This window comes from Tardiphaga sp., from assembly GCF_044336785.1.
In the GTDB taxonomy this organism is placed as follows: Bacteria; Pseudomonadota; Alphaproteobacteria; order Rhizobiales; family Xanthobacteraceae; genus Tardiphaga.
The window spans coordinates 1-47,488 of the sequence record NZ_JBIIOT010000037.1 but is presented as its reverse complement, the minus strand read 5'-3'; the positions used below and the strand labels follow the sequence as shown (position 1 = coordinate 47,488).

Genomic DNA, 47,488 nt, shown 5'->3' with positions numbered 1-47,488 from the left:
GCCAACCAGATTGGCAAACCGCTTCCCTGCTAGCGAAAACATCCGCGACCCGTTTACGACCATTCCGCTCTGTGAAATTCGCGTCCGCAGTGTGAAATGTTGTCGCTTGCCAAGCCTGCATCGAACCGGCAGAAAAACCTGAACTGGGACGAAACACCAAGCGGAGAGACGATTGAGTATCAAGGGCAAGGCCTATATCGCGGGCATCTATGAGCATCCGACGCGGCACGCGCCGGACAAGTCGGTCTGGCAGCTGCATGCCGAAGTCGCCAAGGGCGCGCTCGAGGATGCGGGCCTGACGAACAAGGACGTCGACGGTCTCTTCATCGCCGGCGATGCGAATGGCGGCCTGTGGCCGATGACCGACTATCTCGGTCTCAAGCCGCGCCATGTGGATTCCACCGAAACCGGCGGCTGCTCCTACATCATCGCGCTCGGCCATGCCGCGCAGGCGATCGCGCTCGGCAAATGCTCGGTCGCGCTGATCACGCTGGCCGGCAAGCCGCGTACATCGCCGCCGGCGCCGCGCGCGCAGGGCGCCGAAGCCGACTTCGAAACCGCCTATGGCGCCACCACGCACAATGCCTATGGCATGGCCGCAATGCGCCACATGCACGATTACGGCACCACCTCCGAACAGCTTGCCTGGATCAAGGTCGCAGCCTCCCATCATGCGCAATACAATCCGCATGCGATGCTCAAGGACGTGGTCACCGTCGAGGACGTGCTGAACTCGCCGATGATCTCGGACCCGCTGCGCCGCATGGATTGCTGCGTCGTCACCGACGGCGGCGGCGCGCTGATCGTTACCACCGAGGATATCGCCAAGAGCCTGAAGAAGCCTTTGGTGCGCCTGATCGGCCATGGCGAGGCCATGAAGGGTCCGCGCGGCGGCAAGGATCTCGACCTCACTTACTCCGCCGGTGTGTGGTCCGGTCCGCGCGCGTTCGCGGAAGCGGGCGTCACGCCGCAGGACATGAAGTATGCGTCGATCTATGACAGCTTCACCATCACGGTGCTGATGCAGCTCGAGGATCTCGGCTTCTGCAAGAAGGGCGAGGGCGGCAAGTTCGTCTCCGACGGCAACCTGATTTCGGGCGTCGGCAAGCTGCCGTTCAACACCGATGGCGGCGGTCTGTGCAGCAACCATCCGATCAATCGCGGCGGCATGACCAAGATCCTCGAAGCCGTGCGCCAGTTGCGCGGTGAAGCCCATCCGAAGGTGCAGGTCCCCAATTGCGACCTCGCCATTGCTCACGGCACCGGCGGCCTGCTCGGCGTGCGCCACGCTGCCTCGACCGCCATTCTGGAGCGCGTGTGATGACTGAAGCCAAGAAGTATCCGACCCCGCAGGGCAATCCGGAAACGCAGCCGTTCTGGGATGCGGCCAAGGACGGCAAGTTCCTGATCAAGCGCTGCACCACCTGCGGCGACGCGCATTTCTTTCCGCGCTCGATCTGCCCGTTCTGCTTCTCCGACAAGACCGAGTGGGAAGAGAGCTCGGGCGAGGCCGAGATCTACACCTACAGCCACATGCGCAAATCGGCGACCGGCCCTTATGTCATTGCCTATGTGACGCTGAAGGAAGGCCCGTCTGTGCAGACGAATATCGTCGATTGCGACCCGGCGACGCTGAAGATCGGCCAGAAGGTGAAGGTGGTGTGGAAGCCGACCGATGGCGCGCCGCTGCCGTTCTTCACGCCGGCGTAAGCTGCACACAACTGTCGTCACCCGGCTCGACCGGGTGACCCAGTAAACGCCGCGCTTTGAAAGAGTACTGGATCGCCCGGTCAAGCCGGGCGATGACAGTGAGAGACCAGACAATCAACAAACAAAAATCCGGGAGCCTCGAATGCCACTCGTCTACGAAGAGCTGATGGCGATGAAGAATATCGGCCAGCAATATTCCTGGACCGATCGGGAAGTCATGCTCTACGCCTATGGCATCGGCCTCGGCGCCGATCCGATGAACGAGACCGAACTCGCTTTCGTCAATGAGGGCACCTACACGCCGCGTCCGCTGAAGGTCGTTCCGACCTTCGCCTCCGTCGCAGCATGGGGCTCGGGTCCCGGCGACATGAAGCTTAACCGCGTGATGGTGGTGGACGGTGAACGCGACATCACCTTCCACAAGCCGCTGCCGGTCGAAGCGAAGATCACGGCTGACTCCAGCGTGCTCGGTGTATTCGACAAGGGCGCCGACAAGGGCGTCGTCATCCTGCACCAGACTATTCTGCGTGACGAGAAGGGCGAGGCGCTCGCGACGCTTGTGGCTTCGCGCTTCGCCCGCGGCGATGGCGGCTTTGGCGGCCCGTCGGAAGGCCAGCCCGAAGCCCACAAGGTGCCGAGCCGCGCGCCCGACAAGACCATCGACATCACCACGCGCCCGGATCAGGCGCTGGTCTATCGCCTCTGCGGCGACCGCAACCCGCTGCACTCCGATCCGGAATTCGCCAAGAAGGCCGGCTTCCCGCGTCCGATCCTGCACGGCATGTGCACCTATGGCATCACCTGCCGCGGCGTGCTGCAGACCTTCGCCGATTACGATCCTGCCGCGTTCAAGCAGCACGGCGCGCGCTTCTCGTCGCCGGTGTTTCCGGGCGAGACGGTGACCATGGATCTGTGGAAGGACGGCAATGTCGTGAGCTTCGAGGCCAAGGTGAAGGACCGCGGCGTCACCGTGATCAAGAGCGGGCGGACGGTGCTGGCATAGTCTGTCGTCCCCGCGAAAGCGGGGACCCATAACCTCCGACGATATGGTTGAACGGCAAAGCCGCAACCATATCGTTTCAACTAAGTCTCCAGCGTGTATGGGTCCCCGCCTTCGCGGGGGACGACGCTGAGAGGGCAACCAACAAAACACATCAGGGAGAAACGCCATGGGTCTTCTCGACGGCAAGGTTGCCATCATCACCGGCGCAGGCGGTGGCCTCGGTGAGGCCTACGCAAAACTGTTCGCGCGCGAAGGCGCATCCATCGTCGTCAACGATCTCGGCGGCCCGCGTGATGGCTCCGGGGCCGATCTCTCGATGGCGCAGCAGGTGGTTGATGGCATCACCAAAGCCGGCGGCAAGGCGGTCGCCAATGGCGCTGATATCTCCACCATCGCGGGCGGCCAGTCGGTGTTTGATGACGCCATCAAGGCGTTCGGCAAGGTGGATATCCTGGTCAACAATGCCGGCATTTTGCGCGACCAGAGCTTTGCCAAATCCACCGAAGAGGCCTGGGACAAGGTCATCAAGGTGCATCTCAAGGGCACCTATTGCGTCACCAAACCCGTGTTCAATTTCATGCGCGACCATGGCGGCGGTGTCATCGTCAACACATCCTCGACATCCGGCCTGATCGGCAATTTCGGGCAGAGCAATTATGGCGCGGCCAAGGGTGGCATCTGGGGCCTGTCCAATGTGTTGGCCATCGAGGGCCGCAAATACGGCATCCGCATCTGGACGCTGTCGCCGGGCGCGCTGACGCGGATGACATCGGACCTGCCGCGCTATATCGAAAATCCGGGTGCTGCCCTCGATGCCGACGGCATCGCGCCGGCGGTGCTCTATATGGTCAGCGATCTCTCCGGCGACCAGACCGGCAAGGTGCTCGGCGTCTCCGGTCCGCGCGGTGTGCGCGAGATGAAGATGATGGAAATGGAAGGCTGGACGCCGCCGCTGGACAAGCCGTGGGACGCCCAGGATATCGTGACGCACGCGGCCGAGATCTTCTTTTCGGACGCGGACAGCAAGCACGGCGCGCGCAGGTTCTAGATGCGGCGAGGGGCGGACAAAGCCGTCATTTCGCGCTACAGTGACCGCGCGTTCACACAGAGGCCTATGATGAAACTCACGTCCAAAGCAGCCGGTACCTTCGCCATCGCCCCGACCCCGTTTCTCGATGACGGCCGCATCGACGACAAATCCATCGACAGCCTGATCGATTTCTACGCCTCGATCGGTTGCGACGGCGTCACCGTGCTCGGCATTCTGGGCGAGGCTCCGAAGCTGGAGGCAGCGGAATCGGAAAGCGTGGCGGCCCGTTTCATCAAGCGCGCCGGCAGCAAGCTGCAGATCATCGTCGGCGTCTCCGCGCCGGGCTTTGCCAGCATGCGCTCGCTGGCGCTGAAGTCGATGGATGCGGGTGCTGCCGCGGTCATGATCGCGCCGCCGCCGCATCTGCGCACTGATGACCAGATCACCACCTATTTCAAGCAGGCGTCCGACGCGATCGGCGAGGACGTGCCGTGGGTGCTGCAGGATTACCCGCTGACGCTGAACGTCATCATGACGCCGGCGGTGATCCGCAAGATCATCATGGACTCCAAGTCCTGCGTGATGCTCAAGCACGAGGACTGGCCGGGCCTCGAGAAGATCACCGCGCTCCGCGGCTTCCAGAAGGATGGCTCGCTGCGCGAACTCTCGATCCTCACCGGCAATGGCGGCACCTTCCTCGATTTCGAGATGGAGCGCGGCGCCGATGGTGCCATGACCGGCTATGCCTTTCCGGAAATGCTGATCGATGTCGTCAACCTCTCCAAGAAGGGCGAACGCGACAAGGCGCATGACCTGTTCGACGCGCATCTGCCGCTGGTGCGCTATGAGCAGCAGCCGGGTGTTGGCCTGTCCGTGCGAAAATACGTGCTGCAGAAGCGCGGCGTCATCGCGTCGAGCGCACAGCGCAAGCCCGGTCCGGTGTTGTCGGCGCCGGCCAAGGCGGAAGTCGATTACCTGCTGTCGCGCGTGGCGCGATACGACAAACGCGCGAACCTCACGCCGCAATCCAGCGCGGCTGGCTAGCTCCAACCCTCATGGTGAGGAGGCGCGCAGGCGCCGTCTCGAACCATGAGATGCCAACACTCCTCATCCTTCGAGACGCGGCTTCGCCGCTCCTCAGGATGAGGGGACATCGCGAAATGGCAGAGCAACGGAGATTGCTCGCTACTGGGAGTATCAACTTTATGCCGCACGAGCCCGGCGCCGTCCGTCCAGCCTCCACCATCCTGCTGCTCCGCAAGGGCGAAACCGATCCCATCGATGTCTTCATGATGGTGCGGCACTATCAGATCGAATTCGCATCGGGCGCGCTGGTGTTTCCCGGTGGCAGCGTCGACATCGGCGATCACGAGATCGCCAAGCGGCCGGAATTGCATGATGGCGGTGACCATCTCGATGCCGAGGCGCTGGCGTTCCGTATCGCCGCGATCCGCGAGACATTTGAGGAAAGCCGCATCCTGCTCGCGCGCCCGCGTGGCTCGAAGGAGCTGATCGCCGCGACTAGGGCAAGCGCAATCGCCGATCAGCACCGCGATGCGCTGAACGAGGGCAAGGTCAAGTTCGCGGACATCCTCGCCGAGAACGATCTTGAACTGGCTGTCGATCTGCTCGTGCCCTATGCGCACTGGATCACGCCGGAGGGCATGAAGAAGCGGTTCGACACCTGGTTCTTCCTGGCCGAGGCGCCGCCTGAGCAGGTCGGGATGCATGACGGCAAGGAGTCCACGGATTCGATCTGGCTGTCGCCACGCGAAGCGCTGGCAGGTGGGGAGTCCGGTCGCTTCACGCTGCCGTTTCCGACCACGCGCAATCTGATCAAGCTGGGCAAGCAGGGTGGTGTGGCTGAGGCGCTGGACGATGCGCGCGCGAGCAAGATCGTCAGCGTGATGCCGATCGTCACGCGCGATGGCGACAAGCGGCAGCTGCGGATTCCGCTCGAGGCGGGTTATGATGGGGAAGTGTTCGAACTGACTGGCGCGCCCTAGAAATATCCACAAACTGTTCCCTCATGGTGAGGAGCGCGCCACTTGGCGCGCGTCTCGAACCATGAATGGCTTGGCTGGAGTTCGCGGCCATCCTTCGAGACGCCGCTACGCGGCTCCTCAGGATGAGGGGAGAGTTTGCGGCGGCGATGTTACCCAGCCTTTGCCTGCACGCCATTTTCCCAATACGGCCGCCGCAGCTCGCGCTTCAGCACCTTGCCTGCACCCGACAGCGGGAACGGTTCGCTCCGCACATCCACCGTGCGCGGGCATTTGTAGCCCGCAATCCGATCGCGACAGAACGCAATGATCTCCGCCGCATTCACCTGCGCATCCGGTTTCGGAATGACGAATGCATGCACCGTCTCGCCCCAATGCGGATCGGGGATGCCGATCACGGCGCATTGCGCCACCGCGGGATGCTGGGTGATCGTATTCTCCACCTCGATGGAATAGACGTTCTCGCCGCCGGAAATGATCATGTCCTTCATGCGATCGACGAGATAGATATAGCCTTCCTCGTCCATGTAACCGCCGTCGCCCGTATGCATCCAGCCGTCGATCACGGCCTTGGCGGTTTCTTCCGGGCGTTCCCAATAGCCCATCATCACATTCTGGCCGCGCACCGCGACTTCGCCGACGGTGCCATGCGGAACGGGCTTGCGATCATCGCCGACAATCCGTGCCTCGCAGCCAATGGCCGCGCGGCCGCAGGCGCGAAGACGGTTCTTTGCGGCAGCGTCCGCGCTGTAATGTTGCTCCCACGGCAGATGCGTTGCGAGCGGCGATAGTTCGGTCATGCCGTAGAGCTGATGGAATTCCGCATTGGGCAGGCCCTTCATCGCACGCTTGAGCAAGGCTTCGTTGATGGGCGAGGCGCCATACATCAGCTGCTTGAGAGATGAGAGGTCGTAGTTTGCGAAGGAGGGGTGATCGACCAGCATCTGGATCATGGTCGGGACGATCAGCGTGGCGGAAACCTTCTCGTCGGCAATGACCTGCATGACCAGTTCGGGATTGAAGGTCCGCACGATCACATTGGTGCCGCCATTGGCCAGCGAGGTAAACATGGCGCCGCCATTGGCGACATGGAACATCGGCGCGGCGTTCATATAGATCGAGCCGACCGGAATCAGGCCTTCGCTCATCATATGCAACGAATTGCTCATGATATTGCCGTGGCTCAGCATCACGCCCTTGGAGCGTCCCGTCGTGCCGCCGGTGTAGAAGATGCCCGCAAGCTCCTCGCGGCCGCGCATGGCATCGGGCACCGGCGAACTGGTTTCGACGAGCTTGTCGTAATGGTGCGCCTCTGCCGGGCCGGCATCATCATCGGCATAGATCAGCGTCAGCTTCGCATCCCGCGCCAGCTCAAGGCCCATCGCGGCGAAGGCGCTATCGACGACAACGGCCGAGGCCCGGCAGTCGAGCAGCGAGTCAAGGATCTCCGCCTGGCTCCAGCGCGTATTGGTCGGCACGATCACGGCGCCGGCCCAGGCGATACCAAGATAGAGTTCGAAATAGCGATCGGAATTCAGCATCAGCACGGCGATGCGATCATTGTGCTGGATGCCGAGCCTGTTCAGCCCACCGGCAAGCCGTGCCACGCGGTCGCCGACCTCGCGCCAGCTGCGGCGGCGTTCGCCATCGATGGTCGCAATGACGCTGGGATCGGTCTGCAATACGCGGCGCAGGCCCTGGGTGATATTCATTTGGTTCCCTCTCGCAATCCGGATGCTGAACGCATCTCTGTGATGTCGCCGACAATCATAAACACGGCGAAAGCATGAGCAAGCAATGTGATGCTGCGCAGCATCGGCGGTGCAATGCAAAACTGCATTTACGCAGATTAGATGCGTTCTCATCGGTTGACGATACACGTTCAAGGCGTAACATCCGCGCAGGTCCGTGAGAGACCATTGGGAGTGAAACGCATGAGAGAACCTGCTCGCCGGGATGCCTTTACGCGTCCAAACAAGAGCGACACGCTCATTTCAATAACAAAAATCTCAACCACGCGACCTGTCTGGCGCAGCGCTTCGCTCGCCATCGCGCTCGGCCTGACGCTGGGCGGCAGCGCCGCCATTGCGCAGACCAAGGGATCGGCCGATCACATCAAGGCGGTGACGGGCGCCGTGGACAGCGCATCGATCAAGGCCAATACGGCAACCTCGAAGGACTGGCCGACCTACGGCCTCGATTATGCCGAGACGCGTTTCAGCAAGCTCGACCAGATCAATGCGTCCAACGTCAAGGACATCGGCTTGATGTGGACCTATAGCCTGGAATCCATCCGTGGCGTCGAGGCGACGCCGCTGGTGGTGGATGGCATCATGTATGTCACGGCGCCATGGAGCGTCGTGCATGCCGTGGATACGCGAACGGGCAAGCGCATCTGGAGCTTTGATCCTGGCGTCGATCGCGAGAAAGGCTATCGCGGCTGTTGCGATGTCGTGAATCGCGGTGTCGCGCTCTACAAGGGCAAGGTGTTCGTCGGCGCCTATGATGGCCGGCTGATCGCCATCGATGCCGCGTCGGGGCAGAAGGTGTGGGAGAAGGACACGATTACCGATCGCAAGATGTCCTACACCATCACCGGTGCGCCGCGCGTGTTCAATGGCAAGGTGGTGATCGGCAATGGCGGCGCCGAATATGGCGTGCGCGGTTACGTCACCGCTTATGATGCAGAGACTGGCGACCAGAAGTGGCGCTGGTTCACCGTGCCGGGCGATCCGTCAAAACCGTTCGAAGACGAGTCGATGGCCGCTGCGGCGAAGACGTGGGATCCCGCCGGAAAATACTGGATCAATGGCGGCGGCGGCACGGCCTGGGACACGATCACCTTCGATCCCGACCTCAACATGGTCTATATCGGCACCGGCAATGGCTCGCCGTGGAATCGGCATATCCGCAGTCCGGCGGGCGGCGACAATCTCTATCTCGGCTCCATCGTCGCGCTGAACGCCGATACCGGAAAATATCTCTGGCACTATCAGGAGACGCCCGGCGACAATTGGGACTACACATCGGTGCAGCCGATGATCCTGGCCGATATCACGATCGACAATCAGCCACGCAAGGTGGTGCTGCATGCGCCGAAGAACGGCTTCTTCTTCGTCATCGATCGCACCAATGGCAAATTCATCTCGGCGAAAAACTTTGTCGATGTGAACTGGGCGACCGGCTATGACGCCAGTGGCCGCCCGGTCGAAGTGCCGGAGGCGCGTTCGCCGGACAAATCCTTCGACAGCATTCCCGGTCCATTCGGTGCCCATAACTGGCATCCGATGTCGTTCAATCCGCAGACCGGTCTCGTCTATCTGCCGGCGCAGGGCGTGCCGCTGAATCTCACCGGCGAGAAGAAGTTCGTGCAGAACGATCCCGGCCCGATGAAATATGCGGCGACCACCGGCTGGAATATCGGTTTCACACTCAATACCGAGCAGCCGAAGAACCTGCCGTTCGGGCGTCTCATCGCCTGGGATCCGGTGCAACAGAAGGAAGCCTGGCGCGCCGAATATGTGGCGCCATGGAATGGCGGCACGCTGACCACGGCAGGCAATCTCGTCTTCCAGGGCACGGCCGATGGCCGCTTCGTGGCCTACAACGCAAAGACTGGCGAGAAGCTGTGGGAGACGCCGGTCGGTACCGGCGCTGTTGCTGCGCCCTCCACCTATGAGGTGGATGGCAAGCAATATGTCTCCATCGCGGTCGGCTGGGGCGGCGTGTTCGGCATCACCCAGCGTGCGACGGATCGGGAAGGGCCGGGCACGGTCTATACGTTCGCGGTGGGCGGCAAGGCGCCACTGCCGGAATTCACAAAATACCAGATCGGCAATCTTCTGAAGGGCGTGAAATACGATCCGAAGGATGTGCCGGATGGCACCGCGATTTATGTCAGTGCCTGCGCAGCCTGTCACGGCGTGCCCGGCGTGGACAAGGGCGGCAATGTGCCGAATCTCGGCTATTCCGCGACCGAGACCATCGGCAATCTGAAGGACATCGTCTTCAACGGTCCGTTCAAGGACAAGGGCATGCCGGATTTTACCGGCAAGCTGACCGAGGCCGATGTCACCAAGATCCAGGCCTTCATCCAGGGCACTGCGGACGCGGTGCGGCCGAAGTGACATGACGCCGCGATAGAAACCATGTCGGGCGGTTCGAGACATTCGAGCCGCCCGACAAGTTCCCCCATCGATCAAGTCGGGATATATTGGCGTGGTCTGCAGTCCGGTCCCGCATCATGCCTTCCGCCATCACGGCATTTCTTGAAAAGGCCAGGTCGTCGTCGCTCTCGATCGGCCAGCTGACATTCAGCGGGTTTCTCTGCGTATTGGCCGTGATCCTGGTGATGGGCGTCGCCAATGTGGTGGCGGTCCGCCACATCGACACGACCTTTGCCGAATTACAGCGGCTGCAGATCGTCGGCGATCTCGCCGAGGATATCGATCGCCGGCTCAACAGCCTGCGGCTGGCCGCACGCGATTATGTCACCGATCCGAATGCCCAGCCGGAAAAGGTATCGGAAGCAGCGACCGCGCTCGGCGATCTCCTGAAGAAGACCCGCCTCGAACTGGCGCCCGAGCAGCGCGTCATGATCGACGGCGTTGATGCGCGATTGACCACCTATCGCCAGGGCATCGCACAGGTCACGGCTTTGATCGCCCGGCGCAACGAATTGCTGGCGACATTGCCGCCGCTGCGCCAGAATTTCGAAAGCGCCGTGCCCGACGTGACCAGCACCGAGGGCGCCAAACGCATGTTTCAGGCGCAGAATGAAATCGCCGCGGCGCTGCTGGCACGCGACCCCATACAGGCGGAACGCGCAGCGCGCGCCATGCGGGCGATGCCGATCTCGACACCGGCGCTGCGCGCTGCGGCCGACGCCTATGCCGATGCCATCATCGCGGTCTCGACCACTGAGCAGAAGATCGCCGATCTCGATCGCGAAGTGCTGGGCGCCGAGGGCCAGCAGATTGGCCGCGTCACCGACTTCCTGCGCGAGTTGAGCACGCTGCGCGGCCGTCAACTGTCGAACGAATTCGCCAAGACGCTCACTGCGGCACGCATGCAGAGCATCGCGCTCGGCACCGCCGGGGTGGTGATCGGCCTGATGGCGGCGCTGTTCGTGGTGCGGCGGATCGTGCGACCGCTGAAGGCGATCGCCCGCGCCATTCGCGCACTGGCCGGCGGCCGCCAGCAGACGGCGATTCCGGCCACCACGCTCAATAACGAGATCGGCGACATCGCCCGCGCTGCCGAGGTGTTTCGCAAAACGCTGGTGGAAGCCGATGCAGCGCGTGAGGCCGCCGTGCATGCGCTCGCCGAACAGCGGCTCGCCGAGGAGAGCTATCGCAAATTGTTCGAAGGCTCCATCGACGGCATTTATGTCACGACGCCGTCGGGGGCGCTGCTCAATGCCAATCCGGCGCTGGCGCGGATGATGGGTTTTGACACGCCGGAAGAGCTGATCCGGGCGACGCTCGATATTTCAAAGAACATCTATGTCGATCCCGATGCCCGCCTCGAATATCAGCGGCGCATGCAGCGCGACGGCATGGTGCGCGTATTCGAGTATCAGGTCTATCAGCGCGAGCAGACGATCCTGTGGCTGTCGGACAGCGCCACGGCGGTACGCGACGAGGATGGCGTCGTCGTGCGCTATGAGGGCTCGGTCCGCGATATCACCAATCAGAAGCGTGCCGAAGCGGCGGTGTTCGAGGGGCGGCGCCTGCTGCAGCAGGTGATCGACACCGTGCCTGCGGTGATCAACGTCAAGACCACCGATCTCCGTTACGTTCTGATGAACCGCTACATGGCCGGCATTTTCGGCATCGAGCCCGGCGAGGCGCTCGGCCAGACCACCGGCGAATTGATGGCCCGTTACGGAGCTTCGAAAACCGACGCCTATGACAAGCGCGTGCTGGCCACCAATGATGGCCTTGGCTTTTATGAAGAGGAGTATCGCGACGCCTCGGGCGTGATGCGGCAGTGGCTCGTCAACAAATTGCCGCTGCTGCGCGAAAATGGCGAGATCGAGAATATCGTGACGGTGGCGCTCGACATCGGCGAGCGCAAACGCAGCGAACATGAAATGCGCAAGGCGCGCGATGCTGCCGAAGGTGCGCTGCGCAATCTGCGCGAGACGCAGAATTCGCTGATCGAGGCGGAGAAACTGGCCGCACTCGGACGCCTCGTTGCCGGCGTGGCGCATGAGGTCAACAATCCCGTCGGCATCGGCCTGACGGTGGCGTCATCGCTGGAGCGGCGCGTGGCCCGCTTCGCCGAGGAAGTCGCGCGCGGCGATTTGCGGCGCTCGTCATTGACCGAGTTCGTCGAGGCCAATCGCGACGCGGCTGCGCAACTCGTCGCCAATCTCAATCGCGCGGCCGAGCTGATCCAGTCGTTCAAGCAGGTCGCAGCGGATCGCAATTATTCCGACCAGCGCGTGTTCGATCTGGCCGATCTCACCGAGCAGGTGGTCATGAGCCTGAAGCCGGGGCTGCGCAAACAGAAGCTTTCGTTATCCGTGGACTGCAAACCCGGCCTGTCCATGAACAGTTATCCCGGCCCCTATGGCCAGGTGCTGACGAATTTACTGTTGAACACGGTCGCTCATGCTTTCCCCGATGGCACGGGCGGAGCTGTCGAGATCAAGGTGCAGGAGTCCGGCACCGATCATGTGGAGATTCTTTTCACGGACAACGGCATCGGCATGACACCGGAGGTTCGCCGTCGTGCGTTCGATCCGTTCTTCACCACGCGGCGCGATCAGGGCGGCACCGGGCTTGGCCTGCACATCGTCTACAGCATCGTGACCAGTCGGCTTGGCGGGCGGCTGCATCTGCATTCGGAGCCGGGGCAGGGCACGCGCATCCAGATGATCCTGCCGCGCAACGCACCGCTGGAAATGGCTGCGGAGTGATCAGGCCGTAGGATGGGTTGAGCGAAGCGAAAACCCATCAGCCGTACGAAGCGGCAAGCTCGGCCGATGGGTTTTCGCTGCGGCGCTGACGCGCCTCCGCTCAACCCATCCTACGCTTGCAACTACTTCTCCGACTCCGCCAGCAGCCGCAGCGTCGCGCGGAAAATCTGGCTGTTCTTGCCGACCAGCGCGGTGCCGTTCATCGTTGCGGACGTCTCATTGAACGTCCCCGTCAGTCCGATGCCGACCGGCTGGCTCTGGTTGCCGAATAGCGGGCTCATATCGGGGCTCGGCGTATGCTGCATCACAGAGACCTCGCCCTTGAAGGTGCCGGCCTCGTGATTGACGATGTAGCTGCCCACATAGAACAGGTAGGCATCGCCGCCGAGCAGCTCGCCGTCACGAAAGGTCGCGACCCCGCTGCCTTTGCCGGAACGCCCGTCCAGCAACACCACATGAAGAGAGTAAAGCCCGTTTTTCATTGCGTTCCAGTGCCAACCCGTCCCTTGGTTGCGCGATCGGACTATGGCAACCCCGGGCGCCGTCGTCAACGCAATGGAACTCAAGAGGGGCTTAACAATCGGCGGAAGCGGTCTATATTGTCGGGATCGTCAACAATGAAAGGAGGTGGTCCAGTGTCTCATTCCAAGCGCTGTCACCTCGCTGAGGCCGCCCGCTAAGTTCACTCTGTGAAGTCTTTCACCAGTGAACCGGGTCGGGCGCCTCGGCGCTCGGATTCAGCGAGTCGATGGAAAGGGCGCCACGTGATCGTGGCGCCCTTTCTTTTTTGCGCTTGATCGGCGCCGGTTCCGTGCCAATCTGATGGTCATCGTTGCTTGTGTGTGGAGTAGCAACCGTGCCGAAGACGCCGCGCGATCTGGCGGAGGGAATGGCCGAGCGCCGGCAACGGCGGATGCGGGACGATGGCTATGTCCGCGAAACCTTCACCCAGACACGCGAAGACGCCCGCAAGACCGCGCGGGCGTTTCTCGATCGGTTTCCCAAACAAGCCTATATGAGCGAAGTCGAGCGCTGGCGGGAAATGCCCGACGGGGCCATCGAATTCACGATGCGGCGGCTGCGGACGGCGGATTGACGCGGCAGGCGGCAATCATCTGCGCAATGTCGTGCTCGCTCATGCCGTGGTCCGAGGCGCGTTCGACCGGATCAGGCGCGCATTCCTTGATGGCATAGTTCATGTCGAGAACGCGGCGCGGCGGATCTTCCTCGCCGAGACCCACGTCGGTGACCAGACCGCTCTCTTCGGCATGGCGCCAGACATCCGATTTGCTGGCAAACGCTTTGCTGACCTTGGTCGAATTTGCGAAGAGCGCGTAAGGCATCTGGCCGTCTCCATGTTGCGCAACCAACGCCTGATGGCCCGTCCGGTTGCGCCGCGTCGTATCGATATGTCGGAATGATCCGCGCAGCGGTCAATGACCCGTGAGCTGCAATTCGAGCAGCGCCATCGTCTGCAACATCGTGGGATCACGCTCGCCATCACGCGTGGTGCGCAAAATGGACTCGGCGATGGAGCGCACGTGGACCGAGCTGACAGGGTGCGGCAGCGTTGCGACGGCGCCGTCGAGGGCCTTCTGCATCACCGAGATCATCTCGGGCGGGAAGGCGGCATTGGAAAAGTCTTTCATGGTGAGCTCCCGAAAATTCTGGCGGTCAAACGCACCTGATACGCAGGAGGGAAAGCTTTCAGCCGACCTGATGTTCCCGGCCGAATAGTCACATGCCCTTCACGCATGGCGGCATTTTTGCGCGCAATGGTGATCAGTGCCGCCGGAACATTTTGCGGGGATCAGACTTCGGTGTCGGCCTTGCGGTCCTGCTTCTTTTTAGGACCCTGGCGCAGGAACGTGGCGCCGATCTCTTCGCCATTGACCCAGGCAAGCTCGCAGCGCCGGAAGGCAAGGCCGGTGGAGGACAGCAGCAGAAAGAATTCCTTGAGGTTGATGCCCTCGATGGAGCTTTCGACGACGAGGCGCGCGCCGGTTTCCGAGACGTCCATCATGCGGCAATTGCGCCGCCACGTCCCGTCGATGGCCATCAGCCATACCGGAAACCCGCGTTCAAACGTCACGCGGCCAGTATTTCGCCTCTCAGGGATCATTCCACCATCCTCGCCCGGTGGAACCATAGAGCGAGGATGCAAATAGCCGGTAAATATATGCGCAGACGAGGCGGTGGACGAAAGGCCAGCAGCCGGTCCGTGCGTCAGGAAGCCTGTGATTCTCGACAGGGAGCATGGTGCACTCGGAGCGATTCGAACGCCCGACCCTCGGAATCGAAATCCGATGCTCTATCCAGCTGAGCTACGAGTGCGTGGCGCGCACCATAGTCACGGCGTCGGTAAAAGCTAGCCCTTTTGTCCCACATTGGGTCGGCCGGCGCACCTTCAGCGCATCGGGGGATCGTTATAGTCTAGCCGCATGAATCAGGGCCGACTCACCTCGCGTCTTCTCGCCGTCCTGTTGGCAGGATGGATGCCGGCCGTGCTGCTCCTGGTCGTGACGGCTGCGATCGGGCCGGCGCTGGGTTCGCTGTCGCGGCCGCTATTCGTGGTCGGGTGTGCCGCGGCGGGATGGTATGCGTGGCGCCAGAGCGCGGCGGCGCATGTGCAGGGCGCCATCGTGCTGTTCGCCTTCACGCCGTTCGTGCGCCGCTTCGTCGATGTCACCGTGGGTTTCGACCAGTCCAGCATCATGCTGATCGGCCCGTTGATGTTCATCCTGATGCCGCTGCCGAGCATCTGGACGTGGCTGTCGCTTACCGGGCGCGCGCGCAATCCATGGATGATCGCGCCGGTCATCATCCTGTTCTGCGTCACCTATGCATTCGCTGCGTCGGTCGTTCAGAACGACTGGTTCAACGCCGCCAATGGTGCGCTGAAATGGAGCGCGCCGGTGCTCTATGCCATCGCCTTGCAGCTGCGCGCCAAGCCGGATGGCGAGCTGGTCAATGCCATGGCCGGCGCCTTCTTCGTGGTGCTGCCGATCACCGGGCTTTACGGCATCTGGCAATATGTCGATCCGCCCGCCTGGGACCGGTTCTGGATGAACTATGCCAGCATCACCTCGGCCGGTTATCCGCTGCCTTACATGGTGCGCGTGTTCAGCACGATGAACGGGCCGGCGACCTATGGGACCTTCACCGCAACAGGCCTGCTATTGCTCGGCTTCACGCGGCCGGGCTGGCAGACCTTGCTGGCCATGGGGCCGGCGGCGCTTGGCCTGCTGTTGTCGCTCTACCGCGCCGGCTGGCTCGGCCTCGCGCTCGGCGTGCTGTTCTGCATGGTGTTCGCGGCGACGCGGGTGCGCGCCGTGACGACCGGTATCGGCATCGCCATCGCTGCCACCTGCGCCGTGCTGTTCACGCCATTCGGCGAGGCGATCTTCACGCGCCTGCAATCGCTCGGCAGCGGTTCGGAAGATGGCAGCGGTGCCGAGCGCCTCGAGGAATTCGTCACGCTGTGGAATGCGCCCGACAGTTATCTGTGGGGTACGGGCTTCACCTTCACCGATGTCGGCGTGGCCGGCGCCATGCCCATCGACGGCCAGATCATCGCCAGCTGGGTGACCTTCGGCATTCCGATCGGAATGATCTGCCTCGCCGCCTATCTCTGGGTAATGCTGTGGAGCATTGCGGCGGCGTGGCGGATGCCGACGCGGGAAGGCGTCGTGCTCGGCGCGATCGCGCTCGGGGGCATGCTGATCCACATGCCGCTGACGAGCATCTCTTCGGGCGAGATCGGAGTGTTGTTCTGGATGATCTTCGCCATGGCCTGCCCGTGGGACGAGACCGCGCCAGCCGCAGTGCCGGCTGCATCGCTGCAGCAGGCCTGACGGACTATTTAGCGCCGCTTGCAGCCAAGGATGGCTCTGCCTGAGGGGCGCGGGTCTGGGGCGGAGCAAGACCAAGGGCGGTGAGCAGGCCGAGCCGCCGCAGCACCACATGCGCCAGCATGGGCAGCAACACGCCCGCAGCTGTGCCGATCAGCAGATACAGCCAGGGCGATGGCGGTACATGCAGCTTCAGCATCACGATGCGCGTGCCGGAGCCGGCGAGAATATGCAGGATATAGATCGTCATCGACGTCGTGCCGACGGCGGCGAGCCAGCGATGCCAGCGCGGATCGAGCAGCTTTGACAACAGGATCACTGCGGCAATGCCGAAGATCGAGGCGGGCAGCGCGGTGACACCATTGGCGTGCAGTCCGAACTGGCTGCCGTCGATGGCAATGGCGAGTGCGAAAGCAACGAGAAGCCCGAGCCATGCCAGCCAGCCCGACAGACGCGGGACGGCTGCGGAGATCACCGCGCGCGGTGCGTAGCGGCCGACCACGTAGAACGCAAAATGATGCAGCGTCAGCGCAAGGTCTGGTGGATCGTGCAGCCAGGAGAAGATCACGAAGCCGGCAATCGCCAGGCCGACCATGATGGCCTCACGGTTCACGATGCAGGCCACGATGTGGCAGAGCATCAAGGCATAGAGAAACCAGAACTGCCCGATCGGACGATACCAGATCGCGGCGAGGTCTGCTGCCGTGATCGGGATGTTGGCATCGCGCGCCATCACCATCACGATGCTGCCCTGGATCAGCGACCACAGCACATAGGGATAGGCGATGGTCGTGATCTTGCCGGTCAGAAACGCGCCGGCGCCGCGGCGAAGACTGTGCTGTGCGTTCAATCCGGCGAGGAAGAAGAACATCGGCATATGGAAGGTGTAGAGCGTGTAGACGATCCAGCGCAGCAGTGTCTCGTGTGGAAACAGGCCGGAATTGTAGAGCCCGCCGAGCACGTGGCCGAGCACCACCAGGATGATGCCGATGCCGCGCGCGTGATCGACCCAGACATGGCGTGCCGGGTCTTGCAGGTTCTGTGTCGCCGTCCGCTCGGTCATGCTGGCCGCTCTTGGCATGATCATTCGCCGGCCAGCATAAGCGGGCGGGCTCTACCTCACGGTTAACAAAGTGTTGTAAGTGTTTACCGATTGGGCCGTGATAGGTGTCCATCTACAGAACGGGCTTGATTTTCCTCGCATTTCGGTGCCCATCTCGCCCCTCAATTTCGCCGCGCGGGTTGCGCGGTGCCATGTTTCAGGACTTCGCCGTGACCGACTACGTTCGCAAGATACTCGACAGCCGCGTCTATGACGTCGCGGTGCAGACGCCGCTGGACCAGATGGTGCGCCTCAGCGCCCGTATTGGCAGCCCGGTGCTGCTCAAGCGCGAGGATCTGCAGCCGGTGTTCTCGTTCAAGATCCGCGGCGCCTATAACCGCATCGCGCAGCTCTCGGCCGAGCAGCGCGCGGCCGGCGTGATCTGTGCGTCGGCCGGCAATCATGCCCAGGGCGTCGCGCTATCGGCGCAGAAGCTCGGCATCAAGGCCACCATCGTGATGCCGGTGACGACGCCGCCGATCAAGATCGATGCCGTGCGCTATTGGGGCGGCAATGCCGTGCTGTTCGGCGACACGTTCGACGAGGCGGCGGCGCATGCGCGCAAGCTTGAGGCCGAGCAGAAGCTGACCTTCGTGCATCCCTATGACGACCCCGACGTCATCGCCGGGCAGGGCACGATCGGCATGGAGATCCTGCAGCAGCACCCCGATCCCATCGAGGCGGTGTTCGTGCCGATCGGTGGCGGCGGCCTAGCTGCGGGCATCGCGTCCTTCATCAAATTCCTGCGGCCCGAGACGAAAGTGATCGGCGTCGAGCCCGAGGATGCAGCGTCGATGAAAGCTGCGATTGCAGCGGGCGACCGCGTCGTGCTCGATCGCGTCGGCCTCTTTGCCGATGGCGTCGCCGTGCGCCAGGCCGGCGTCGAGACGTTTCGTCTCTGTCGTGAACTGCTCGACGATGTGATCACGGCGAACACCGACGAGATGTGCGCAGCGATCAAGGATGTGTTCGAGGACACGCGCGTGATCACCGAACCCGCGGGCGCGCTGGCGCTTGCCGGGCTCAAGGCCTATGCCGCGGTGAACCCGACGCGATCAGGCGCGTTGGTCGCCATCAGCAGCGGCGCGAACATGAACTTCGATCGCCTGCGCCATGTGGCGGAGCGCGCCGAAGTCGGTGAGGCCCGCGAGATCCTGCTCGGCGTGACCATCCCGGAAAAGCCCGGCAGCTATCGCCGCTTCATCCAGACCATCGGCAATCAGGTCATCACCGAATTCAACTATCGCTACGCCGAGGCGAAGGAAGCCAATGTCTTCGTCGGCATCAAGCTCAGCGATGCCAGGCAGGAGAAGGCGAAGCTAATCGAGCAGTTGCGCAGCCTCGATTACAAGGTGCTGGACATCAGCGCGGATGAGACTGCCAAGCTGCATATCCGCTATATGGTTGGCGGGCGCGCGCCGCCGGAATTGAAGGGGGAGGTGATCCTCCGCTTCGAATTCCCGGAACGGCCAGGAGCCTTGCTGAAATTCCTCGATCAGATGGAGCCGGACTGGAACATCACGCTGTTCCATTACCGCAATCACGGCGCCGATTACGGCCGCATCCTGGTCGGCCTGCAGGTGCCGGAGGCCGATCGCGGCCGCATGGGCGAGCGGCTGGATGCGCTGGGCTATCCCTATGAGGACGAGACCGATAACCCGGTTTATCGGATGTTCCTGAACGGCTGAGCGCGACCGTAGGGCGGATGAGGCGTAGCCGTAATCCGCTGGCCGATTGCATGGCTGAAACGCCGCGGCGGATTATGCTTCGCTAATCCGCCCTACGGGTCAGCCCAGTTCCTGCCTTTTTTTCGCTCAAAGCCGATGCTTAACGGATTGATAGCACTGTCCGGCCAGAATCGGACGGCTAGGCCAATGCCCAATGGGTGGTGGCTTTGGGGGATTTTATTCTTACCGGTTCCATGGCCCGATGCGCCTTTCGTTGCTGCCTCTGCTGACGTCGCTGGTGGTGCTTTTCGTTGCGCCCGCTCATGCCGATTTGCGCATCACCCGCGATCACGGCGGCTATGTCGAGGAATACAAGGCGAAGTATGAGCGCATCCGTGATCGGCGCGAGCGGGTGATCATCGACGGCATCTGCAATTCGGCCTGCACGCTCGTGCTCGGCATCGTGCCGCTCAACAAGGTCTGCGTCACCCCGCGGGCCAGCCTCGGCTTCCATCAGGCCTATTACGACAAGTCCTTTACTTTCGGCATGAAGGTCATCAGCCAGGAGGGGACGTCGGACCTGATGTCCTATTATCCGGCCACGGTGAAGAGCTGGCTCGCCCGCAATGGCGGCCTGACGCCGGAGATGAAGAAGGTCAAGAACGGCATGGAGCTGTGGAAGATCATCGATCCGTGCCCGGAAGAGTTCTTTTAGCTCGCAGCCGTAGGATGGGTTGAGCGGAGGCGCGTAGCGCCGGAGCGATAACCCATCAGCGGAGCCGGCCGCGAGGTTTGAATGATGGGTTTTCGCTTCGCTCAACCCATCCTACGAACCATACCCCGCTTCACCAGCGCCAGTGCCACCAGCACAGTCGGCACCAGGATCCCCAGCGCCAGCACCACGATCTGCCACTGCGACAGCGGATTGATGCCGCCGCCGGGCGTCGCCAGCGTGATGCCGCCGAGGATCAGCAGCACGCGCAGCGGCCATTCCATCGTGCCCGCCCGGCGGAGATCACCGACCCAGGCCTGGTAGCCCTGAATGCCGCCGCAGATGAAGACGATGCCGACGCATGCCAGTGCGGTGAGGCCGAGCGCTTCCGCATAGGGCATGTCGCCCTGCAGCAGCAGCGCCGGATTCAGCACGAAGAAGAACGGGATGAAATAGATGATGCTGCCGACCCACATGCTCTGCCATCCCGTCTTCATCGCGGGCGCGCCGGCAATGCCGGCCGCGGCAAACGAGGCGATGGCGACCGGTGGCGTGATCGAGGACAGCATGCCCCAATAGAAGATGAACATGTGCACGGCCATCTTGTTGAGGCCGAGTTTTTCCAGCGCCGGCGCCACCAGGATGGCCAGGAAGATATAGCAGGAGGTCGTGGTCAGGCCGAGGCCGAGCACCAGGCTGGTGAAAGCGCACATCATCAGCAGGAGAAACACGTTGCCACCGGCAATCGCCAGCAGGTCATTGGCCAGGCTGGAGATCACGCCGGTGAGCGAGAACGCGCCGATCAGCAATCCGCAGCCGGCGAGGATGGCGATCAACTCGACAAAGGTTTTGCCGTTGAGTTCAAGGAAATGCAGCCAGCGCGCGCCGCCCCAGTTCTTGCCGGGGAAGAACTCGTTGAGGGCGGCGAGGATGCACATGCCCCACAGGATGGAGTTGGCCGTATCAAGCCACAGCATGGCTCCGGTGAGGGCGATCGACAGCAGCAGCACCAGCGTGTTGCCGGTTTTCCACGGTGCAGGCCCGGACCATTGATGCAGGATGACGAGCAGGGCGGTGGCGTAGAACGGCGCGTGGCTCTCGCGTTTGAAGTAGAGCAGCATCACGACCAGGATCGCGATCACGAACAGATAGTACCAGCCTTCTTTCAACGCATCGGAGAAGCGCGGTAGCTCTTCGCGTGGAATGCCTTCGAGCTTGTGACGCGCGGCATAGGAGTCCACCTGCGCGAACAGGCCGAAATAATACAGCACGGATGGAATGGTCGCGGCGAGTGCCACGTCGGCATAGCTGACGTTCATGAACTGGGCCATCACGAAAGCCGTCGCGCCAAGCACAGGAGGCGCGAGCACGGCGCCGGTAGAGGCGCAGGCTTCGATCGCGCCGGCATAGGAAGGCGTAAAGCCCGTCTTCTTCATGGCGGGGATCGTCATCGTGCCGGCGGTGAGCACATTGGAGACGATGCTGCCACCCACGGTGCCGAGCAGGCCCGATGCAAAGATACAGACTTTTGCAGCGCCTCCGCGAAAAGTGCCGCATAGTGCGAAGGCGATATTGATGAAGAATTTTCCGGCACCGGTCATCATCAGCGCAGTGCCGAAGACGAGGAAGCCGATCACCGTATCGGCAAAAGCCTGGATCGGAATGCCGAGCAGGCTCTCGCCGGACAGCACGTGATAGGCGGTGGTCTGCTCCAGCGTCGATTGCGTGCCGCGAAACGGGCCGAGCCAGCTCGAATCCGCCACCATCGGATAGATCGTGAACGGCGCCACGCTGAGCAACAGGCTCCAGCCGCCGGTGCGCCGCAGCGCTTCCATCAAGACGAACCACATCACCAGGCCGGCAGCGATCACGCCATTCGGCGCTCCGTCGAATTCCCAGCCGAATTGCGCGGCCCGGCGAATATTCATCATCAGATAGATCGCCGCAGCAAACGTGCCGACGAACAACACGATGTCATACCACGGCACGCGATCGAGATTGGCCTTCGGCGTTCCCGGAAACATGAGGAACGTGAAAGGCAACATCAACGCGATGAGGAGATAGAAATATTCGGTGTTGAGCTGCGTGTAGTCCATCAGGAAACGCAGCGCGAATTGCTGATTGATGCAGAGCAGGATGGTGGCCAGCGTCGCGGCCATGAGCGCCCAGCGCCAGACGCCGTGCAAGGCGCGAACGCGCGTGACTTCGGACTCCTGGAGATCGGCGACCCCATGGGGATCGTCGAGCTCCATTTTCGGGGGCACGTCGGACGTCAGCCGCGCGGAGTCAGAAGATGAAGTCATGAGCAGGCATCCAGCGGCTGATAACAGGCGAGGTCTCGTTTAACGCCGTCCTCATGGTGAGGAGCGCGCCCTTTGGCGCGCGTCTCGAACCATGGCGTGTGTTGCTCATCCTTCGAGACGCCGCGCAAGCGCGCGGCTCCTCAGGATGAGGGAGAGTGTGTGGAGAGAATGCGTCATTTCAAAATGAAACCGCGCTATTCCTCAAAACCGTTCGGCATATTGGCCTTGGCGAGCGCATCGGCGCGCACCTTCATCCAGCCACTGAGAAACTCGCTTTCGCTCTTTGACGCATTGGCCTTGGCATAGCCGTCCCATGCGGCTTTCAGCACGCCCTGCCGCTTGATCAGCCCGTCATTGTGGGTCTGGTCTTCAGGGGTCCAGTGATCGGCTTCCTTCAGCGCTTTCACAGCGCCCGGATGAAATGGCACCACCCATTTCATCGACTGCGCCTTCACGGCAAGGCCAAGGGCGCCCGGCGCGTTGTCTTTGTAAGCGTCGAAATTCACGATCATCGCCTTGGTCATGGCATAGACCGAATCCTCGCTCTGCGTGCCGTAGACGGTGGCGACAGGGTAGGGATAGGTGCTGAGATTGATGGGCGTCTGCGGCGTGATGCCCGCGCCGCAGGTCGCGACATGCGGATTAAAGAACGGCGCGATGCGCTTCACGCGCTCCCATGCGACCTTGTCTTCAGCAGGCATCGGCGGCCAGATCAGCCCGCGGGGCGATGTCTCGGCTTCCTTGGCCGGGCCGGTGATGGTCGTGCCGAAGGCAGCATCGACGTCGTTGTTCACCATGCCCTTCCACATGGCGCCGTAGCTGGCGAATTCGATCGGCTTCACATCGGCCTTGGTGAGGCCGCCATACGCCATGATGGCAAGCGAATTCTGGTTCAGCGCCGGCGAGCCGACGACGAAGCCGACACGCTTGCCGCGAAGATCCTTGATCTCCTTGACGTTGATATCCTTGGCCACGCCGAGCGAGGCGCCGTTGCAGTCGATGGTGGAGAGCGTCACCTGTGCGGGCTGCGGGCCCCATTCCTTGACGCCGAATTCGAACACGCCTTCCTGCGCGAAATAGATGCCCGATCCCATCCACGAGATCGCCGCGCGTCCTGCACGTAACGGAGCAAGGCGTGCAACGTCATTGCCGGCGGGCAGCACGCGCACATCGGTGCCGTATTTGTCCTTCATCATCTTGCCGACGGCGACGGCGATGTTGAAGCCGGCGGTGCCGGTGTCATAGGCGGTGACCGCCATGGATGGTGGAAGCTTGATGTCAGGTGATTGGGCATGAACGGCGCCAGCGGTGCTGAGCACAGCCATCGACGCCAGCCCGAAGAGCTGGTGACGCATAGATCCCTCCCGCATGCATTCGCTTTGCGAATTGCTTTTGTTATTTCGCCATCATGTCATCGAGGTCTGGCGATGACAACATGATTGGTGCGCACGTTCTCACTCACTGAGGGGCGCATTGCATTGATTTTAGTCGTCGCGCCCGCAGTTGGTGAGGAGCGAATGCGCGCTAAAGGTGTGTGGATGCTGCGACGATACGCGCCCAAAGCATAAGGGGTTGCGCGCATCATGGTGTTGTCGGGAGAAATTCCGTGAGGTAGCGTAGCCGGCAAGTGGAATTTAATTCCGCACAATGGAACGGGATGGCGGCGCGCGGTGAGGGTCAATGACGACCGTCCTGACAAGTGCCGCCCGAGAGGAAGCGCATTATGGGACGACGGTCGGAACGCCTCACCAAGCAGGGTATGCTCGCCAGTGATCAAACGGGCGAGGGCGACGTGATCCAGGTGGTGTCGCGCGCATTCGATATTCTGCGCTGCTTCGAGGGGCACGACGCCCGTCTCGGCAATCTCGAAATCTCCAAGCGCTGCGGCCTGCCGCGCTCGACCGTGTCGCGGCTCACGCACACACTGACCCGCATGGGCCAGCTGGCCTATCTCCCCGGCGACCAGAAATACCGCATCGGCTCCAGCGCCGTGGCGATGAGCACGTCGATGACGCGCGGCCTCCAGGTCCGCAACCTCATCCGCATGCGTCTGCAGGAAGTGGCCGAGCAGATCCCCGGCACCATCGGCTTCACGATCCCCGACCGTCACCACATGGTCTATCTCGAATATGCGCGCGCCGATCATGCGCTCGGCCTGCATTCGACGACCGGCAGCCGCATCGCCATGGGGCGCACGGCCGCTGGCCACACCTATCTCGCCGCGCTGGACGAGGATGTCGGCGACGCGCTGATCCGGGACATGGCGCGCGAGATGCCGGAAGAGGCCAACATCCTGCGCAGCAGGATCGAGGCCAACCGCCAGTCGCTGCGCGAGAACGGCTATGTCATCGCCGGCGGCATGTTCAGCCCGCACATCACCGGCATCGCCGTGCCGATCTGGTCGCCGCATTACCAGACCTATGTGGTCGTGGTGATCGGCGTGTTGTCGGCCATGTATGACGACGCGCGGATGGCGAGCGAGGTCGGCCCGATCATCCGCCAGCTGAGCGAGACCATCAGCGTGATGATCCAGAATGCCGATAGTGGCCTCACGACGGCTGCTGTATCGGCCGCGCCCTCGGCCCCAACAATTCATAAAAAAATACTCCCGGAGGGACTGAATGAACTGGAAGCCGGAACTCGACGACCTGGCCCGGCGCGAAGCCTTCGCGCGGGAGATGGGCGGCGCTGACAAGGTCAAGCGCCAGCATGACCAGGGCCGGCTCACGGTTCGTGAGCGCATCGACAAGCTGACCGACGCCAACACCTTTCATGAGATCGGTGCCGTGTCCGGCATCGGCGAATATGACGAGAAGGGCGAGCTGACGAAACTGACCCCGGCGAACTGTGTGTTCGGCCGGGCGCGGATCGATGGCCGCACTGTCGTCGTGGTCGGCGATGATTTTACGGTGCGCGGCGGCTCCGCCGATGCGTCGATCTCCGCAAAGCCTTTGATGGCCGAGGAGATGGCGCATGAACTGCGCCTGCCGATCATTCGCGTGATCGAAGGCTCCGGTGGTGGCGGTTCGGTCAAGACCATCGAGACCAAGGGCGCTGCCAATCTGCCGGGCGGCGTCGGCGGCACGCGCTGGTACTGGTACACGACGGCGAACCTCTCGCAGGTGCCGGTGGTCGGTCTCGGGCTCGGCTCGGTGGCTGGTCTCGGCGCAGCGCGTCTGGCGGCGTGCCATTATTCGGTGATGACCAAGAACTCGGCGATGTTCGTTGCCGGGCCGCCGGTGGTGGCGCGTCTTGGTGCGGCCCTCGACAAGAAAGAGCTCGGCGGCGCCGATATCCAGACGCGTGCCGGCGGCGTCGATCATGCGGTCAATACGGAGGAGGAGGCCTTTGCCTGCGCGCGGCGCTTCCTGTCCTATCTGCCGTCGTCAGTCTATGAATTGCCGCCGACGCTTCCCTGCAATGACGATCCCGAGCGCGCCGAGCCGATGCTGCTCAATGCCGTGCCGCGCGGCCGCAAGGAAGTCTACAAGATGCGTCCGATCATCGACGCTGTCGTCGATCGCGGCTCGTTCTTCGAGATGTCGGCGAATTTCGGTCGTCCGGTCATCACGGGATTTGCACGGCTCGACGGCCGCGCCGTTCTCGTGCTGGCGAGCGATCCGTTCCACTACGGCGGTTCATGGACAGCCGATGCCTGCCAGAAGGTGATCCGCTTCGTCGATCTCGCCGAGACCTTCCATCTGCCGGTGGTCTATCTGATGGATTGCCCGGGCTTCATGGTCGGTCTCGAGGCCGAGAAGCAAGCGACCATTCGCTACGGCGTCCGCGCGATGGCGGCGGTGAACCAGAGCACGGTGCCTTGGTGCACGATCATCCTGCGCAACGCCTTCGGCGTCGCCGGCGTGGTGCATCAACCGGCCAATCGCTATTCGATGCGCTATGCGTGGCCGTCGGCCTATTGGGGATCGCTGCCGCTGGAAGGTGGCATCGAGGCGGCCTATCGCGCCGAGATCGAAGCAGCCGATGATCCGAAGGAGAAACTCGCGGAGATCGAGGATCGGCTCAACAAGCTGCGCTCACCGTTCCGCTCTGCCGAAAAGTTCTGGGTGGAAGAAGTGATCAATCCGCTCAAGACGCGCTCGCTGCTCTGCGAGTTCGCGCGTCTTGCCGAACCGTTGCGGACGCCGGGGCCAGCTAGGTTGCAGATGCGCCCGTGAGACTGCCGTAGGGCGGATCAGGCGAAGCCGTAATCCGCCGCGGAGTTTCAACCATGAATTCGGCCGGCGGATGACGCTTCGCTCATCCGCCCTGCGTTCAGCCACTACATCTGCCGGAACGCCACACTGGCATTCACACCGCCAAAGCCGAAGCCGTTCGACAGCACATGTTCGATCGGCATCGGACGCGCTTTGCCGCCGATCAGGTCGATGCCTTCGGCGGACGGATCGGGGTTGTCGAGATTGAGCGTGGCGGGGGCGATCTGGTCGCGCAGTGCGAGGATCGCATAGATCGCCTCGAGGCCGCCTGCTGCGCCGAGCAGGTGGCCGGTGGCGGATTTGGTCGAACTGACGGCCACGCTGCGACGGGTGCCAAAAATCGTCTTGATCGCCTCCAGTTCGCCGTGATCGCCCACCGGCGTCGATGTGGCATGCGCGTTGAGGTGCTGCACGTCCTCCGGCGCAATATTGGCCTGTGCCAATGCGATCGCCATCGCACGCCTGGCGCCGTCGCCGTCTTCGCGTCCCGCGGTCAGGTGATAGGCATCGGACGTGGTGCCATAGCCGATCACTTCCGCGATCGGCCGGGCACCGCGCGCAAGCGCGTGGTCGAGGTCCTCGAGCACGACGATGCCGGCGCCTTCACCCATCACGAATCCGTCGCGGTCGCGATCGAAGGGGCGCGACGCGCGTTCGGGATGGGCCGTGAAATCGGTCGATAGCGCGCGCGCCGCGGCAAAGCCGCCAAGGCTGACGCGGTCGATGCAGGCTTCGGCGCCACCCGCGATTGCGACATCCGCTTCACCGGCGCGGATGAGGCGAACGGCATCGCCGATCGCCTGCACGCCGGCGGCGCATGCCGTCACCGGCGCGCCGAGCGCACCCTCAAAGCCATGACGGATCGAGATGTGCCCGGCGGCGAGATTGACGAGAAACGAGGGCACCGTAAACGGCGACAGCCGGCGAATTCCCTTGTTGTCTGTCGTTCGTACGGCATCGGCAATGGCAGGAAATCCGCCAATGCCGGATGCAACGATGGTCGCCGTGCGCTGCTTGGCCCGCGCGTCCGTCGGTGTCCATCCGGCCTGGGCGATCGCTTCATCTGCGGCCATCAGCGCGAACATGATGAAGCGGTCCATCTTGCGCTGGTCCTTGCGCGAGGCCGCCTTGTCGGGATCGAAGCCGCCTTCGATGTCGTCGGCCAGATCCGGCACCTGGCCGCCAACCTTGGCCGCGAGATCTGCGGTCATGGCCTCCGGCAATAACCGAATGCCAGACTGGCCGGCAAGCAGGCGCACCCAGTTTGTTTCGACGCCGCAACCGAGCGGCGATACCGCGCCCATACCTGTAACGACCACGCGTCGCATCGGCTTTCCTGTCTGCTACTCGTTGATGAGGCGGCGCATGCCATCAGGCAGTTGCCGCCTTCTTGTCCTTGGTGATGCCGAGCACGATGACAGCAGCGATGATGCAAAGCGCGCCTGCCGCGAAAAACGCCGGCAGGTAGCTCAGCAACACCGTCCGCGACAGGCCGGCGCCGAAAGCCGCAGTCGCAGCACCCAGCTGGTGTCCCGCAAATATCCAGCCAAAGACGAGGCCGGCGCGCTCGGCACCGAAGCGCGCGGCCGTCAGCCTTACTGTCGGCGGAATGGTGGCGATCCAGTCGAGGCCGTAGAACATGGCGAACAGCGACAGGCCATAGAAAGTGAAGTCGGTGAAGGGCAGCGCCAGCAGCGACAGGCCGCGCAGCCCGTAATACCAGAACAGCAGATAGCGGTTGTCATAGCGATCCGACAGCCAGCCCGATGCGATGGTGCCGATGAAATCGAAGATACCCATGGCGGCGAGGAGGCCTGCGGCCTGGACTTCCGGAATGCCGAAATCGAGGCACATCGGGATCAGATGCACCTGAACGAGTCCGTTGGTGCTGGCGCCGCAGATGAAGAAGGTCGCGAACAGGATCCAGAACACTTTTGTTTTTGCCGCATCGCGCAGCGCGCCAAGGGCCGCCGCCATGATCGGTGCATTGGCCGGAGGCGGCGCCGGCAGCGGATCGGTGCCGGTATCGCCGAACGGGCGCAGATCCAGATCGCTCGGGCGGTCGCGCATCACCAGCAGCACGCCGGTGGCCGCGATGGCCAGCATCACGCACATGAGAGCCAGCGCCCAGCGCCAGCCGGCTTGCGCGGTGATGCCTGCCAGGATTGGCAGGAAAATCAGCTGCCCGGTGGCCGCGCTTGCGGTGAGAATGCCGATCACGAGGCCACGCCGCTCCTTGAACCATCGCGAGGCGACGGTGGTGCCTAGCACGAGGGCGGTCATGCCGGTGCCGACGCCGACCGCAAAGCCCCATAGGGCCACGAGCTGCCAGAGCTGCGTCATGCCGAGCGACAGGATCAGGCTGGCAACCACGATCAGCAGCGCCGTCAGCGTGACATTGCGCAGCCCGTAGCGGTTCATCAGCGCCGCTGCGAAGGGCGCCATCAGGCCGAACAGCACGAAGCGGATCGACATCGCGGAGGAGATTTCAGCGGTGCTCCAGCCGAACTCCTTCTGCAAAGGCACGATGAACACGCCGGGCGCGCCGACCGCGGCAGCGCTCACGAGGGCCGTGACAAAGGTCACGGCGATCATCGCCCAGCCATAATGAATATTGCGGCGGGCAAGCGCCGTGGACAGCCATCCGGAGATCATCGGTCTTCCTCAATCCTACGCGGGCAACGCGCTGGTGTTTCTGAAAGGCGGGTATCAGTTGGCCACGCGTTCGACGGCGATGGCGGTTGCTTCGCCGCCGCCGATACAAAGCGAGGCCACACCACGTCTCAAGCCTTGCGCCTCGAGCGCATGCAGCAGGGTGACGATCAATCGCGCGCCGGTGGCACCGATGGGGTGACCGAGCGCACAGGCGCCGCCATGAATGTTGAGCCTGTCGCGCGGGATACCGAGATCACGCTGCGCAGCCATAGGCACGACGGCGAAGGCCTCATTGATCTCGAACAGATCGACATCGCCGACGGTCCAGCCGACTTTGTCGAGCAGCTTGCGGATGGCCGGGATCGGCGCCGTGGTGAACCATTGCGGCTCCTGGCTGTGCGCGGCATGGCCGCGAATGAGCGCACGCACTGGAAGGCCATCGCGATCGGCGAGCGAGCGGCGCGCCAGCACCAGCGCGGCAGCGCCATCCGCGTTGGCCGATGACGCCGCCGGCGTGATCGTGCCATTGCTGCGAAAGGCTGGCTTGAGGTTCGGGATCTTGGCGGGATCGACCTTGAGCGGATGTTCGTCATTGGCGATGTCACGCGGACCGGCCTTTTCCACCACGGAGAGTGGTGCAATCTCTGCTTTGAACGCGCCGCTCTCGACCGCGTTGCGGGCACGCGTCAGCGTCTCGATGGCATACGTGTCCTGATCGGCGCGGGTGAACTGATAGGCTTCGGCGGTGGCCTCGCCGAAATCGCCCATGGAGCGTCCGACCTCGTAGGCGTCTTCGAGCCCATCCATGAGCATGTGATCGATGATGCGGTCATGCCCGACGCGGTAACCGCCGCGGGCCTTTTGCAGCAGATACGGCGCATTGGTCATGCTCTCCATGCCGCCCGCGACGACGATCTCGGCCGAGCCGGCGCCGATGATGTCGTGTCCGAGCATGGTGGCCTTCATGCCGGATCCGCACACTTTGTTGATCGTGGTTGCGCCGGTCGCGTCAGGCAGTTTGGCGCCGCGGGCGGCCTGGCGCGCCGGCGCCTGTCCCTGGCCCGCGGGCAGCACGCAGCCCATGAAGACCTCATCGATCCGCTCCGGCGACAGGCCGGCGCGCTCGACCGCGTGTCGGATGACGTGGCTGCCGAGCTTGTGCCCGCTGAACGAGGACAGTTCGCCCTGGAAACGGCCAAGCGGCGTGCGCACGGCCGACAGGATGGCGACGGGGTCTGAAGCAGCAGGCATGGCGGCAACCTTCGAGATGATCGTCTAAGATGATGATCATCATATGATGCGGCGCAGAAATTACAACGCTCGCACCGCCAAATTTATCGCGCGGGCATTTGTTACCGCTTGCGGTTGACGAAGTCCGCCATCAGTTTCTGGGGCTCGCCGGTCAGATAGGCCTCGCCGAACACGCCGACGCTGAGATCCATGGAGTCCTTCAGCGGGAGCTCTTCCCATTGACGCAGCATTGCTTTTTGTGACCGCAGCGCTTCGGGGCCGCATGCGATCAGGGCCTCGACCATCTTCTCGACTTCGGCATCGAGTGCGCCTTCTGCAGCCACGACATCGACGAGACCCCAGTTCAGCGCCGTCGATGCATCGATGGTGGCCGCGGTCATGATCAGCCAGCGCGCGCGGCCCCAGCCGATCAGGCGCGGCAGCAATGCCGCCTGGATGACGGAGGGAATACCGACCCTAACCTCGGGCATGGCGAATTTCGCATCATGCGCAGCCACGCGGAAATCGCAGGCGGCAGCGAATTCCAGCCCGCCGCCCAGGCTCCAGCCCGGAATGCGGGCGATCACCGGGGCAGGGAAGAGCCGCGGCGCGTCGCACAGCGCGCGCAGGCCTGAAATGAATGTTTCGGCGGAGCGCTGGTTCAGCGTCGCCATCTCCTTGATGTCGGCGCCGCCGATCATGCTCTTCTCGCTCGCCCCGGCGATGATCAGCACGCGGATGTCGCGATCGGCGGCAAGGGCCTCGATACCTTCGCGGAGGTGATTGATGACGGTGGTATTGAGAATGTTGAGCGATCCGGCATTGCAGATCGTCAGGCGAACGACGCCGCGGGAATCGCGGTCGATACCGCAATGCGGATTGAGCATATGCATGGGATTTCCTCGTCTTTTACAGCTATTCTTGAAGGCTCAGGTTCCGCGCCGGCACGGTAAAGTCAACTGCGCCTGCCGGGACGCGTTGCGCATGGGGCGCAGAGCTATTAATATGATCAGCATCATCTTTTTCGGCGGAATGGACCGGGCATGCGTTACTCCAAAGAGCACAAGGCTGAGACCCACGCGCGCATCGTCAAGAAGGCTTCGGTGCGGCTGCGCGAACGCGGCGCCCACGGCATCGGCGTCGCCGACCTGATGAAGGAAGCCGGCCTTACCCATGGCGGCTTCTATGCGCATTTCGACTCGCGCGAGGCGCTGGTGGTCGAAGCGTTCGACTATGCCATGGATCGCTCCATGGCCCGTCGTCGCCAACAGATCGGAGACCTGGCGCCGGATGAGCGGCTGCCCCATCTCGTCGATACCTATCTGTCGCCGCAGCACCGGGACAATCCCGGTCATGGTTGCGCCATGCCCGCGCTCGGCGCCGAGATCGCGCGCGAAAGCCCGAAGACACGGCGGGCCTTTGCGGCCAAGCTCGACGACATGATCGGCATGATGGCGGAGCAATATCCCGGCGATCCCGATGCGGCGCGTAAACAGGCCATCGCCGCGCTCGCCACCATGATGGGGGGCATCCTGATGGCGCGTATTGCCGGGTCCGGCGAGGTCTCGGACGAGTTCCTGAAGATCGGTCGCGACACCGTGCTGGAGCGTGCCACGGCACAGCCGGCCGCCAGGCGCGCAGCCGCGAAAAAGGCTGCAAAGAAGGGGTAAGGTTCAGCGAAAATGGGGGAGCGCGTGGCCTGCATGGTTCGAGACGCCCGCTGCGCGGGCTCCTCACCATGAGGTTTTCTATGACGCAGTAATACTCCACCCTCATCCTGAGGAGCCGCGCAGCGGCGTCTCGAAGGATGGCCACGCGCTGCTCGCCGTGTGCCTGACACATTGTCGCGGTCGTGACATTTGTCCCGCTGCGCAACATCCGCCGGCTTGCATTTTCGCAAAACCGTTGCGCATTCGAGGCCTTTCCAAAGCCGGCAAAGCCTGATCAACATCCCGGCCATATCAGGCTCCCCAGGAGGAACGTATGCGGACGATCGGACATTTCATTGGCGGCAAGGAAGTCGCTGGCACATCTGGGCGTTTCGCCGATGTTTTCGAGCCGATGACGGGCGACGTTCAGGCCAAGGTCGCGCTCGCCTCCAAGGCTGAAATGCGCGCGGCCATCGAGAATGCCGCCGCAGCACAGGTCGCCTGGGGCAACACCAATCCGCAGCGCCGCGCGCGCGTGCTGATGAAGTTCCTCGAACTCGCCCAGCGCGATTACGACAAGCTGGCCGAATGTCTGGCCCGCGAGCATGGCAAGACCGTGCCCGACGCCAAGGGCGACATCCAGCGCGGCCTGGAAGTGGTCGAATTCGCCTGCGGCATCCCGCATCTGATGAAGGGCGAATACACCGAAGGCGCCGGCCCCGGCATCGACATCTATTCGATGCGCCAGCCGCTTGGCGTCGTCGCGGGCATCACGCCGTTCAACTTCCCGGCCATGATCCCGATGTGGAAGTTCGGTCCGGCGATCGCCTGCGGCAACGCGTTCATCCTCAAGCCGTCGGAGCGCGATCCGGGCGTGCCGATGATGCTGGCCCAGCTGATGATCGAGGCCGGCCTGCCGCCGGGCGTGCTCAATGTCGTCAATGGCGACAAGGAAGCCGTCGATGCGATCCTCGACGATCAGGACATCAAGGCCGTCGGCTTCGTCGGCTCGACCCCGATCGCCGAATATATCTATACGCGCGCGGCCCAGACCGGGAAGCGCTGCCAGTGTTTTGGCGGCGCCAAGAACCACGCCATCATCATGCCCGATGCGGACATGGACCAGGCCGTCGATGCGCTGATCGGCGCAGGTTACGGCTCGGCCGGCGAGCGCTGCATGGCGGTGTCGGTCGCAGTCCCCGTGGGCAAGGCCACGGCGGATCGCCTGATGGAAAAGCTGATCCCGCGCGTCGAGAGCCTGAAGATCGGCACCTCGATCGATCCGACCGCCGACTACGGTCCGCTGGTGACCGCGGAAGCCGTTGAGCGCGTCAAGAGCTACATCGATATCGGCGTCAAGGAAGGCGCGACCCTCGCTGTCGACGGCCGCGGCTTCAAGATGCAGGGCTATGAGAAGGGCTTTTATCTCGGCGGCTGCCTGTTCGATAACGTCACCAAGGACATGCGCATCTACAAGGAAGAAATCTTCGGCCCCGTGCTCTCGGTGGTGCGTGCCAATGATTACGAGGAAGCGCTCGCGCTGCCGTCGGATCACGACTACGGCAATGGCGTTGCCATCTTCACCCGCGACGGCGACGCCGCGCGCGATTTCGCCGCCAAGGTGAATGTCGGCATGGTCGGCATCAATGTGCCGATCCCGGTGCCGATCGCCTACTACACGTTTGGCGGCTGGAAGAAGTCGGGCTTTGGTGATCTCAACCAGCATGGCCCGGACTCGGTGCGCTTCTACACCAAGACCAAGACGGTCACCTCGCGCTGGCCGTCCGGCGTCAAGGAAGGCGCGGAGTTCTCCATTCCGCTGATGAAGTAAGTACTCTGCCGTCATTGCGAGCGCAGCGAAGCAATCCAGAAAGCCAAGCAAAGGAAGACTGGATTGCTTCGTCGCAAGGGCTCCTCGCAATGACGGGGAGAAGTGAACTCAAAATAAGAAGGGCGTCATGCAATTCGCTCTCGACGAGGAACAGACCGCAATCCGCGACATGGCACGCGATTTCGCTGCTGAAAAGATCGCGCCCTTCGCCCTGAAATGGGACGAGGACAAGCATTTCCCGAAAGACGTGATGCGCGCTGCCGCCGAACTCGGCATGGGCGGCATCTATATCCGCGACGATGTCGGCGGCTCCGCCATGACGCGCTTCGATGCCGCGCTGATCTTCGAGGCGCTGGCGACGGGATGTCCGACCACCTCGGCTTTCATCTCGATCCACAATATGGCGTCGTGGATGATCGATTCCTATGGCAGCGACGCGCAGCGCCAGAAGTGGCTGCCGCGCCTCTGCACCATGGAACTGCTGGCGAGCTACTGCCTGACCGAACCGGGCTCGGGCTCCGACGCCGCAGCACTGCGCACCAGGGCGGTGATCGATGGCGATCACTATGTGCTCAACGGCCAGAAGCAATTCATCTCCGGCGCCGGCGAAACGGACATCTATGTCGTGATGGTCCGTACAGGCGGCGAGGGCGCCGGCGGTGTCTCGACGCTGGTGGTGGACAAGGACACGCCCGGTCTCTCTTTCGGCGCCAATGAGCGCAAGATGGGCTGGAATGCGCAGCCGACGCGCGCCGTGATCTTCGAGAACGCCCGTGTGCCCATCGCTAACCGGCTTGGCGCCGAAGGCATTGGCTTCAAGATCGCGATGGCCGGCCTCGATGGCGGGCGCCTGAACATCGCGGCTTGCTCGCTCGGCGGCGCGCAATCCGCGCTCGACAAGTCGCTCAGCTACATGAAAGAGCGAAAAGCCTTCGGCAAGAAGCTCGACGAATTCCAGGCGCTGCAATTCCGTGTCGCCGACATGGCAACTGAACTGGAGGCCGCGCGCACCTTCCTGTGGCGCGCCGCGGCAGCGCTGGATCGCAAGGATCATGACGCCAGCATGCTGTGCGCCATGGCCAAGCGCTTTGGCACCGACGTTGGCTTCAACGTCGCCAACGAGGCGCTGCAGCTGCATGGCGGCTACGGCTATCTCGCCGAATATGGCGTCGAGAAGATCGTGCGCGATTTGCGCGTGCATCAGATCCTCGAAGGCACCAATGAAATCATGCGGCTGATCGTGTCGCGCAAATTGATCGAGGGCGCACGATGAGCGATGGCATGGTGGACGGCGACCTGATCGCCCGCAAGGAAGGCAGCGCCGGCATTCTGCGGCTCAATCGGCCGAAGGCGCTCAATGCGCTGACGCTGGAGATGACGCGCGAGATCGTCACCGCACTCGATGCGTTCGAAGTCGATCCGTCCGTCGCCGTCATCATTCTCGAAGGCGCCGGCGAGCGCGGGCTCTGTGCCGGCGGTGACATTCGCGGCCTTTATGAAAGCGCGAAAGCGAAGGGCGATCTCGGAAAAATCTTCTGGCGCGAGGAGTACGTCCTCAATGCGCGGATCGCGAAATTCCCCAAGCCATATGTCGCCTATATGGATGGCTTCGTGATGGGCGGCGGCGTCGGTCTGGCCGGTCATGCCAGCCATCGCATCGTCACCGAGAAGACGAAGATGGCGATGCCGGAAGTCGGCCTCGGCTTCTTCCCGGATGTCGGCGGCACTTGGCTGCTGTCACGCGCGCCCGGCGAGCTCGGCACCTATTTCGGCCTCACGGGCCTCAATGCCAATGGCGCCGATGCGCTGGCGGCCCGCATGGCCGATGTGTTGATCGACACCGGCAACTGGCCGGCGCTGCGCGAGGCACTGACCAAGCTGGCGCCCGGCAGTGATGCCTCCGCCGTCATGACAAAACTCAAGAGCTTTTCCGCGTCGGAGCAGACCGGCCCCGTCACGGCGCAGCGCGCGCTGATCGATCGCGCTTTTGCCCATGACAGTGTCGAGGAGATCGTCGCCGCACTGGAGCAGGATGGTTCGGACTTCGCCCAGGCGACGCTGAAGGCCATGGCCGACAAATCGCCGCGTGGGCTGAAGGTCACGCTGAAGCTGCTGCGCCTCGGGCGTGCATCCGCCTCGCTCGAAGAGTGTCTGTCGCGTGAATATCTCGCTGCATTGGAGGTGTTCGACAGCGCCGATTTCGTCGAGGGCGTGCGCGCCGCGATCATCGACAAGGACCGCAATCCGAAATGGCAGCCGCCGGACCTCAAGGGCGTCACGCCGGAGATTGTCGCGCGCTATCTGGCGCCGCGCGATGTCGCGCTCACTTTCTGAACGAAAGTCGGATTCCCTCGACGGAGCCGACATTCGATAACCATCAAAACAGACGAGGGCAGGATATGACCAGCATTGCATTTATCGGTCTCGGCAATATGGGCGGCCCGATGGCCGCCAACCTGGTCAAAGCCGGCCACAAGGTCGCGGGTTTTGACCTTGTCGAAGCCTCGCGCGCGCAGGCCAAAGCCGATGGCGTGACCATCGCCGCGACCGCCACGGACGCCGTGAAAGGCGCCGAGGTCATCATCACCATGCTGCCCGCCGGCAAGCATGTGGTGTCGGTCTGGAGCGAGGTGATCCCGGCGGCAGCGCCCGGCGCGCTGATGATCGATTGCTCGACCATCGACGTGGAAAGCGCACGCAAGGCGCATGGCCTTGCAGCGGCGCAGAAGCTTCCCTCTGTCGACGCGCCGGTCTCCGGCGGCACCGGTGGCGCCAAGGGCGCGACGCTGACCTTCATGGCCGGCGGCGCGTACCCGGCCTTTGCAGCAGCCAAACCGGTCCTCGAAGCCATGGGCAAGAAGATCGTCCATTGCGGCGATGCTGGCGCCGGGCAGGCGGCCAAGATCTGTAACAACATGATCCTCGGCATTTCCATGATCGGCGTCAGCGAGGCCTTCGTGCTGGCTGAAAAGCTAGGCCTGTCGCATCAGGCGCTGTTCGATGTGGCGTCCACGTCATCCGGGCAGTGCTGGTCGCTGACGACCTATTGTCCGGTACCGGGCCCGGTGCCGACATCGCCGGCCAACAATGAATACAAGCCCGGCTTCGCCGCTGCGCTGATGCTGAAGGATCTGAAGCTGTCGCAGGAAGCCGCGAAAGCCGCGGGCGCAGCGACGCCGCTCGGGGCGCATGCGGAAAGCATCTACGAGACATTCGACAAGGACGGGCAGGGCGGTGTCGATTTCTCAGGGATCGTGAACCATCTGCGCAAGCTGGCGAAGTAAACACTCCGCCCTCATCCTGAGGAGCCGCGCAAAGCGCGGCGTCTCGAAGGATGGCGGGGAGCTCCGCATGTCATGGTTCGAGACGCGCGCAAATGCGCGCTCCTCACCATGAGGGCGGAGTGTAGAACGACAGAAAACAAACAAGGTGAGGAAGCATGACCACGTTCAAGCAGGCCCGCGCCTTTCTCCTCGACCATCGCAGCGATTACGACACCGCCGTCGCCGGCTTCCGCTGGCCTGATGCCGTCGATTTCAACTGGGCGCTCGACTGGTTCGATGCCGAGCTGGCATCCGATCCCGCGAGCAAGGATCGCACGGCGCTCTGGATCGTCGATGCGCCCACGGCCAGCGAGACTAAACTCTCCTTCGCCGATCTTTCCCGCCGCTCCAATCAGGTCGCCAATTTTCTCAGTGCCCAGGGGCTGAAGCGCGGCGATCACCTCTTGCTGCTGCTCAGCAATGTCGTGCCGCTCTGGGAGACGATGCTGGCCGCCATCAAGCTCGGCGTCGTCATCATTCCCGCAACCACGCTGCTGACCTCCGACGAATTGCAGGATCGCCTCGATCGCGGCAAGGCAAAGCTCGTCGTCGCGTCGGAGGATCAGGTCGCCAAATTCGGCAGCCTGAAGACCGCCGGCATCAAGCAGATCGCCGTCAATGCATCAAAGCCGCATGACGGCTGGCTCGCCTTCGAGACATCCGCAGACTTCCCCGATACATTCACACCGGATGGCGCTACAAAAGCCGATGATCCGATGCTGCTCTATTTTACGTCGGGGACCACGGCGAAGCCGAAGCTCGTGCGGCACAGCCAGCGCAGCTATCCCGTCGGCGGGCTCTCCACCATGTACTGGATCGGCCTGCAGCCCGGCGACATCCATCTTAACATTTCTTCGCCCGGCTGGGCCAAGCATGCGTGGTCCTGCTTCTTCGCGCCGTGGAATGCGGCGGCCACCGTGGTTGTGGTCAACCAGCCGCGCTTCGATGCCAAGAGCCTGCTCGCCACCGTCGCGCGCTGCGGCGTCACCACGCTGTGCGCGCCGCCCACCGTGTGGCGGCTGTTCATTCAGGAGAAGCTCGCGGACACAAAGGTGTCGCTGCGCGAAGTCTGCGGCGCCGGCGAGCCGCTCAATCCGGAAGTGATCGAGCAGGTGCAGGCCGCCTGGGGCCTCACCATCCGCGATGGCTACGGGCAGACCGAGACCACGGCACTGGCCGGCAATTCACCGGGGCAGCCGGTGAAGGTCGGCTCCATGGGCCGGCCATTGCCGGGCTACACTGTGCGGGTGATCGATGCCGATGGCCAGCCTGCGAAGGAGGGCGAGGTTGGCCTCGTGCTCGGCGCCGACCGGCCGGCCGGCCTGATGCAGGGCTATCAGGCCGATGACGGCAGCGTCACCGGCGCCAGCGGCGAGATCTATCGCAGCGGCGATGTCGTCTTCGTCGATGACGACGGCTATCTCACGTTTGTCGGCCGCGCCGATGACGTGTTCAAGTCGTCGGATTATCGCATCAGCCCGTTCGAGCTCGAAAGCATCCTGATCGAACACGATGCGGTGGCGGAAGCCGCCATCGTGCCGAGCCCGGATCCGATCCGCCTCGCGATCCCCAAGGCCTATGTGATGCTGGTCGGCAGCGCCAAGCCCGATGCGGAGACGGCGCTGTCGATCTACACGCATCTGCAGGAGCGGCTCGCACCCTTCAAGCGCATCCGCCGGATCGAATTCGTCACCGAGCTGCCGAAGACGATTTCCGGCAAAATCCGCCGCGTCCATCTGCGCCGCCTCGAACACGAGAACGACCGCAGCGATGCGCTGCGCGGCATCGAGTTCAAGGAAGAGGATTTCCCGCAATTGCGGGGAGGCTAGGCCGAAAGGCGCAGTGTCAAGGGCTTGGCAGCGGCCTCCGCTTTGTGGAATCTGCGCCCGCAAACAAGAAGGGAAACCCGGACACGATGATCTCGCGTGAAGCCTATATCGCCATGGTCGGCAAGGAAGTCGGCGTCTCCGAATGGCATCTGGTCGATCAGGCCCGGATCGATGCCTTTGCCACCGCCACCGAGGATCACCAGTTCATCCATGTCGATCCCGCCCGCGCGCGCGAGACGCCGTTCGGCACCACCATCGCGCATGGCTTTCTCACCATGTCGCTGCTGTCGGTATTCTCCTATGAGGCACTGCCGAAACTGGCCGATGTGGCCATGGGCGTGAATTACGGCACCGACAAGATCCGCTTTCTTTCGCCCGTCAAAGCCGGCGCGCGCCTGCGCGGCCGCTTCGTGCTGACGGAAGCGACGCTGCGCAAGCCGAACGAATTGTTCACCCGCACATCGGCGACCGTCGAGATCGACGGCGAGGACAAGCCGGCGCTGGTCGCCGACTGGCTCGGCCTCGTCTACTTCAACTGAGGAGCTTTTCGCATGACCATTCGCTTTGACGGCCGCGTGGCCATCGTCACCGGCGCGGGCAACGGCCTCGGCCGCGCCCATGCGCTGGGCCTCGCCAAACTCGGCGCCAAGGTCGTCGTCAATGATTTCGGCGGCGCGCGCGACGGCACCGGCGGATCGCTGACGGCCGCGGAAACCGTGGTCGAGGAAATCCGCGCCGCCGGCGGCACGGCGATGGCCGATGGCGCAGATGTCTCGAATTTCGAGCAGGTCACCGCGATGGTCGAGAAGGCCACCAGGGACTGGGGCAGCGTCGATGCGCTCTGCGCCAATGCCGGCATCCTGCGCGACAAGTCCTTTGCCAAGATGGAGGTCGCCGATTTCCAGAAGGTGCTCGACGTGCATCTGGTCGGCACCTTCTATTGCTGCAAGGCGGTGTGGGAGGGCATGCGTGCGCGCAATTACGGGCGCATCGTGCTCACCACCTCCTCGTCGGGTCTCTACGGCAATTTCGGCCAGGCGAACTACGGTGCGGCAAAGACCGGCATGGTCGGCCTGATGAATGTGCTGGCCGAGGAGGGCCGCAAGACCGATATCCGCGTCAACATCGTCTCGCCTACCGCGGCGACGCGCATGACCGAGGAGCTGCTGCCGCCCGAAGCGCTGAAGCTGATGAAGCCCGAAGCGATCACGCCGGCGGTGGAATACATGCTGAGCGAGAACGGCCCGACCAAGACCATCATGGGCGCCGGCGCCGGCTCCTTCGCGGTGATCCGATTGCTGGAGAGCGAAGGCAAGAACTTCGCCGAGGATCAGTGGACCGCGGACACCGTCGCGGCAAACTTCGCCGAGATCAGCGACATGTCCAATGCCCGCGTGCTCGATGGCGCCTTCCATCAGACGCAGAAATATGTCGAGCAGGCTGCCAAGAGGCTCGGCCTCAAGATGTGATCCTGTCTGTAGGGTGGGCAGAGGCGCGCTTGCGCCGTGCCCACCTTCAAGTGCCGTGCAGGTGATGGTGGGCACGCTTCGCTTTGCCCACCCTACATGCTAGGTCGCTTTGATGAGCGATAGTTCGACAATTGACGTGGCCGTCATCGGCGCGGGCCCTGCCGGCCTGATGGCCGCCGAGACTCTGGTCAAGGCTGGTGCCCGCGTCACCGTCTTCGACGCGATGCCATCCGCCGGCCGCAAGTTTCTCATGGCCGGCCGCGGTGGCCTCAATCTCACCCATAGCGAACCGCTGCCGGATTTCATGGCGCGCTACGGCGCTGCGGAAGCGCGGCTCGCGCCTGTCATCGACGGCTTCACGCCGGTTGATCTGCGCACCTGGAGCGAAGCGCTCGGCCAGCCGACCTTCATCGGCTCCAGCGGCCGCGTGTTTCCGGAATCTTTCAAGGCCTCGCCACTGCTGCGCGCGTGGCTGCGACGGCTCGGCGAGAGCGGCGTGAGTTTTGCCTTCCGCCATCGCTGGACAGGCTGGAGCGCCGATGATGCGCTGAGATTCGAGATGCCTGACGGCGAGCGCCTTGTATCAGCGAAAGCGACGGTGCTCGCACTTGGAGGCGCAAGCTGGGCGAAGCTTGGCTCCGACGGTGCATGGGTCGATATCCTTGCCGCCAAGAACATCGCCATTGCGCCGCTGCGGCCGGCGAATGTCGGCTTCGATGTCGCGTGGTCGGATATTTTCAAGGATCGTTTCGAGGGCCAGCCGCTCAAAGGCATCGCGCTGTCCTTTGGCGCGCATGCGGTACGCGGCGAGGCAATGGTCACGCGTTCTGGCATCGAAGGCGGCGGCATCTACGCGCTGTCATCGGTGCTGCGCGAGGCTGTGATGGCCGATGGCAAGGCCGTGCTCAACATCGCCCTGCGACCCGATCTCGATGCCGGCGCATTGACACGCAAGCTGGCGGCGCCACGTGGCAAGCAGTCGTTCTCGAATTTCCTGCGCAAGGCCTTGCATCTCTCGCCGGTGGCGATCGGGCTATTGCAGGAAGTGGCGATCGCGGAAGGCGTTCAGCTTGCGTCGCTGGAGCCTGAGAAACTTGTTGCGCTGATCAATGCAGTGCCTGTGGTGCTCACGGGCGTCGCACCGATCGCGCGCGCGATTTCCAGCGCTGGTGGCATCGTGTTCGACGAGATCGACGATGGCTTCATGCTGAAGCGCATGCCCGGCGTATTCGTGGCCGGCGAGATGCTCGACTGGGAAGCGCCGACGGGCGGCTATCTGTTGCAGGCGTCGTTTGCGACGGGTGTGGCCGCGGGGACGGGCGTGTTGAACTGGATCAATCTCTGACTCCTCATGGTGAGGAGCGCGCCGTTGCGCGCGTCTCGAACCATGGATGGTCTGGCTCGGAGCCCGCGGCCATCCTTCGAGACGCCGCTGCGCGGCTCCTCAGGATGAGGGACTGAGTTCAGCGCAGCTTCCCGCGCGCCGCGATCGGCAGCGTGCCGACGATCTCATCGCCGCGCACCATCACCACCTCGTCGAACATGTTCACCACCACGCAGACATGGTTGGGCACGATACGCACGACATCGCCGACATTCGGCCGCGTATTGCTGCGGGCGAGATCGAGGAAGCCATGCTCCTCGGCAAATTTCGCGATCTTCGCTTCGGGATGTTCCAGGATCAGGCCGTAGCCATCGAGGCCGCCGGTGTCGGGCGTCAGGGTCTTCGAGCCGGCATCGAGAATGCCGCGCTCGGGGCCGGCGCGGCTGACCACGGTGGAATAGACGTTGAGCGCGCAGTCGTCCCAGGTGGCAGAGCCCGCGGCGACCTGCATGCGGTCGTTATAGATATAGGTGCCGAAGCGATGTTCGGTGGCGCCTTTCAGCGAGCCGACATTTTTCAAATTTGGCGTGCCGCCGGTGGAGACGATGGTCGGCTCCAGACCTTCGGCGCGAACACCAGCCAGAGCTTCGTCGAAAAAGCGCTGCGCATCGGCCCAGCCGTCTTCCGTCGGATACAGCATGAAGCCCGCAAAGTTCAGGCCCTTTGCTGCCTTGATCTCGCGCGCGAGCGCAATCGCTTCCGCAGGCGTCTCGACGCCGGCGCGCTTGCGGCCGGTGTCACATTCGATCACAACATTGACGTCGCGGCCGGAAATCGCCGCCGCTTTCGGCAGGTCGGCGATGACAACAGAGTTGTCGGCGGCCACCGTGATGGTCGCTTTCGCCTGCAGCGCACCGAGACGCGCCATCTTCTCGTCGCCGAGCAGGTTGTAGCTGATCAGGATGTCGTCGATCCCCGCATCCGCCATGATCTCGGCCTCGCCGAGCTTCTGGCAGGTGATGCCTTTGGCGCCGGCCTCGATCTGCAATTTGGCCAGCACCGGGCTCTTATGCGTCTTGATATGCGGGCGGTTGGCGATGCCGGCGTCGTCGCAGACCTTCTGGATGCGCGCGATATTGCGCTCCACACGGTCCATGTCGATGACGAGGGCGGGCGTGCCGTAGTCGCGGGCGATCTTTGCGGCGAGGGTGGTGGTCATGAAGTTCTTGCTCCGTCCTCTTTAGCCGTCATTGCGAGCGCAGCGAAGCAATCCAGTCCGTAAGAGAGGTAAGGCTGGATTGCTTCGTCGCTGCGCTCCTCGCAATGACGGAGTTTTACGCGTTCTCGATCTCTTCGCGGAGCATTTCCAGCTCCAGCCATTGCTCTTCCGAGTCCTGCAAGTCCTTCTGCGCCTTGGCGAGCGCAGCGGTTGCGGTGTCGAATTTCTTGCGATCCTTCGTATAGAGCTTGGGATCGTCGAGATGGCGCTGCTGCTTGGCGATTTCCGAGCGCAGATTGTCCATCACCTTGGGCAGCGTTTCCAGCGCGTGCTTTTCCTTGAAGTTCATCTTGCGCTTGGCCACAGGCTTCGACGACCCCGACGAGCCGTTGCCCTTCGCAGCTTCGGCCACAACCGCCTTCGCCTCGCGCTTCAGATCGGCGCCGCGCTGCGCCAGCATGTCGGTATAACCGCCGGCATATTCCATCCATTTGCCGTCGCCTTCGGGCACGATCACCGAGGTCACGACGCGGTCGAGGAAGTCGCGGTCATGGCTGATCAGGATCACCGTGCCGGGATAATCGGCGAGCATTTCCTCGAGCACGTCGAGGGTTTCGAGATCGAGGTCGTTGGTCGGTTCGTCCAGCACCAGCACGTTCGACGGTTTCGCCAGCGCACGCGCCAGCATCAGGCGGCCGCGTTCACCGCCGGAGAGCACTTCCAGCGGCGTGCGCATCTGCTCCTGGCCGAACAGGAAGTCCTTCATGTAGCCGACCACATGCTTGGGCTGGCCGTTGACCATCACATGGTCGCCGCGGCCGCCGGTGAGGGCTTCCGCCAGCGTGGTCTTCGGGTTGAGGCTTTCGCGATGCTGGTCGAGCGTCGCCATCTCGATATTGGCGCCGAACCGCACGGTGCCGGAATCCGGCGGCTCGGTGCCGGTCAGCATGTTGATCATCGTCGTCTTGCCGGCGCCGTTGGGGCCGACCACGCCGATGCGGTCGCCACGCTGCACGCGGATCGAGAAATCGTCCACGATCTTGCGGTCACCATAGGTGCGCGAGATGTTCTTCGCCTCGAAGATCAGCTTGCCGGACTTTTCCGCCTCGGCAGCTGCGAGATTCGCATTGCCCTGGGCGCCGCGATAGTCGCGGCGCTGCGCGCGCAGCTCATGCAGGCCGGCGAGGCGCTTGACGTTGCGCTTGCGGCGGCCGGAGACGCCGTGGCGCAGCCAGTGCTCTTCATTGACGATCTTGCGGTCCAGCTTGTGCTGGTCGCGCTCTTCTTCGGCCAGCACGTCGTCGCGCCATTCCTCGAAGGCGGAGAAGCCGCGATCGATCTGGCGGATCTGGCCGCGATCGAGCCACGCTGTGGAGCGCGACAGATTGCTGAGGAAGCGGCGGTCATGGCTGATCAGCACCAGCGCGCAGCGCCGCGAGGCCAGCTCGCCTTCCAGCCATTCGATGGTGGTGAGATCGAGATGGTTGGTCGGCTCGTCCAGCAGCAGGATGTCCGGCTCCGGCGCCAGCACGCGGGCGAGGGCCGTGCGGCGCGCTTCACCGCCGGAGAGGTTTTCGGGATTCTCCTGGCCGGTGAGCCCGAGCTGCTCGAGCAGATATTGCGCCTGATAGTGATTGTCGCCGTCATGCATGCCGGCTTCGACATAAGCGAGCGTGGTCGCAAAGCCGGAAAAGTCCGGCTCCTGCGGCAGATATTGCACGGTGGCGCCGGGCTGCACGAAGCGGCTGCCTTTGTCGTTGTCGACAATGCCGGCGACGATCTTGAGCAGCGTCGATTTGCCGGAGCCGTTGCGGCCGATCAGGCAAACGCGCTCGCCTTGCGACACCGAGAGTTCGACGCCGTTCAGCAGCGGCGTGCCGCCGAAAGTGAGGAAGATGTCTTTGAGCTGGATAAGCGGAGGAGCCATAAGGTCAGTTCAACTTTGTTTCGGCGCGGGCGCAAAGGCCGGGTCGCGCTGGATACGGCGGATGGTTTGATCCAAGGCCGACAGGAATGCCGAGCGGTCGCGCGGCGAGTAGGATTTCGGGCCGCCGGTGACTTCGCCTGACGAGCGCAGGTCGGTCATCAGGTTGCGGACGGCAAGGGTCATGCCGATGGATTCTTCGGTGAACGGTTTGCCGTTCGGTGCGATGACGGAGGCGCCTGCCTTGACGCAGCGGCTCGCCAACGGAATGTCCGCGGTGATGACCACGTCGCCCTTCACGGCGCGCTCGGCGATCCAGTCATCGGCGGCATCCATGCCGGCGCCCGCGGCGATACATTCGATCATCGGATCTTGCGGCACGCGCAGCCAGGTTCCCGCCACCACGCTGACCGGCAGATGGAAGCGCGCGGCGACGCGATAGATCTCGTCCTTCACCGGGCATGCGTCAGCGTCGATATAGATGCGGGTGGTCAAAGCATGCCTGTGGTTTCGGTGTCACAACGCCGGCGAGAATGTCAGTCATTTTCGCCGGGGCCGGGTGGCGTGGGCGGGATGCGGTTCCCGCGGCCTCGCCTTGCCTCGCGCGGGGTGAGGGGTATCATCTCCTGAAAGCGAATACCAATCTTCGCGCGCATTCGGAGGGAACATGACAGAGCTGATCGCGCCTTACCGCGTTGAGGCCTTCAACACGGCCAAACAGTCCGAAAACAAGATGCATGACGACACCGTGGCGCAGAAGTTCGGCTTTTCGGGCGGTTTGGTGCCGGGCGTGGATGTATTGGCCTATATGGTGCATCCAGCGGTTGCGCATTGGGGTCGGGAATTCCTGGAGCGCGGCCTGATCGAAGCCCGCTTCATCAAGCCTGTCTATGACGGCGAAACCGTCGATGTAACGGCCGAGCAGGCGGGCGAGGCGCTGACGCTGGCCGTTGAAGGCAAGGGCGAGGTCCGCGCCACCGGTTCGGCGTCGCTGTCGGCATTTCCCGTGGTTCCGGCGCTGTCGGATTATCCCGAAGTGCCGGCGGTGGCGAAGCGGCTGCCGGTCGGTCCCGACTCCTACGCGCAGGACAAATGGCTCGGCACGGCGCCGCGCGTCTGGCCGGAGGACGGGCTCGCCGAATATCTCGATGAAGTCCGTGAGACTGAGGAGATGTATCTGAGCGAAGGCCTCGTGCATCCCGGTGTGCTGCAGCGGATCATGAACAAGGTGCTGGTGGACAATGCGGTGCTCGGCCCGTGGATTCACGTGGGCAGCCGGATGCAGCTGCTGGCGGCGGCAAGCGTCGATGACGAACTGGTGGCGCGGGCGAAGGTGACCGGCAATTACGAGAAGAAGGGGCACCGGTTCGTTGAGCTCGATGCCTTGATTGTCGCCAATGGCGTGACGCCCGTAGCGCATTGCCAGCATGTGGCGATCTATCAGCCACGGGAAGTGGTCGCGGCGTAAACGCCTCCTGTCATCCCCGCGAAAGCGGGGATCCAGTAGACACCGAAGGTCCGGTTTGGTCACGGATACCAGTGTTTACTGGATCGCCCGGTCAAGCCGGGCGATGACAAGCCTTGTCTCACACCACCGTCAGCGACCGCGCCACCGCCGTCTTCACCCTTGTATCCATCGGCTCCAGCTCCGAGCCGAACGCATCGACGAGATACCCGTCCCGCCCGACCAGATACTTGTGAAAATTCCACCGCGGCAGATCCTTCGGCCGGGCGTCTGCCGCCCACTTGTAGAACGGATGCGCGCCGGCTCCCTTCACCACGGTCTTCGCCGCGATCGGGAACGTGATGCCAAATCGCCCACGCGCAATGTCATCGATCTCGTGCGGCCCGCCGGGCTCCTGATTGCCGAAATCATTCGACGGCACGCCGATCACCATCAGCCCGCGATCCTTGAACTCGGCCCACAGTTCCTGCAGCCCCGCATATTGCGGAGTGAAGCCGCATTGCGAGGCGGTGTTCACCACCAGGATCGGCTTGCCCGCGTAATCGGCCAGCTTGATCTCGCCGCCCTTCAAGCCGGGAAACGAGAAGCCATAGGCCGTCATCCGGCTGGTCTGCGCGCCGGCACGCGGCATGGCTGCGGCAGCAGCCACGCCGCCAAGCAGCGTCGTCAGCAGATGTCTGCGGTTGATCATGGCGGGCCTCTTGCGTCGCATGCGGGCAGGGTGATCCCCCTCGCGCGCAACGTCAACCGGCGCATCAGCGCATGATTCCGAAAAGTGGGGCGCGATTTTCGGGCAAGATCACGCGTCTCTCCACCAACTCTCCCTCATCCTCAGAGTCTGACTCATAAAGCGATGGGGTATTTTTGGCTGGACTTGCTCGGGACAGTAATCCCAGCTCGCTTCTCCGTCCCTCATCCTGAGGAGCCGCGCAGCGGCGTCTCGAACGATGGCCGCAGGCTCTGAACCCGGCCAACTCATGGTTTGAGACGCGGCCTACAGCCGCTCCTCACCATGAGGGACTGAGTGTACTGCGCTTCATGGACCGC

The 47,488-nt window shown here is 63.2% G+C and carries 40 protein-coding genes and 1 tRNA gene; 24 read left to right on the top strand and 17 right to left on the bottom strand.

Features of this window, described 5'->3' with window-relative positions; translation table 11 throughout:
• Positions 1-172 precede the first annotated feature (172 nt).
• The 6 genes from ACIQ2A_RS12890 (at position 173) to ACIQ2A_RS12865 (ending at position 5,749) form a co-directional block, all read left to right on the top strand.
• The gene (locus tag ACIQ2A_RS12890) at positions 173-1,321 is read left to right on the top strand and encodes a thiolase domain-containing protein (RefSeq protein WP_398479634.1); all 1,149 of its coding nucleotides are present in this window, start codon (positions 173-175) and stop codon (positions 1,319-1,321) included.
• Positions 1,321-1,710 carry a Zn-ribbon domain-containing OB-fold protein gene (locus ACIQ2A_RS12885; protein ID WP_398479632.1) on the top strand — a complete coding sequence of 130 codons (390 nt, stop codon included), beginning with the start codon at positions 1,321-1,323 and terminating at the stop codon, positions 1,708-1,710. Before ACIQ2A_RS12890 ends, ACIQ2A_RS12885 begins: the two co-directional genes overlap by 1 nt.
• A 142-nt stretch (positions 1,711-1,852) precedes the next feature.
• The gene (locus ACIQ2A_RS12880; RefSeq protein WP_398479630.1) at positions 1,853-2,713 is read left to right on the top strand and encodes a MaoC/PaaZ C-terminal domain-containing protein; all 861 of its coding nucleotides are present in this window, start codon (positions 1,853-1,855) and stop codon (positions 2,711-2,713) included.
• A 166-nt stretch (positions 2,714-2,879) separates the two neighbouring features.
• The gene (locus ACIQ2A_RS12875) at positions 2,880-3,761 is read left to right on the top strand and encodes an SDR family oxidoreductase (RefSeq protein ID WP_398479628.1); all 882 of its coding nucleotides are present in this window, start codon (positions 2,880-2,882) and stop codon (positions 3,759-3,761) included.
• 69 nt (positions 3,762-3,830) lie between these two features.
• Entirely contained in the window at positions 3,831-4,787 is a 957-nt protein-coding gene (locus tag ACIQ2A_RS12870; RefSeq protein WP_398479626.1) for a dihydrodipicolinate synthase family protein, read from the top strand.
• 161 nt (positions 4,788-4,948) lie between these two features.
• Positions 4,949-5,749 (top strand): NUDIX hydrolase, encoded by an 801-nt coding sequence (locus ACIQ2A_RS12865; protein ID WP_398479624.1) that lies wholly within the window; start codon positions 4,949-4,951, stop codon positions 5,747-5,749.
• Positions 5,750-5,898: 149 nt separating this feature from the next.
• On the opposite strand, the gene ACIQ2A_RS12860 is transcribed toward ACIQ2A_RS12865, so the two are convergent.
• Positions 5,899-7,458, bottom strand: coding sequence for a long-chain-fatty-acid--CoA ligase (locus ACIQ2A_RS12860; RefSeq protein ID WP_398479622.1), 1,560 nt, complete (start codon positions 7,456-7,458; stop codon positions 5,899-5,901).
• A gap of 222 nt (positions 7,459-7,680) precedes the next feature.
• On the opposite strand from ACIQ2A_RS12860, the gene ACIQ2A_RS12855 reads away from it, so the two are divergent.
• A complete protein-coding gene (locus ACIQ2A_RS12855) occupies positions 7,681-9,873 on the top strand; it encodes a PQQ-dependent dehydrogenase, methanol/ethanol family (RefSeq protein ID WP_398479620.1) in 2,193 nt (730 codons plus the stop codon).
• 116 nt (positions 9,874-9,989) lie between these two features.
• On the top strand, positions 9,990-12,671 hold the full coding sequence (locus ACIQ2A_RS12850; RefSeq protein ID WP_398479618.1) for a PAS domain S-box protein: 2,682 nt from the start codon (positions 9,990-9,992) through the stop codon (positions 12,669-12,671).
• A 122-nt stretch (positions 12,672-12,793) separates the two neighbouring features.
• On the opposite strand, the gene ACIQ2A_RS12845 is transcribed toward ACIQ2A_RS12850, so the two are convergent.
• A complete protein-coding gene (locus ACIQ2A_RS12845) occupies positions 12,794-13,153 on the bottom strand; it encodes a GrlR family regulatory protein (RefSeq protein ID WP_398479616.1) in 360 nt (119 codons plus the stop codon).
• Between the two features lie 374 nt (positions 13,154-13,527).
• Here ACIQ2A_RS12845 and ACIQ2A_RS12840 point away from each other — a divergent pair, with 374 nt between their 5' ends.
• Positions 13,528-13,767 (top strand): hypothetical protein, encoded by a 240-nt coding sequence (locus ACIQ2A_RS12840; protein ID WP_398479614.1) that lies wholly within the window; start codon positions 13,528-13,530, stop codon positions 13,765-13,767.
• On the opposite strand, the gene ACIQ2A_RS12835 is transcribed toward ACIQ2A_RS12840, so the two are convergent.
• The 4 genes from ACIQ2A_RS12835 to ACIQ2A_RS12820 form a co-directional block, all read right to left on the bottom strand.
• On the bottom strand, positions 13,736-14,014 hold the full coding sequence (locus ACIQ2A_RS12835; RefSeq protein WP_398479612.1) for a hypothetical protein: 279 nt from the start codon (positions 14,012-14,014) through the stop codon (positions 13,736-13,738). The genes ACIQ2A_RS12840 and ACIQ2A_RS12835 overlap by 32 nt on opposite strands.
• A gap of 90 nt (positions 14,015-14,104) precedes the next feature.
• A complete protein-coding gene (locus tag ACIQ2A_RS12830; protein WP_398479610.1) occupies positions 14,105-14,320 on the bottom strand; it encodes a hypothetical protein in 216 nt (71 codons plus the stop codon).
• 161 nt (positions 14,321-14,481) lie between these two features.
• Entirely contained in the window at positions 14,482-14,793 is a 312-nt protein-coding gene (locus tag ACIQ2A_RS12825) for a PilZ domain-containing protein (protein ID WP_398479608.1), read from the bottom strand.
• Positions 14,794-14,928: 135 nt separating this feature from the next.
• Positions 14,929-15,005: transfer RNA gene (locus tag ACIQ2A_RS12820), tRNA-Arg, on the bottom strand.
• 161 nt (positions 15,006-15,166) lie between these two features.
• On the opposite strand from ACIQ2A_RS12820, the gene ACIQ2A_RS12815 reads away from it, so the two are divergent.
• Positions 15,167-16,525 carry an O-antigen ligase domain-containing protein gene (locus ACIQ2A_RS12815; RefSeq protein WP_398479636.1) on the top strand — a complete coding sequence of 453 codons (1,359 nt, stop codon included), beginning with the start codon at positions 15,167-15,169 and terminating at the stop codon, positions 16,523-16,525.
• A 4-nt stretch (positions 16,526-16,529) separates the two neighbouring features.
• On the opposite strand, the gene ACIQ2A_RS12810 is transcribed toward ACIQ2A_RS12815, so the two are convergent.
• Complete coding sequence (locus ACIQ2A_RS12810; RefSeq protein ID WP_398479606.1) at positions 16,530-17,585, bottom strand: acyltransferase family protein; 1,056 nt, start codon at positions 17,583-17,585, stop codon at positions 16,530-16,532.
• 209 nt (positions 17,586-17,794) lie between these two features.
• Between ACIQ2A_RS12810 and ilvA the strand changes: the two genes are divergently transcribed.
• Together ilvA and ACIQ2A_RS12800 are read left to right on the top strand one after the other, a co-directional pair.
• Complete coding sequence (ilvA, locus tag ACIQ2A_RS12805) at positions 17,795-19,312, top strand: threonine ammonia-lyase, biosynthetic (protein WP_398479604.1); 1,518 nt, start codon at positions 17,795-17,797, stop codon at positions 19,310-19,312.
• 241 nt (positions 19,313-19,553) lie between these two features.
• On the top strand, positions 19,554-20,006 hold the full coding sequence (locus ACIQ2A_RS12800) for a hypothetical protein (RefSeq protein ID WP_398479602.1): 453 nt from the start codon (positions 19,554-19,556) through the stop codon (positions 20,004-20,006).
• A 101-nt stretch (positions 20,007-20,107) separates the two neighbouring features.
• Here the strand turns inward: ACIQ2A_RS12800 and ACIQ2A_RS12795 are convergent, their stop codons facing one another.
• Both ACIQ2A_RS12795 and ACIQ2A_RS12790 read right to left on the bottom strand, forming a co-directional pair.
• On the bottom strand, positions 20,108-22,306 hold the full coding sequence (locus ACIQ2A_RS12795) for a TRAP transporter permease (RefSeq protein WP_398479600.1): 2,199 nt from the start codon (positions 22,304-22,306) through the stop codon (positions 20,108-20,110).
• 194 nt (positions 22,307-22,500) lie between these two features.
• Positions 22,501-23,661, bottom strand: a complete 1,161-nt coding sequence (locus ACIQ2A_RS12790) for a TAXI family TRAP transporter solute-binding subunit (protein WP_398479598.1) — start codon at positions 23,659-23,661, stop codon at positions 22,501-22,503.
• Positions 23,662-24,029: 368 nt separating this feature from the next.
• Between ACIQ2A_RS12790 and ACIQ2A_RS12785 the strand changes: the two genes are divergently transcribed.
• Both ACIQ2A_RS12785 and ACIQ2A_RS12780 read left to right on the top strand, forming a co-directional pair.
• Positions 24,030-24,998 (top strand): IclR family transcriptional regulator, encoded by a 969-nt coding sequence (locus tag ACIQ2A_RS12785; RefSeq protein ID WP_398479596.1) that lies wholly within the window; start codon positions 24,030-24,032, stop codon positions 24,996-24,998.
• Complete coding sequence (locus ACIQ2A_RS12780; protein ID WP_398479594.1) at positions 24,928-26,484, top strand: acyl-CoA carboxylase subunit beta; 1,557 nt, start codon at positions 24,928-24,930, stop codon at positions 26,482-26,484. Before ACIQ2A_RS12785 ends, ACIQ2A_RS12780 begins: the two co-directional genes overlap by 71 nt.
• Positions 26,485-26,588: 104 nt before the next feature.
• Here the strand turns inward: ACIQ2A_RS12780 and fabF are convergent, their stop codons facing one another.
• The 4 genes from fabF to ACIQ2A_RS12760 form a co-directional block, all read right to left on the bottom strand.
• On the bottom strand, positions 26,589-27,851 hold the full coding sequence (gene fabF / locus ACIQ2A_RS12775; RefSeq protein ID WP_398479592.1) for a beta-ketoacyl-ACP synthase II: 1,263 nt from the start codon (positions 27,849-27,851) through the stop codon (positions 26,589-26,591).
• A 43-nt stretch (positions 27,852-27,894) separates the two neighbouring features.
• Positions 27,895-29,178 carry an MFS transporter gene (locus tag ACIQ2A_RS12770; RefSeq protein ID WP_398479590.1) on the bottom strand — a complete coding sequence of 428 codons (1,284 nt, stop codon included), beginning with the start codon at positions 29,176-29,178 and terminating at the stop codon, positions 27,895-27,897.
• A gap of 54 nt (positions 29,179-29,232) precedes the next feature.
• Complete coding sequence (locus tag ACIQ2A_RS12765; protein ID WP_398479588.1) at positions 29,233-30,429, bottom strand: acetyl-CoA C-acyltransferase; 1,197 nt, start codon at positions 30,427-30,429, stop codon at positions 29,233-29,235.
• 101 nt (positions 30,430-30,530) lie between these two features.
• Complete coding sequence (locus ACIQ2A_RS12760; protein WP_398479586.1) at positions 30,531-31,301, bottom strand: enoyl-CoA hydratase; 771 nt, start codon at positions 31,299-31,301, stop codon at positions 30,531-30,533.
• Between the two features lie 150 nt (positions 31,302-31,451).
• On the opposite strand from ACIQ2A_RS12760, the gene ACIQ2A_RS12755 reads away from it, so the two are divergent.
• From ACIQ2A_RS12755 to ACIQ2A_RS12715, 9 genes are all read left to right on the top strand, one after another.
• A complete protein-coding gene (locus ACIQ2A_RS12755) occupies positions 31,452-32,078 on the top strand; it encodes a TetR/AcrR family transcriptional regulator (RefSeq protein WP_398479584.1) in 627 nt (208 codons plus the stop codon).
• A gap of 313 nt (positions 32,079-32,391) precedes the next feature.
• Positions 32,392-33,888 (top strand): CoA-acylating methylmalonate-semialdehyde dehydrogenase, encoded by a 1,497-nt coding sequence (locus ACIQ2A_RS12750; protein WP_398479582.1) that lies wholly within the window; start codon positions 32,392-32,394, stop codon positions 33,886-33,888.
• Positions 33,889-34,015: 127 nt separating this feature from the next.
• Entirely contained in the window at positions 34,016-35,161 is a 1,146-nt protein-coding gene (locus tag ACIQ2A_RS12745; protein ID WP_398479580.1) for an isobutyryl-CoA dehydrogenase, read from the top strand.
• Positions 35,158-36,222, top strand: a complete 1,065-nt coding sequence (locus ACIQ2A_RS12740) for an enoyl-CoA hydratase/isomerase family protein (RefSeq protein WP_398479578.1) — start codon at positions 35,158-35,160, stop codon at positions 36,220-36,222. The genes ACIQ2A_RS12745 and ACIQ2A_RS12740 overlap by 4 nt, the downstream gene beginning before the upstream one ends.
• A 65-nt stretch (positions 36,223-36,287) precedes the next feature.
• On the top strand, positions 36,288-37,172 hold the full coding sequence (mmsB, locus tag ACIQ2A_RS12735; protein ID WP_398479576.1) for a 3-hydroxyisobutyrate dehydrogenase: 885 nt from the start codon (positions 36,288-36,290) through the stop codon (positions 37,170-37,172).
• A 155-nt stretch (positions 37,173-37,327) separates the two neighbouring features.
• Positions 37,328-39,040, top strand: coding sequence for an AMP-binding protein (locus ACIQ2A_RS12730; protein WP_398479574.1), 1,713 nt, complete (start codon positions 37,328-37,330; stop codon positions 39,038-39,040).
• An 86-nt stretch (positions 39,041-39,126) separates the two neighbouring features.
• Entirely contained in the window at positions 39,127-39,579 is a 453-nt protein-coding gene (locus ACIQ2A_RS12725; protein ID WP_398479572.1) for a MaoC family dehydratase, read from the top strand.
• Between the two features lie 12 nt (positions 39,580-39,591).
• The gene (locus tag ACIQ2A_RS12720) at positions 39,592-40,509 is read left to right on the top strand and encodes an SDR family NAD(P)-dependent oxidoreductase (protein WP_398479570.1); all 918 of its coding nucleotides are present in this window, start codon (positions 39,592-39,594) and stop codon (positions 40,507-40,509) included.
• Positions 40,510-40,621: 112 nt separating this feature from the next.
• Entirely contained in the window at positions 40,622-41,854 is a 1,233-nt protein-coding gene (locus ACIQ2A_RS12715) for an NAD(P)/FAD-dependent oxidoreductase (protein ID WP_398479568.1), read from the top strand.
• A 118-nt stretch (positions 41,855-41,972) separates the two neighbouring features.
• Here ACIQ2A_RS12715 and ACIQ2A_RS12710 read toward each other — a convergent pair whose 3' ends face one another.
• The 3 genes from ACIQ2A_RS12710 to ACIQ2A_RS12700 all read right to left on the bottom strand — a co-directional run bounded on the left by ACIQ2A_RS12710 (position 41,973) and on the right by ACIQ2A_RS12700 (position 45,471).
• Positions 41,973-43,052: a D-TA family PLP-dependent enzyme gene (locus tag ACIQ2A_RS12710; RefSeq protein WP_398479566.1), complete on the bottom strand. Its 1,080-nt coding sequence runs from the start codon at positions 43,050-43,052 to the stop codon at positions 41,973-41,975.
• Positions 43,053-43,167: 115 nt separating this feature from the next.
• A complete protein-coding gene (locus ACIQ2A_RS12705; protein ID WP_398479564.1) occupies positions 43,168-44,979 on the bottom strand; it encodes an ABC-F family ATP-binding cassette domain-containing protein in 1,812 nt (603 codons plus the stop codon).
• Between the two features lie 9 nt (positions 44,980-44,988).
• On the bottom strand, positions 44,989-45,471 hold the full coding sequence (locus tag ACIQ2A_RS12700; protein WP_398479561.1) for a YaiI/YqxD family protein: 483 nt from the start codon (positions 45,469-45,471) through the stop codon (positions 44,989-44,991).
• A gap of 172 nt (positions 45,472-45,643) precedes the next feature.
• Here ACIQ2A_RS12700 and ACIQ2A_RS12695 point away from each other — a divergent pair, with 172 nt between their 5' ends.
• A complete protein-coding gene (locus ACIQ2A_RS12695; RefSeq protein WP_398479559.1) occupies positions 45,644-46,444 on the top strand; it encodes a hypothetical protein in 801 nt (266 codons plus the stop codon).
• 118 nt (positions 46,445-46,562) lie between these two features.
• Here ACIQ2A_RS12695 and ACIQ2A_RS12690 read toward each other — a convergent pair whose 3' ends face one another.
• Entirely contained in the window at positions 46,563-47,132 is a 570-nt protein-coding gene (locus ACIQ2A_RS12690) for a glutathione peroxidase (RefSeq protein ID WP_398479557.1), read from the bottom strand.
• Positions 47,133-47,488 lie beyond the last annotated feature (356 nt).

Excerpts from the sequence above, each read along its gene's own strand:
- ACIQ2A_RS12880 (WP_398479630.1), top strand. The coding sequence starts at position 1,853 with ATGCCACTCGTCTACGAAGAGCTGATGGCGATGAAGAATATCGGCCAG.
- ACIQ2A_RS12865 (WP_398479624.1), top strand. The coding sequence starts at position 4,949 with ATGCCGCACGAGCCCGGCGCCGTCCGTCCAGCCTCCACCATCCTGCTG.
- ACIQ2A_RS12860 (WP_398479622.1), bottom strand. The coding sequence starts at position 7,458 with ATGAATATCACCCAGGGCCTGCGCCGCGTATTGCAGACCGATCCCAGC.
- ACIQ2A_RS12830 (WP_398479610.1), bottom strand. The coding sequence starts at position 14,320 with ATGAAAGACTTTTCCAATGCCGCCTTCCCGCCCGAGATGATCTCGGTG.
- ACIQ2A_RS12765 (WP_398479588.1), bottom strand. The coding sequence starts at position 30,429 with ATGCCTGCTGCTTCAGACCCCGTCGCCATCCTGTCGGCCGTGCGCACG.
- ACIQ2A_RS12690 (WP_398479557.1), bottom strand. The coding sequence starts at position 47,132 with ATGATCAACCGCAGACATCTGCTGACGACGCTGCTTGGCGGCGTGGCT.
- ACIQ2A_RS12825 (WP_398479608.1), bottom strand. The coding sequence starts at position 14,793 with ATGATCCCTGAGAGGCGAAATACTGGCCGCGTGACGTTTGAACGCGGG.
- ACIQ2A_RS12815 (WP_398479636.1), top strand. The coding sequence starts at position 15,167 with ATGCCGGCCGTGCTGCTCCTGGTCGTGACGGCTGCGATCGGGCCGGCG.
- ACIQ2A_RS12810 (WP_398479606.1), bottom strand. The coding sequence starts at position 17,585 with ATGACCGAGCGGACGGCGACACAGAACCTGCAAGACCCGGCACGCCAT.
- ACIQ2A_RS12750 (WP_398479582.1), top strand. The coding sequence starts at position 32,392 with ATGCGGACGATCGGACATTTCATTGGCGGCAAGGAAGTCGCTGGCACA.
- ACIQ2A_RS12705 (WP_398479564.1), bottom strand. The coding sequence starts at position 44,979 with ATGGCTCCTCCGCTTATCCAGCTCAAAGACATCTTCCTCACTTTCGGC.
- ACIQ2A_RS12725 (WP_398479572.1), top strand. The coding sequence starts at position 39,127 with ATGATCTCGCGTGAAGCCTATATCGCCATGGTCGGCAAGGAAGTCGGC.
- ACIQ2A_RS12770 (WP_398479590.1), bottom strand. The coding sequence starts at position 29,178 with ATGATCTCCGGATGGCTGTCCACGGCGCTTGCCCGCCGCAATATTCAT.
- ACIQ2A_RS12730 (WP_398479574.1), top strand. The coding sequence starts at position 37,328 with ATGACCACGTTCAAGCAGGCCCGCGCCTTTCTCCTCGACCATCGCAGC.
- ACIQ2A_RS12845 (WP_398479616.1), bottom strand. The coding sequence starts at position 13,153 with ATGAAAAACGGGCTTTACTCTCTTCATGTGGTGTTGCTGGACGGGCGT.
- ACIQ2A_RS12710 (WP_398479566.1), bottom strand. The coding sequence starts at position 43,052 with ATGACCACCACCCTCGCCGCAAAGATCGCCCGCGACTACGGCACGCCC.
- ACIQ2A_RS12790 (WP_398479598.1), bottom strand. The coding sequence starts at position 23,661 with ATGCGTCACCAGCTCTTCGGGCTGGCGTCGATGGCTGTGCTCAGCACC.
- ACIQ2A_RS12780 (WP_398479594.1), top strand. The coding sequence starts at position 24,928 with ATGAACTGGAAGCCGGAACTCGACGACCTGGCCCGGCGCGAAGCCTTC.
- ACIQ2A_RS12835 (WP_398479612.1), bottom strand. The coding sequence starts at position 14,014 with ATGCCTTACGCGCTCTTCGCAAATTCGACCAAGGTCAGCAAAGCGTTT.
- ACIQ2A_RS12875 (WP_398479628.1), top strand. The coding sequence starts at position 2,880 with ATGGGTCTTCTCGACGGCAAGGTTGCCATCATCACCGGCGCAGGCGGT.
- fabF (WP_398479592.1), bottom strand. The coding sequence starts at position 27,851 with ATGCGACGCGTGGTCGTTACAGGTATGGGCGCGGTATCGCCGCTCGGT.
- ACIQ2A_RS12795 (WP_398479600.1), bottom strand. The coding sequence starts at position 22,306 with ATGACTTCATCTTCTGACTCCGCGCGGCTGACGTCCGACGTGCCCCCG.
- ACIQ2A_RS12715 (WP_398479568.1), top strand. The coding sequence starts at position 40,622 with ATGAGCGATAGTTCGACAATTGACGTGGCCGTCATCGGCGCGGGCCCT.
- ACIQ2A_RS12800 (WP_398479602.1), top strand. The coding sequence starts at position 19,554 with ATGCGCCTTTCGTTGCTGCCTCTGCTGACGTCGCTGGTGGTGCTTTTC.
- ACIQ2A_RS12720 (WP_398479570.1), top strand. The coding sequence starts at position 39,592 with ATGACCATTCGCTTTGACGGCCGCGTGGCCATCGTCACCGGCGCGGGC.
- mmsB (WP_398479576.1), top strand. The coding sequence starts at position 36,288 with ATGACCAGCATTGCATTTATCGGTCTCGGCAATATGGGCGGCCCGATG.
- ACIQ2A_RS12695 (WP_398479559.1), top strand. The coding sequence starts at position 45,644 with ATGACAGAGCTGATCGCGCCTTACCGCGTTGAGGCCTTCAACACGGCC.
- ACIQ2A_RS12870 (WP_398479626.1), top strand. The coding sequence starts at position 3,831 with ATGAAACTCACGTCCAAAGCAGCCGGTACCTTCGCCATCGCCCCGACC.
- ACIQ2A_RS12885 (WP_398479632.1), top strand. The coding sequence starts at position 1,321 with ATGACTGAAGCCAAGAAGTATCCGACCCCGCAGGGCAATCCGGAAACG.
- ACIQ2A_RS12855 (WP_398479620.1), top strand. The coding sequence starts at position 7,681 with ATGAGAGAACCTGCTCGCCGGGATGCCTTTACGCGTCCAAACAAGAGC.
- ACIQ2A_RS12785 (WP_398479596.1), top strand. The coding sequence starts at position 24,030 with ATGGGACGACGGTCGGAACGCCTCACCAAGCAGGGTATGCTCGCCAGT.
- ACIQ2A_RS12755 (WP_398479584.1), top strand. The coding sequence starts at position 31,452 with ATGCGTTACTCCAAAGAGCACAAGGCTGAGACCCACGCGCGCATCGTC.
- ACIQ2A_RS12760 (WP_398479586.1), bottom strand. The coding sequence starts at position 31,301 with ATGCATATGCTCAATCCGCATTGCGGTATCGACCGCGATTCCCGCGGC.
- ACIQ2A_RS12745 (WP_398479580.1), top strand. The coding sequence starts at position 34,016 with ATGCAATTCGCTCTCGACGAGGAACAGACCGCAATCCGCGACATGGCA.
- ACIQ2A_RS12850 (WP_398479618.1), top strand. The coding sequence starts at position 9,990 with ATGCCTTCCGCCATCACGGCATTTCTTGAAAAGGCCAGGTCGTCGTCG.
- ACIQ2A_RS12740 (WP_398479578.1), top strand. The coding sequence starts at position 35,158 with ATGAGCGATGGCATGGTGGACGGCGACCTGATCGCCCGCAAGGAAGGC.